The following is a 57,671-nucleotide window of genomic DNA, read 5'->3' as shown; positions in this document are numbered from 1 at the left end:
CGGTAAAGCAACCGTTCCCAAAAGAATAATCAGAAATACGATAGCTAGCTTAGGTGCCTGTTTTGCAATCCCCCCCAATTCAGCAATTTTATAAGTATGCATCCGACTTGCAATAATGTCAAGCACAAAGAATAAACCCACTACGTTTATACCATGACTCAACATCTGGATCATCGCACCTTGCATCCCTTGTACATTGAAAGCGAAGATACCTGCAGAGATTAAACCAACGTGACCAATAGATGAGTAAGCCACCAATCTTTTCGCATCTTTTTGTGTAAATGCAATCAAAGAAGCATAAACCACACCAATTATGGATAAAACGATCGCCACTTGTCCCCATTGCTGAACACCAGCAGGTACGACAGGCAATAACCATCTAATCACACCGTAAATACCCATTTTAAGCATGATACCTGAAAGTAACATGGTTCCCGGAGCCGGAGCTTCAGTATAGGTATCTGGCTGCCAGGTATGGAAAGGAAATATTGGCATCTTAATCGCAAAAGCAATAAAGAAAGCCCAGAATATCCATCCCTGCTGAGTTGAATCTAAACTAAGACTATAAAAAGCCTGTATATCGAAATTATTGGAAGGGTTTTGTAAATAAAGATAAATGATCCCTACTAACATAAATAGTGAACCAGCAATGGTATAAACAAAAAACTTCATGTTTACTTTGATGCGATTCTTACCACCCCAAATTGCACAGATAAAGTAAATCGGGATTAAGGCTGCTTCCCATCCGATATAGAATAAGAAAGCATCCATCGCAGTAAATACCACCAATAAACCACTTTGCATAAACAGGATCAAAGCGAAGAAAGCATTCGCATTTTTATACTCATGCTTATAGGCAGAAAGAATGATCAACGGAGTCAGTACATTCGTCAATAAAATCGTGATCATGCTGATCCCATCAACACCTGCGTGGAAACTAATTCCAAGTTCTTTTATCCATGGGCAGTTTACAACAAACTGTGCAGTTGCATTTGGTATAAAATTACATACCATAACCAAGGCCAGGGCTAAAGAAACAATCGCCGATCCCAATGCAACATGTTTTGCTGCATTTCCGGTAAATGCGGTAACCAAGGCGCCAACCAATGGTAAAAATATAAGAAGTAGTAAAAGTTGTTCCATTATCTTTTCTTGAACGATCTTTTATAGAGATAAATAAGTATACAATAACAATGAGATGATTCCTATCACCATCATAAAAATATAAAAGCCAACATTTCCCGTTTGCAATAAGCGTAAACCTTTACTCGCTTCAGAAGCAGTCCAGCCAAAGCCATTTACAATACCATCTACAATTTTATTGTCAACGATTTTATAAAAGAAGCCCGAAATTGCATCCAAAGGTTTCGTGAATAGCACATCATATATTTCATCAAAATAAAACTTGTTGTACGACAGGTTAGTCAATCCTACACGTTTACCCTCATCAGGTATAGGAATATGGTTCTGTTTAACATATTTCCCATAAGCAACAGCAATTGAGATTAAAACACCAACCACAGAAATACCCATCAGTGCATACTCTGTAGCGTGATCCGGAGATTCGCCTACATGTTTAATTACCGGAGACAACCAGTGTGATAACCAATGACTTCCTCCCAATGCTTCCGGAATACCAATCACACCACCTACGGCAGATAAAATAGCCAGAACAATTAAAGGCACAGTCATAGATTTTGGCGACTCATGAATTTTCTCTTCAGCATGATGCGTACCACGGTATTTTCCGTAGAAAGTAAGGAACAACATTCTGAACATGTAAAATGCGGTTAAGAAAGCTGTAAACACTGCAATTCCCCACATTACTTTATCATGTAAATAAACATGTGCTAATATCTCATCTTTAGAGAAGAACCCTGAAAATGGAGGTAAACCTGCGATAGCGATAGTACCAATTAACATCGTGATAAATGTAACTGGCAATTTCTTACGTAAACCACCCATATGACGCATATCCTGCTCATGGTGTAAAGCATGAATTACAGATCCTGCACATAAGAACAATAATGCTTTAAAGAAAGCATGAGTAATGACATGGAAGAAAGCGCCATCATAAGCACCAACACCTAAGCCAAGGAACATATAGCCCAATTGAGATACCGTCGAATACGCCAGCACCTTTTTAATATCATTTTGTGTTAAAGCAATAATAGCTGCAACAACTGCAGTAGCCAAACCAACAATAGCTATTACATGCTGTATCATTGGCGCCAGGTCAAACAACAGGTTCGATCTTGCAATCATATAAATACCCGCCGTAACCATGGTAGCCGCGTGGATTAAAGCCGAAACCGGGGTTGGGCCAGCCATCGCATCGGGCAACCAGGTAAACAAAGGCAATTGCGCGGATTTACCGCAAGCACCAATAAATAAGAATAGAGCTATTAAAGCAATCGTACCATTACCAGGCAACATGTTTTGCACCTGAGGAAATATCTTACCAAACTCTACACTACCAAAAGTGGTGAAGATTAAGAATACAGCCAATAAGAAACCTAAATCACCGATACGGTTCATCACGAAGGCTTTTTTCGCTGCAGATGCATAACTACTATTCGTATACCAGAAACCGATAAGTAAGTACGAACATAGTCCTACACCTTCCCAACCGATAAACATTACGATATAATTTGATCCCAAAACCAGCAATAGCATAAAGAAGATAAACAGGTTCAGGTAGCTAAAGAACTTACCAAAACCTTCATCGCTGTGCATATAGCCAATAGAATAGATATGGATCAGAAAACCTACCCCAGTAATGATCAGCAGCATTAATGAACTTAGTGGATCAACTAAAAAAGACAATGGAATGTGTAGGCTTCCGGCGCTAATCCAATCAAAAAGAAATATCTCATGAGATTTATTCGCATCAGCACCCAACTCAAAAAATATACCTAAACTGATGGCGAACGAAACAAATATCACACTGCTCCCTATAAAACCAATCAGGTTTTTGGATAATGAATTTCTGCCAAGGCCATTTATTATAAAGCCCAACAGAGGAATCAACGGAACCAGCCAAACTAAATTTATCATCTTATAATTTCTTCTTAATAATTACCACTTAAGGCGATTCAACACATTAATATCTGTAGACTGGGTATTTCTGTAAACCATTACAATAATACTCAACCCTATTGCAACCTCTGCGGCAGCCAGGACCATAATAAAAAATACGAATACCTGACCTGAAGGATCATTGTTATGTACAGAAAAAGCAGTTAATAATAAATTCACGGCATTCAGCATCAGCTCAACAGACATGAAGATCACAATCGCATTTCTGCGCGTTAAAACGCCTATAACACCAATGGTGAAGATGATTGCACTTAGCCAAATGTAATGGTTAAGCGGAACTCCTTGTAATTCCTGAGTAATGTTCCCCATTATACTTTTTCTTTTTTAGTTAATAATATAGCGCCTACCATTGCCGAAAGCAATAAGATAGAACACAGTTCAAATGGCAGCATAAATGGGCCAAACAACTCTTTACCCAGGTTCTTTACCAAGCCCAGATTAGGATTTTTCAATACCACAGGATCAGAAATCGCAGTTGCTTTTAAAGCACCTGCCAAAGTAACCAGCAAACAACATCCCGCAATTACACCAACTACCTTAATCAAGGTAGATTTTAGCGGTTCATTGTCCTTATTCAGGTTCAGCAACATCAACACGAAGAGGAATAAAACCATAATCGCTCCCATGTATACAATAAAATTTACCACGGCCAAAAACTGTGCATTCAGCAAAATGTAGTGAACCGTAAAAGTAAAAAACGTAACAATCAGGTAAAGCACGCTATGCACCGGGTTCTTTGAGAAGATAACCATCAGTGAAAAGATGACGCTTAGAGTGGCAACAAAATAGAATATCGATGAGCTCATTTATTATTTTTTATTTAATGGTTGTTCTACCAACTTGTCTTTACCGTAAATAAAGTCTTTACGCAAATAATCAGAAGGGACAATTGGTCCATCCAAATAAATCGCCTCTTTCGGACAAGCCTCTTCACACAAACCACAAAAAATGCAGCGAAGCATGTTGATCTCATATACTGAAGCATATTTTTCCTCGCGATAAAGATCTTTCTCTTCAGGTTTACGTTCAGCAGCAATCATCGTAATCGCTTCTGCCGGACATGATAAAGCGCATAAGCCACAAGCTGTACAACGCTCCCTACCCTCTTCGTCTCTTTTTAAAGAGTGCATCCCCCTAAAATTGGTAGAGAACTCCCGCTCAACCTCAGGATATCTGATTGTCGCTTCTTTCTTAAAGAAGTGACTGATGGTAATAGCCATACCTTTAGCAATAGCAGGCAAATACATGCGCTCTGCTAGTGTTAAGGGCTTTTGTTCTAATACTTTCTTCTTACTGGTTAATGGTTCCATTAAACCTCCTTATTATTCCACAAATGTGGATGTTAAAATCCTTCAATTAATGCAATCACCACACCGGTAACTACTATGTTCGCTATAGCCAAAGGGATCAATACCTTCCAGCCCAAATTCATCAACTGATCATAGCGGAAACGTGGGATAGTCCAACGTACCCACATAAAGAAAAATATGAATACAAATATTTTTACAAAGAAAACAGCTGTTCCAAACAGCGGAGCCCATGTTGGTCCTAACAACACAGCCATCGAATCCATGCCCGGATAGTTGTAACCACCAAAATATAAAGTAGCCATTACTGCCGCAGAAACAAACATGTTGATGTATTCAGCAAACAAATAGAAACCAAGTTTCATAGACGAATACTCTGTATGGTATCCCCCGATCAACTCCGTTTCGCACTCAGGTAAATCAAAAGGCGCTCTGTTGGTCTCTGCAAAAGCACAAACCATAAAAATAATAAAGCCAACCGGCTGATACAGTATGTTCCAGTGCCAGCCATGCTGTCCCTCTACAATTTCTTTCAAGCTCATAGAACCTGTTACCAGCAATAAGGCAATGATCGATAAGCCCATTGCAATCTCATAACTGATATTCTGAGAAGCAGCCCTGATGGCACTTAACAATGAATATTTATTGTTAGATGCCCAACCACCAATCATCACACCATACACACCTAAAGATACTACACCAAAGATGTATAATATACCAACGTTGATGTCAGTTACCTGTAAAGGAATAGTCCTGTCGCCAATAGTGATTGCACTGCCCCATGGAATAACAGCAGTACCAATACAAGCTGTAAGCATGGCCAAACCAGGCCCCACCATAAACAACCATTTACTGGCATTTGTAGGAACAATCTCTTCCTTCATAAACATTTTTACACCATCAGCCAACGGCTGCAATATGCCAAAAGGGCCTGCTCTATCCGGTCCTAAACGATCCTGTAAAAAAGCAGCCACTTTTCTTTCTGCATAAGTAGAATACATGGCAATCAATAAACTGATGCCAAATATGATAGCTACAAGTACAAATTTTTCTATTACAAAAGCTATATCCATTAGAATTTAGTGGTTTTTTCTAGTTCAACCTTATTCGCCAACCTTAACTTAGGGTTATCCTGAATTACCGGCAATGGTTTTAACGTTTCGTAGTGATTAGAAGAAATCACTGAAGTATCACTGATATGAGTAGGATGTTCAATTACCCAATCCGCAGTTTTTTTCTTGTCAAAACGGCAAGTATTGCAAATAAACTCCTCTACTTCTCCGTAAATATCCTTACGTGCGGTAACCCTGATCACATCCTCACCTTTATACCACAGCGTTACTTTACCGCTACAAGTAGGGCAATCTCTGTGTGCATCGATCGGTTTAGTAAACCAAACTCTGTTTTTAAACCTGAAAGTTTTATCAGTTAAAGCACCAACCGGACAAACGTCAATTACATTTCCTGAGAAATCATTATCAACTGCTGTCTGGATATAGGTAGAAATCTCTGAATGATCACCCCTGTTCAGAATACCATGCACCCTTTTATTCGTAATCTGATCGGCAGTAAACACGCAACGGTAGCATAAAATGCAACGGTTCATATGTAACTGGATCTTATCACCAATATCTATACGCTCAAACGTCCTGCGTTCAAACTCATATCTAGTCTTTTGCAAACCATGCTCGTAACCAAGATTCTGAAGATCACATTCACCAGCCTGATCACAAACCGGACAATCCAGCGGATGGTTGATCAACAACATCTCCACTACACCACTGCGTGCTTCAATCACTTCCGGAGAAGTAATGTTCATCACCTCCATACCATCCATTACAGCAGTACGGCATGATGCTACCAGTTTAGGCATCGGACGCGGGTCTTTTTCAGAACCTTTACTTACCTTAACAATGCAAGTACGGCACTTCCCACCGCTGCCTTCTAATTTAGAATAATAGCACATTGCAGGTGGAACAATATCTCCACCTATCTGCCTTGCAGCATTCAGGATAGAGGTACCGGGTGCCACTTCTACTGTTATTCCGTCTATGGTTACCTTAACTTTATCGCTCATTGTTAAAGATATTCTTTTGTCTGATGTTAATTTTCTGCCGTAACTGCTTTAGCAATTGGCTCAGCATAATTGGCTAAACCATAATTTGTAGATAAGCTTTTTACCGGCTCATTTACATGCCATTCAAATTCGTCCCTGAAATGTCTTATTGCACTTGCTACAGGCCATGCAGCCGCATCACCAAGCGGACAAATCGTGTTACCTTCTATTTTTTTAGATACATCAACCAACAGGTCAATGTCGCTCATTTTGCCATGTCCATATTCCAGTCTATGCAATACCTTTTCCATCCAACCCGTTCCCTCTCTGCAAGGCGAACACTGACCGCAACTTTCATGGTGATAAAAACGAGAAAAATTCCAGGTGTTTCTAACGATGCACTGATCTTCATCAAAAGCGATAAAACCACCCGATCCCATCATTGTACCGGTAGCAAAACCACCTTCAGATAACGACTCATAGCTCATCAATCTCGGATCGCCGTTGGCCAACTTTAAAGTCAGATTCGCAGGCAATACAGGCACCGATGATCCTCCAGCAACAGTAGCTTTCAGGCGTTTGCCATTCGCAATACCACCACACCACTCGTCAGAATAGATGAATTCTTCAACAGGCAGGCCCAATTCAATTTCATAAACTCCCGGTCGCACTAAGTTACCTGAAGCAGAGATCAATTTCGTTCCCGTACTGCGGCCAATACCAATCTTTGCATACTCATCACCCCCATCATTAATAATCGGAACAACAGCAGCAATAGATTCCACATTGTTTACTACAGTCGGACAACCATACAATCCTGCAATCGCAGGGAAAGGAGGTTTAATCCTCGGGTTTCCGCGTTTACCTTCCAATGATTCCAGCAAAGCTGTTTCCTCACCGCAGATATAAGCACCACCACCTGGCTGAACGTATAGCTCAAGGTCATAACCTGAACCTAAAATATTTTTACCTAAAAATCCCGCATTTTTTGCTTCTGCAATTGCTCTTTCCAGGATACGGATCTGCGGCATCATCTCACCACGTACATAGATGTAAGAAGTATTGGCTCCCAATGCGAAACTGGAAACAATCATTCCTTCAATCAATGCATGAGGGATGTAAGTCATCAAGTACCGGTCTTTAAAAGTTCCTGGCTCAGACTCATCCGCATTGCATACCAGATAACGGGCAACACCCTCTGGTTTAGCCAAAAAACTCCATTTCATTCCCGTAGGAAATCCTGCACCACCGCGACCGCGCAATCCGGACTTCTTAACCTCTTCTACTACTTCATCAGGAGTAAGGGTCTTTAAAGCCTTCTCAACGGCACGGTACCCACCTTTTTGGCGATAAACATCAAGTGTGTTGATGCCAGGTACGTTTATATGTTCTAATAATAGTTTACGGGCCATTATTTTTTGCGTAAATCTTCTATCAATTCGTCTACCTTTTGCTCGTTCAGGTTTTCATAAAATGTATATTCAGGACCGATTTGTAAAACCGGACCATAACCGCAAGCAGCTAAACATTCTACACCTCTCCAGCTAAACAAACCATCTGCAGTCACTTCGTTCTCTTTCACACCAAGTTTATCTTCAATATGGCCCATCAGCTTTTCAGCCCCCACCAAACAGCAAGGTCCTGTTCTGCAAACCTCCAGTACATATTTACCTTGTGGCTTTAAAAAATACATGCTGTAAAATGAGGCTACCTCATAAACTTCAATATCCTGAATGTCTAAATAAGCAGCAACTTTATCCATTGCAGCTGCACTTAACCAACCTAGCTCAGCCTGCACTAAGTGCAGAATAGGCAATAAGGCCGACTTTTGTTTGCCTTCCGGATATCTTCTAACGATCTCATCAAACTTTTCTATTAAAGCTGATGAAAACTCTACAGGTTGTTGTTCTTCTACTTTAAGCATCTAATTCTCCTGCAATAATATTCATGCTACTCATGTTAATAATGGCATCTGATAACAGCATACCTTTACTCATGGACGCATACATTTGATAATTTATAAAACTAGGCCTTCTGAAGTGTAAACGGTAAGGTGTTCTTCCTCCATCATTGATCAGGTAAAAACCAAGCTCTCCATTACCACCTTCAACAGCATGGTAAACTTCAGCTTTAGGGGCATCAATCTCTCCCATCACAATTTTAAAATGATAAATCAATGCTTCCATATTGTTGTATACCTCTTCCTTAGCAGGTAAATAGAAGTCAGGAACGTCTGCATGGAATACTCCGGCAGGCTCTTTCTTCAATTTCTCCATAGCCTGCTCAATCAAGCGTACACTTTGCCACATTTCTTCGTTACGAACACGGTAGCGATCATAAATATCACCACTTGTACCTACCGGAACTTCAAAATCAAAATCCTGGTAAGATGAATAAGGTTCACTTACGCGCACGTCATAATCTACACCTGTAGCCCGCAATAACGGTCCGGTCCAGCTATAATCTAAGGCTTGTTCCTGAGTTACACATGCCACACCAGCAGTACGGTCGATAAAGATCCTATTGCGGTCAAGCAAGTTTTCAAACTCTTTTAGGGCAGCCGGGAACTCTTTTAAAAATTTATTGATCTTTGCAAAAGCAATCTCATTAAAATCTCTTTCAAACCCGCCAATACGACCAATATTCGTCGTTAAACGAGCGCCACAGATTTCTTCATAAATTTCATAGATATGTTCTCTAAACTGAAATAAATACAAGAATGTGGTTGTTGCTCCAGTATCCTGACCAATAATTGTATTGCAAATGATGTGATCAGAAATACGTGCCAGCTCCATGATAATTACCCTAAGGTAATCCACACGCTTCGGTGTTTGAACATTCAGCAACTTCTCTACTGTCATATGCCAACCCATATTATTAATGGGCGACGAGCAATAGTTTAATCGATCTGTTAAAGGCGTGATCTGATAAAATGGTCTGTGCTCAGCAATTTTTTCAAATGCACGGTGAATATACCCTATGGTAGAAACACCACTCACAATGCGTTCTCCGTCCATTTGTAACACGTTCTGGAACACACCATGGGTTGCCGGGTGTGTTGGCCCCAGGTTAAGGGTTACCAATTCACTCTGCGGATCATTATCTGTATATACTGGTTGATTGTGATTCATATAAACTTATCTACCAAAGTATTCGTCTTTTTTATCTACTCTATTTGGATCTTCCAAAGGATATTGCTTCAACATCGGGAAAACACCAAGATCATCCATATTTAAGATTCTTCTTAAGTCAGGATGGCCCTCAAATTTCACACCGAAAAAGTCGTATGTTTCCCGCTCCATCCAGTTTGCACCGTTCCAAACCGAAGTTGCAGATGGAATGGTTGGATGTTGCGCATCAATAAACACTTTTACTCTTACCCTAATCCCTTTAACCATGCTATGCAAATGATAAACCACTGCAATACCATGCTTTTTTTCAGGATAGTGAACCGCCGTAATATCTGTAAGAAAATTAAAGTTAGCTACACTGTTTTCTTTCAAAAACTTAAGCACTTCAATAATTACATCTTTAGTCGTTTCAAAAGTAAGTAAGCCATAAGGCTCATTAACATCAATAATTTTATCACCAAACCTTTCGCTTAGTAATGCAATTACATCTTGATTAGTCACCTTTGCCATTATAGTATTCCGTATGAAGCCAACATTTCTTTATACTGATCAGAATCCCTTCTCCTCGAAGACTCATTCCGCACCAGCTCCTGAATTTTACCAAAGCCATCCAAAATCGCTTCCGGTCTTGGCGGGCAGCCCGGAACATATACGTCAACAGGGATAATCTCGTCAATACCCTGCAGAACAGAATAAGTATCGAATATACCCCCACTTGATGCACAAGCACCAACAGCCATCACCCAACGCGGCTCAGCCATTTGCAAATAAACTTGTTTTAAAACCGGGCTCATTTTTTTAGCAATGGTACCCATCACCATTAACAAATCTGCCTGACGTGGAGAAAAGCTTAAGCGTTCTGACCCAAAACGGCCAAAATCGTAATGAGAACCCATGGTTGCCATAAACTCGATACCACAACAAGATGTGGCAAACGGTAGCGGCCATAACGAATGGGAGCGAGCCAAACCAATAACTTTATCTAAAGAGGTGGCAAAAAAACCAGATCCTTCTATGCCTGGCGGCGCGTCTACTATATTGATGTCACTCATGATACAAAACGAAAAAGGTTCATTCCTTTAAAGAATGAACCACAAATTTACAATTTTTTGAAGCAATTGATCTACGCTTACTGCATTTAGAACCAATCTAAATAGATTAATTCCAGTCCAGCGATTTCTTCTTTATCACGTATATAAAACCCAATAAAAGGGTGCCCATAAACACAAACATCTCTATCATGCCGGTCATACCCAAAGCTCTGAAATTAACCGCCCATGGATACATAAAAATCACCTCCACATCAAAAAGAACGAAGAGGATAGCCACCAAAAAATACTTAATAGAGAATGGCTGACGCGCATTACCAATGGTTTGAATACCAGCTTCAAAGGTTTCCAGCTTATCTTTGGTCTTCCTTCTTGGCCCTAAAAAGTGTGTTGCAACTAAAGTAACAACAACAAATCCTAAAGCAACGATTACTTGAAATACAATTGGTAAAAAATCTACAGGTACACTTTGCGTTTCCATTTGAAAATAATTTGAGACAAAAATAAAACAAAAAGGCAGGATAACAACCCTGCCTTTTCATTTATTATTTAATTTATTACTTTTTCTTAACCGGAGCCTTAGCTGCTGGTGCAGTCAATTGCTTTAAGCGATCCTGTGCACCTGCATTTTGAGGATCGATAGCCAAAGCCTTATTCAGGTACTCTTTTGCCTTCTCTTTGTCAGTTAACGAGTAGTAAGAACCTACGTAAACATAAGCCTCAACAAGATCTTTAGCAGTAGCAGGCACCGCTGCAAGCTCAGGCTTAGTTACTGTAACCAACTGAATAAACTGCTCATAATAAGGAACACCTAACCATTTAGGATTAACCTGATCATCAAGATATTTTGCAATACGGGCTCTGAAAGTATACGCTAAAGCAAAATCACTTTTCGCTTTAATGATGTTCTCAAAAGCAGCGTCTGCTTCAGCCATAATCTTATTATCAGGATGTTTGCCGTCTCTATCTTTAAATGCATAATCATAATACCTGGCTAAGCCTAAATAAAGATAATTCGTCAATGAACTTTTCCCATTGGGGTTAACTTTAACAGCTAGGGCATATACATCACCTGCTTTTTCATATTTCTTAGCTTTGTACAGTGATGTAGCTATTTCTTCCAAAGCCTCTGCATTTGTCGAATCTTTCTGCACAGCCTTCAAGATATTCACCAAAGCTAAACTATCATTACCAGTTTGCATTAAATCTTTTCCAAGATATAAATAATCTCCTGCCACAATACGAGAGGTATCTTTCGCTTTTGCGAAGAAATCCTTCATATATTGTAAACTTTGAGAATAGTCCTTATTTTCATATGCTGAATAACCTTGCAATCTCAAAACAACTAAGTTTTTAGAGTCATTAGGATTCATTTTAGCCAATTCTTTAGTTACTTCTGCTAACGTTTTGAAATCTTTCGCATAAAATAAGAACTGAGCATAACGCAACTTAGACTCATAAGACTTATCAGTAAGCTCCAAATATTTTCTGTAGTTAGTCAATGCCTCAGCAGATTTAGCTGCAAATTCATGAGGTAACTGAATTGCCCACTGCATATATAATTCAGCAATTTCACGATAAGCAGGTCCGTAATTAGGATCTTTAGCGATTGCTTCTTTCAAGCGCTCTTCAGATTCTGGAAATGCTCTTGATTCTTTGTACATACGACCAATCTGAACTGTAGCTCTTAAAAGAGACTCATTAATATTCAAAGCTCTCATGTAATTCTGCAAGGCTTCAGAGTTTTTCTTTTGCAGCGCATAATAGTCACCTAATGCTAAGAAAGTCTCTGCATCTTTATCATTTGCATCTAATTCATCAGCTTTTTGAAGATATGGCAATGCCGCCTCAAAATCAGGATGCTCTGTTGAAATATAAGCTTTCCCAATATACAGCTGAGGGATATAATCTTTTTTAGAAGAAATTTCTACTGCTTTAGCAAAGTTTGTTTTTGCCGATACCGGATTATTTGAAGCTAAATCAGCTTCGCCCAGACCAATATAATTTAATGAATTTTTAGGGTCAGCAGCTACACCTTTAGTAAATACTGCACGTGCAGAATCCACATAATCCGTACGTAAATAAACCTCTCCTAAATTATAGTAATTTTCGCCTTTACTAGCTTGATTTGCAACAAGTGTTTTAAGCATTGAAGCTGCTTTCTGATACTGCTCGGCATCTATGGCCTTCTTTGCGTCATTTAAGCTCTGAGCAAAAGAGGCAGAACCCATCACTACTAAACCTAAACTTAAGGTTATTGCTTTCTTTGTCATTTTCATGGTTCAAATTGTTTTTTAGTTTTGAAACTTGCCCACGCAGGCTTCATTTTTCAAATATAAAATTTAGTTTGTATTCTTAAAATTAAAATCGCGTGAAGCCAGTTTATGCGGACCTAATCCGGATTTAAGTACAATCAGTTGTCCCCTCGGACTTACCAACCAATTTGCAAAGCCTGTGCCTAAACCATCTCTACCTTCCGCATTGATAATGTATATATTTCTTAAAAAAGGATAAATACCGTTAATTAAATTAGCCTGAACAGGCTGATAAAATTTATCATCACCTTTTTTACCCTTCAAATTCTTTACCCCCATCATTTTCACTTTGTTCAGGTAACCGGCCATATCCTTTTTGTTATCAATCAGCCAATTCACTCCCAAAACCCCAATAAACCCTTTATTTTCTGCAATATACTTAATCACATCGTTATTGGTCTGCAAAGTATAAATTCCTTTTGGCGGCAGTGAAGTAATCCCTGCCAACGTTTTAAAATAACGCAAAGTACTGGAATAAGGGTTATCGAATACAAGTTGTTTGCCACTTGTCGATGTTCCCTTCAAAATATCTATAACTTCCGCTACTGTAATGTTGCTGTCCAGATTATCCTTATTAGTGATTAAAGTAATTCCATCGATTGCAAATCTTGATGTTTTAGGAACAATACTTCTGTTCCTATAGATTTTATCTTCTTCGGGTGTAAGCATCCTTGATAAAATAATCACCCGCACACTGTCATTTAAAAAAGTAGGTACAATACGTTGCTCATTACCTTCGATTATTGTAAACTTAGTATCCGGATAATCTGTTTTAAATACTTCTATCTGATCCGCAAGGACTTCAGAAAAAGACTCATCCACCAGCATCTTCACGGTACCGGATGTACGTGTTTCTTCTACACCACCTGCAGGCTTTGGTTTCTGTTTACAGGCAACAAAAACCATCAGTAAAAGGATAAAACTAAGATTCTTCATACTAAAATTATTAATCCTCTTCAGGCTTCTGGTTAATTAAACGTATAAATCTGATCACAGCGTATGCAATCAACAAACAACCAAGCATCATTCTGTACATCGGCTGAATCTCATTCAACAGCCTGGTTCCAAAGATCAACATACCTCCAAGCACCATATAAAAGAGGAACATGACCAGGCCCAAAATGAACAGAAATCGCTGTTGAGGCGATTTCTGTTTAAATGTTTCGAAATTAAACATTCTAATTTGATAAGGTAAAACTGATTGGAATGGTGTACTTCACACGAACCGGCTTACCATTTTGAATACCTGGTGTCCAGCGTGGACTTGCTTTTAGTACCCTGATGGCTTCCTCATCGGTACCGCCACCTAGTTTTCTTTCCACTTTAATATCTGTCAATTCTCCGTTTTTCTCAACTACGAAAGATAAGAACACTTTACCTTGAATGTTATTCTCTTGAGCCATTGCAGGATATCTTACCGCTTTATGCAAGTAAGCGTAGAATTTCTCCATACCACCTGGGAATCCTGGCTGAGTTTCGATACTCACAAAGTCATAAACCTTAGTATCTTCCACTACTGCTGCCTGTTTAGGGCCTTCACCAACCGGACCAGCTACAACGATATCAGCTGTTGGGTCACCTTCAATGGTTTTCTGACCTGGGTCAGCTTTTTTCAAATCCTCAATCTGAACAGGTTCTTTATCAACCACCTCATTATCCGGTTTTACAATCGGCGGAGGGAATTTGATCTGATCCTGTTTTGGTGGCGGAGGCTCTACCGGTGGTGGCGGAGGTGTCTCCGGGTTTACCGGTGGAGGTGGCGCAACCACAACCTCAACCTGTTTTTCTACCTGTTCTTCAGGCAGCTTGCCTTTGATCAGGCTAATGATCTTAGGCGACACAAACATCAGTATAAATACCGATGATGCGATGACAAGAGCCTTGGTCGTATTAGAAGCACTTTCTTTACGCAGCTGGTAAGCTCCGTATTTCTTGTTCTTCTGTGCAAATACCACATCAAGCCACTCTGTCTTTAATAAATCTATCTTAGAACCAAACATAGCTTCTTATTTAAATATTGTTAATTATTGTATTATAAAATTCCAGCCTGTTTCATGAAATCCTTTTCAGCATCAGTGATGTTCTCGTCATCAATTGCCGGTGCTGTAGTGATTTTAGCGATCGATAGCTCATCCATAATATCAACAAAGTTCTTATAAGTCGCTCCAGAGGTAGGTTTAATCACCACGATGATCTGTCTTCCTCCGGTAGCATCTGCTACTTTCTTTTTATTATCTAATATTGACTTTCTGATATCACCAAAACCTTCTACTTCAGGTTTTGATTTACCAGCCTCGCCCATATACCAGGCCACTTTATTGTTTTTACCCAATAGGATAGTCATCGTCTCAGAGGCACGCAATTCGTTTCTTTCAACAGAGTTGTCGTCCTTATCAGGCTTTGCAATATCCATTGCAATTGGTTTCGACAGAGAGGTGGTTAGCATAAAGAATGTGATTAACAAGAAGGCCAAATCCACCATCGCAGTTAAATCTACTTTGGTACTTTGTTTCTTACTCCTTACTTTTTTGCCTTTTTTGCCCCCCCCGCCGGAGGTATCTAATTCTGCCATAATATATTATTATTTAGCATCGCCTTCGGCGGATGTAATTAAACTGAATTTGTTAATTTTTTGCTTCTGAAGAATGTCAACGATTTTCTTAACCACAGGATATTCTTCTTCTGCATCTCCTTTTATACTCACACGCATTTGCGTAGAATGTAATTCGGCAACAGACTTACGAGACTCCAAAATCCATTCGGCCAACTGATTGTTAGTTGAATCGGCAGGAATACCACCGGCTGTTTTTTGAAACGCTGTTCTTTTCTCTCCATCCATATCAATGAATTGTTTCAAACTTTGGATTGGAACTCCGAAAGCGCCAATAACACCAAAACGTTCTCTCTCTTGCGGAGTAAACTTAATGTTATATTTCTCGCCCATCTTATCCAGCGTAGACATTTTAATGTCTTTTCCTATGATCTCATAGAACACCTGGCCTTTTCCTATCGATAATATCCCCATATCCAAATCAGGAACCTTAAGTTTATAGGTTGATGAAGGTATAGTAATATCCAAAGGATCAGGTTGACGTGCTGTTGCTGTTAATATAAAGAAAGTAAGCAATAGGAAAGATACATCGCACATGGCGGTCATATCTATCGCAGTACTCTTTCTTTGAACCTTTGCTCTTGGCATAATTTTTAAAAATTACTTATGTTTTAAACTAATGATGTTAATTCTCCCGGTTTTCCATAAAGCCGGTAAAAAAAATTCATTATTTTTTATTTATGCGTACTAGCATAAGTTTGGATGATGCTGAAACCTGCTTCATCAATTGCATAAGTTAGTTTATCAATTTTAGAAGTAAGGATGTTGTACATGATGATTGCAAGTGTAGAAGTACCGATACCTGTAGCTGTGTTAATCAAAGCCTCAGAGATACCAGTTGCCAATGCAGCTTGATCCGGAGCGCCAGAGTTAGCCAAACCACCGAAGGCCTTGATCATACCCGTTACTGTTCCTAATAGACCCATCAAAGTACCTACTGATACCAAAGTCGCGATTACAGTTAAGTTTTGCTCTAACATAGGCATTTCCAAAGTTGTAGCCTCTTCAATGTCTTTCTGGATAGCTAAACATTTCTGGTCAGTGTCCATATTTGCCTCAACTTCCATTTCACGGTATTTTTTCAATCCCGATTTGATAACGTTTGCAACAGAACCTTGTTGTCTGTCACACTCAGCCATAGCTGATTCAATATTGTTTGAATTCAAAAGTGATTGCACTTTTTTAACAAAACTATCTAAGCTGCCTTTACCTGTTGCTTTACCTATAACAATAAAACGCTCGATAGAGAAAACGATTACCATTAAAAACATCCCCATTAAGATTGGTACGATAACACCGCCTTTGTAAGCCATACCTGCGTAGTTTCCAACTTTAGGTAAATTTTCGACATTATCATCAATAAAGTTTTTAGCATCTCCAAGAATGAATTTGTAAATGCAAATCCCGATAATCAGACAAATAGGAATTGTTAATGTAGCGAATAAATTTGAAGCTGATGAGCTCTCTTTTTTTACTGTTGTAGGTTTTGGTGCGTTTGCCATTTTTTTTTAGTTTTTTAGTTTTTTAGTACTTTGTTTTTTAAAATTAGATAAATATTCTGTAATACACACAACGACCATTATAAACAATTGTTGCAACAACAAATTTATAATTTTGATTTTAATTCCAAATTAAATAATCGTTAGCCTTATTCCCCGAGCATTTCCCTTCACGTAGTTAATATAATTAAAAAGATTGTCCCGGTGGAGAGACAATCTTTCGCAATTAAAACTAAAAAAAAATTGAAATGCAAATTTTTCGAGAAAAAAATGCTTTTAATGTGCGTTTTCGACAACTTTTGGGAAGGATGCAAGCATTTCTTCACTCGCATAGGCTTCAAACTGCTTAAAGTTATTTATAAATGCCAATGCCAATTCATTTGCTTTTTTATCATATTCCTTTGGATCTGCCCAGGTATTTCTTGGCTTCAATATTTCTGCCGGAACATTTGGACAGCCTACCGGAACACATAAACCAAACACAGAATCTGCCTCAAAAGCGATGTTTTCAAATTCGCCTTTCAAAGCAGCTGTAATCATAGCCCTTGTATAAGACAGTTTCATTCGTTTTCCGACGCCATAAGCTCCACCACTCCATCCGGTATTGATCAGCCAAACATTCACCTTATGCTTTTGCATCTTCTCACCCAACAAATTTGCATAACGTGTAGGATGCAATGGTAAAAATGCTTTACCAAAACAAGCTGAGAAGGTTAACTGAGGCTCAGTAACCCCAGCCTCTGTTCCGGCAACCTTAGCTGTGTAGCCTGATATAAAGTGAAACATCGCCTGTCCCGGATTTAATTTCGAAATCGGAGGTAAAACACCAAATGCATCCGCCGTCAAAAAGAAGATGTTTTTAGGCATTCCGGCTATTGACGGTATAATTGCATTATCTATGTAATCAATCGGGTAAGCGACTCTGGTATTTTCTGTCTTATCTATATTAGAAAAGTCTACCTTACGTGTTTGCGGAAAATAATTAATATTCTCCAGCAACGACCCGAATTTAATCGCATTATATATCTGAGGTTCCTTTTCAGCAGTCAGGTCCACGCACTTAGCATAACATCCCCCTTCAAAATTGAATACAGAATCCTCACTCCAACCATGCTCATCATCACCAATCAATCCTCTTTCAGGATCAGCTGAAAGTGTGGTTTTTCCAGTACCTGAAAGACCGAAAAAGATCGCTGTATCACCATCCTTGCCCACATTGGCAGAACAATGCATTGATAAAGTATTTCTTTGCTCCGGCAAAATGAAATTGAGCACAGAGAATATTCCCTTTTTGATCTCACCGGTATAACCTGATCCACCTACCAAAATCATCTTTTTAGTAAAGTTAAGGATTGAGAAATTTGGCTGTCTCGTACCATCAACAGCTGGATCAGCAAAAAAAGTAGGTGCTGCAATAATAGTCCACTCCGGCTTTTCAACTACCTCTTCCTCACCGAACCTCAAAAACAGGTTATTGGCGAAAAGGTTCTGATAGGCTGTTTCTGTAACCACCCGAATGGTCGTTTTATACTTTTCATCTGCGCAAGCATAAGCATCGCGTACATAAAAGTCCTTCTGATTAAGATGTGCAGTAATCCTATTAAAAAGGGAATCGAAATGTTGCGGATCAATCTTAATATTGATGTCACCCCACCAAACGGTATCCTGAGTAATTTCATCGCAAACAATAAATCTGTCTTTCGGAGAACGACCGGTAAATTTACCTGTGTCAATTGCCAATGCACCGCTATCGGCAAGCGTACCTTCTCCATTCTTCAAGGCCTCTTCAACCAGTTGTGCTACATTAAGCTGAAATAAAGCATTATCTGAATCCAGGTTCAAATAGTTCAAGTCAGGCTTAAGCATAAACGCTTTGCTCATAAATAAGTAAGTTAGTCCGACAAAGTTATGCAGATAAAAAGGGAATAAGCATAATTTTGCCCGAAAAAATTTACTTATTGTTGCCGATACACCAATATCAAATCGCTGAATATCAACAATTTAAAACGTTTGCAGAAAACGTTTTCATCCCCCTGATTTTTTCACTTTAAAACCTTCCTTTTGAAGTAATAATAAGACTTTATCTCTAAAGTCACCCTGAATTAAAATTTCGCCATCTTTACTAGCTCCGCCTACTCCGCACTTGGTTTTCAGCATTTTACTCAGCTTATCCAGGTCCTCAGCGCTACCAATAAAACCTGTGACTAATGTTACGGCCTTTCCACCACGATTCTTTTTATCCAGCATCACCCTCAAATTCTGCTGATTGTTGGCCAAAACCTCAGCAGGTTCCGCGCTTTCCTCCTCATAAATAAAAGATGGATCTGTTGAATACATAATTCCCCCCAAGTCGCTTAGCGTTTTCTTTTTAGGCTTCATCATCAGGTGTAATAATATTTAAAGACAAAGGGTTAACGGATACGGCGATTTCCTTTCCCATAAAAAAAGGCTCACCATCAATATGTATGGCATCTTCCTGTATCCGGCTGATGTGTATATTTTTTCCTTTAATAATTTCTACGAGATTCGATTTATCTGTTTTTAACCGCAGCATTTCGTAAGCCAATACCGGAAGTTTATACATTGGAAACTCCTTTACAATACAAACATCCAGCAAACCATCCGTAACGGACGCTTTTGGAGAAATATGTGCATTGTTGCCATATTGCGAAGAATTCGCTACGCTAATCACAAATGCCCTCCGAGAATATTCCTGTCCATCAACAATAATACGATACATTTGCGACTTATAGCTCAACACTTCCCGCAAGCCTAATTTCACGTATCCACTAAGTCCCCTACCCTTATTGCCTGCAAATACTGAGCTAATGTGAGCATCAAACCCCATACCTGCCATATTAAAGAAGCTCTTCTCATTAAATGTGGCCGTATCAATCACCGAAACCTTACAATTATTAATCACCTTTATGGCCTTCACAGTGTTCATTGGTATTTTTAAGAACCTTGCTAAACCATTTCCTGATCCAAAAGGCAAAACACCAAGTATTTTATGCTGTTGCATCACTTTGGACGCAATTTCATTGATTGTTCCATCACCACCTACAGCAACAATCACATCAAAGTTCTTGTTTGCAGCTTCTTCCGCAATTTCAGCGGCATGGCCAACATATTTAGTAAATGCAAAGTTAGCATTAAACCTGGATCGATCCAGATGAGCATCTACCAGGGCAGGGATCTTTAACTTATTCTTTCCTCCCGATATCGGATTTATGATAAATAAAATATTTAATTTTGACAAGGTCTTCTCGCTTTATTAGAGTACAAAATAATCGATATTTTTTGACTATTTAAATATATAGTGTAATTTTGCAACATTAAAGTGGACTGATTTGCGATGCTATCTAAAAATAGCGGGATTGCAACCACGTAAAAAAAAGTGCTAACCTGTCATACACTTCATTTTACAGCCTGTTCTTACAGGATCATTTTCCATTTTACATAATTGTTTACTTATTTAAATTAATTATTTAAAATGTCGTATTTATTCACATCAGAGTCTGTTTCTGAAGGCCACCCAGATAAAATAGCAGATCAAATTTCAGATGCGTTAATTGATAACTTCCTGGCTTTTGATGCAGATTCAAAAGTAGCCTGCGAAACCTTGGTGACCACAGGTCAGGTGATATTAGCCGGAGAAGTAAAATCTACCACCTACCTGGATGTACAACAAATTGCCCGCGATGTAATCCGTAAAATCGGTTACACCAAAAGCGAATATATGTTTGAAGCCAACTCTTGCGGTATCCTTTCAGCGATCCATGAGCAGTCGCAAGACATTAACCAAGGCGTTGATAGAAGCAGCAAAGAAGAGCAAGGAGCCGGAGATCAGGGGATGATGTTTGGCTACGCTACCAACGAAACAGCAAACTACATGCCTTTGGCATTAGACCTGTCACATACATTACTACAGGAACTAGCCATCTTAAGACGCGAAAATAAAGAAATCACTTATTTACGTCCAGATGCCAAATCCCAGGTAACACTAGAATATTCAGACGATAACAAACCGGTACGCATTGATGCGATTGTAATTTCAACACAGCACGATGATTTTGATGAAGAAGCTAAAATGCTCGCTAAAATCAAAAAAGACCTGGTTGACATCCTTATTCCAAGAATCATTGCCAAATACCCTCAGTACGCACACCTATTTAACGATAAAATTGAATACCATATCAACCCAACCGGTAAATTTGTAATTGGTGGTCCACATGGTGATACCGGTTTAACAGGCCGTAAAATCATCGTAGATACTTACGGTGGAAAAGGTGCACATGGTGGAGGAGCATTCTCCGGAAAAGATCCAAGTAAAGTAGATAGAAGTGCAGCTTATGCAACCCGTCACATTGCTAAAAACCTTGTTGCAGCAGGTGTTGCCGATGAGATTTTGGTACAGGTAAGTTATGCCATAGGCGTAGCTCAACCAATGGGTATTTATATCAATACCTATGGAACAGGCAAAGTCAACAAAACTGATGGCGAGATTGCTAAAATCGTAGAAGGCTTATTTGATATGCGCCCTTACTTCATCGAGCAACGTTTGAAATTAAGAAATCCTATTTACAGTGAAACCGCAGCTTACGGACACATGGGCCGTACTCCGGAAACTGTAACCAAAACTTTCAGAACACCAAACGGTGAAGAGAAAACGGTTACTGTTGAGCTGTTTACCTGGGAGAAATTGGATTTTGTAGATAAAGTAAAAGCTGCTTTTTCTTTGTAAGCATAATTTTATAGTATATTAAAAGGGGATGTAACAACTGTTACATCCCCTTTTTTATAAATATAGCCCATACTGAAATAGGTTGATTTCGGTTACCGCAAACCATTTTAGGCAAGCATTGTTCTTATAAAAAACATCAAGGTTATGGAGCATCCCATAGAAATGAATACCCTTAGTGAGATTTTAGAGAAATTAAGACTTAAGGGTATTGACCACGAAATAAAAATGACAGAGCACGGCAAAATGCAAAGTGATTTGAACAAGGTTTATAGTCCTGAGGACTTAACCATTATAAAAACATATCGTTTTGAGGGGGATTCTGATCCTGGAGACAACGCTATCCTTTATTTACTAGAGGATAAAGATCACCAAATCGGGTATATTTTAGATGCATATGGCATGTATAGTTCTCACGAAGGTGTAGAGTTTTCAGATTTCCTGAAAAAGATACCTACTGCTGATAGGGATTTGCAAGAGCTGTTTAGTTAAACAACTCCTGCTTTGCATGTTATTATTAATAATCTACATGGTAATCTTTAGCAAAAGCCTCACCTCCCCATGCGCGTTTACTCGTCCAGGCCATCGGTGGCGCAGTCCAGAATTCATGATTAGCCGATAATCCCAATGGTAGAAAAGATAATGTTGCCATATATAAACTCCCCGTAGAGGTATAATAATCTGCAATTTGAGGCTGATGTCCACAGAACCCCAATTGCAACCAACCATTTTTATCAAATGTGCCTGGTGTCTCGTACATGTTCTGTTTCACTTTAGTTAATGCACAGCGCACCTGAGCTGGTTTAATGGATTCCGGTAGTTTGCCCATTAAAGCAACCTGACTAAGCACCTGAAAAGCACCTGTACGGTAGGTGATTGAGCGGCCAATTGGTGGATACGTTCCCTCTGGAGAGATCATCCGCTCCTGTCCTATGGCATAACGTTGCATACGTTTCAAAGCCAGATCGTATACTTTTTGTTCAACAAGCTTTTTATCTGCCATTACTGCCAATACATCCACCATCATGGGATGGATCACAAAAGAATTATAGTAATCAAAAGCCAGATTGGGGCCATCTCCATACCAGCCATCACCTTTATACCACTCATTTATTTTTTTAGGACCTTCATTTAAACGGTCGGCATCATAATCCTCTCCAATGGAAAGCAAGAAAGCTTCTGTAATCGAACCGAATAACAACCAGTTACTTTTAAAAGGCTTCCTGTTTCTTAAAGATTTAAAGGCTGTAATGATCCTTTCTTTGGTGGTCGCTTCTAGCGGCTCCCACAAAGCCTTTGGTGCCCTTAAAAAGGATTGCGCCATATAAGCCGCATCTACTATAGGCTGGTAATCTTTAGAGAAATTCAGGGCATCAGGGCTATTTGGTGTAAAACACTTATTTAAGCCTTCCACAGCAGCTGATCTCAATTTTTTCCTCGCAATTCCCTCTGTGGTCTGGTCATCCGGCAAAGCTAACCATGGTGCAATACCAGCATAAGTACGGCCAACAGCTTCCAAATAGGTTACCTGTGGAGAACGGGAATCAAAGGTTGGAGATTTTTCAACCGGCATATTTTTAACCAATGTGCCGTTTGCCAGGTTAACCACCACAGGGCTGGCAATTTTATTCAACATCTTCCACCAATATTCACGATCATTTCCGGCATATCCTGTTGTTTTTTTTGTTTTGTCAGTAGCAGCTAAAATATTTTTCGGGCTCATGGCTCCAATAATTCCGGCCAAAGACAAAGCACCTATAAATTTTCTTCTTTCCATATCATTGTTTTATAAATACCAGTTTTTGTAGCGCATTAATGCTTCTAAATAATAATAATCAGCATAAGTTAAGGGTACATCAATTTCAGATCTAAGAGGCAGGGCTCCGGTACTGTGCATCAGCAAAAAGCCTCCATTTTGACCGGGCTTGGAACGATAAGCATCAGAAGACAATGATGTGATCATTTTCTCTGCAGCATTCACATAAACCTTAGTTTCTTTCCTGTCGGCATATTGTCCAAGTTCAAGCAATGCAGAAGCTATAAGCGATGCCGCAGAAGCATCTCTATATGTATTTGGGATATTTGCTGCATCAAAATCCCAGTATGGAATCATATCAGCAGGCATATTTGGATGGTTTAATATAAAACCGGCAATATGTTTAGCTTGCTGCAGGTAGCATTTATTCTTTGTAAAACGATACATCATGGTATAGCCATATAATGCCCAGCCTTGCCCCCGGCTCCACGCCGAGGAATCAGAAGCCCCTTGTGAAGTTCCTCGTTTAAGTACTGCACCCGTATTCATGTCATAATCTACCACATGATAAGAGCTGTAATCGGGTCTAAAATGGTTTTTTAGTGAGGTATTGGCATGGTTAATGGCTATCTCTTTATATTTAGCGTCGCCCCCATGATCACTTACCCAGGCCAGCAATTCAAGGTTCATCAGGTTATCAATAATAACAGGCCCTTTCCATTGTTTACTGGAATTCCAGGATTGAATCACTTTTGCCTTGGGCCGGTAACGTGTAATCAATGAAGCCGCAGCCGTGTCAATTGTTGGTTTATATATCGGATTTTTAGTAATCCGGTAGGCATTGCCAAAACTGCAAAACATCATAAAACCAAGGTCATGATTTCCTGTATAATGTTTTTCCTTCTCCAATATAGCGAGGCGATTTTCAGCCTCTTTTAGTATGGCCGTATCTTTGGTATACTCATAAATATATAACAGAGAACCGGGATAAAAGCCGCTACACCACCATTTGGTGTCACTGGTTTCGACTTTATTGGTTTTAGGGTTATACGTTTTGGGCATCACCTTAGCCGGGACATTTTTGGCGAGCTCCTTGTATTGCTGTTCAGCGAATCTAAATTGCTCATCAATTAGCTCTTTCATCTGCACTTTGTTCCCGTTTGCCTGCTGCGCACTGGCTAAACCTGCGGTAGCCAGAAAGCAGACAGTAAACAATAGTTTTCTCATAGTTTCTGTATGTGTGTTGTTGTATTCCTTTGTGTGTATACTGTAATCCTGGCTTATGTTTTTGCTTTATCGTAAACATTTCCGCTATTGCCCGTAGTGTTTGTTGTCTCTAAAACAATAACAAAAGGCTGGTCTAAGGCTTGGTTTTTAAGCTGAATAAAATACTCGTTGGTATGGATTTCCTCTGTTGTTAAACTTTGTGCAGGTTTAGCCAGGGGGTAGGCTTTAGCAATGCCCATTTTTGCAGGTAGCTTTACACGGTAAGCACCCGAAACAGGGATATTGAATACAATCATGTACAATTTATTACTTCCTGTTTTTTGAGTGAAATAACCCCAATCCTGTTTTTCCAATCCAGCATACTGACAATTATAAATGGCTTCGCTATTTGTTTTCATCCAATTGCCGATTTGCATTGCCAATTGCTTTTCTTCTTTTCTGATGGCTCCATCACCCTGCGGACCAAAGTTGAGTACGAAGTTTCCCCCAAGGGAAACAGACTTTGCAGTCATTTCTATCAACTCATTGGCTGTTTTGATGTGTCCCTTCCAGGCCTTATTATATCCCCATTGGTTTTCTGGCACAGTCATTACACAATCCCAATCGTTGCCATGTACATCTTCTATTTTGCTAGGCAATTTACGTTCCCAACCTTGCTCGTAATCACCCATTAACACATTATTAGAATCGAAATGACGTTTACCGTTTTCATCAGCACGGAAGCGACTACCTATAATCAGTCCCGGTCTGAGTTTACGCATTTCTGTTTCCAGTTGATCTGCGAATTCGGCTTGTTTTACCCATGACTTATCCCAGGTTCCATCAAACCATAAACCTTTAGCTGTTGGATACATGGTCAGCAACTCTATCAGTTGGTTGCGGGTAAATTGTTTAAAACCTTCAAAGGCGATGCTGTCTTCCTTCGTTTTGATGTCGTAACGCCATCCCGGATGGTTCCAGTCCATGATAGAGAAATAAAGGATCACATCTATACCTGCTTTATCATAGGCATCTACCAAAGGTTTCATGATGTCTTTTTTCCATGGGGAATTGGCAATAGTGTATGAAGTAGATTTACTTGGCCATAAGCAGAAGCCATCATGGTGTTTGGTAGTTATGGTTACGTATTTAGCCCCCATTTGTTTGGCTGTTGCCGCCCACTCGTTCGCATTGAAATTTACAGGATTGAATCTGTAAATCAGTGAGTCGTAGGTAGATTTTGAGATACCATTCCAGGAGCGTATCCATTCGGCAGCACCATTGTATTGCTTCCCATTCCACTCTCCGCCGGGAATTGCGTACAAGCCCCAGTGGATAAATTGGCCTAAGCCATAGCCACGCCACTTCTGCATCACCTCGTCGGTGCGCTTACCTATCCGATGACTACCGTGTCTTAATTCGATTTTAGTAGCAACAGGTGTAGTTTGTTGCGCTTTTATGGAAGCCGGACTAAACCAGAGCCCTGTGCATATGCATGCAAGTAAGATCCTTTTCATTATTGATTTCCGATTTTATACCATTGATAAGATTCCATTTTTTAAGTTTTAAGCAGGCATGTATGAACATGCCTGCAGTTTGTAATTCAGATCAGTTTTTATGAATTGTATTTTAATTATTTAATATCTGATGATTTCATTGTTCTTACCACATTGTTACCGGTAGAGATGTCGCCATCTGCGATGTAAAATGTTCCGGTATACGGATCATAGGCAACCCCCAAAGCACCACCAAATTTGGCCGAAGCGGCAGGACCATCTACATACCCTTTGGTTATTGTTCCGGAACCAGTTAGAAGGTTAAAAGTTGAGCCATTCCCAGCGTTTTCTGTCACCATTGTAGAGATATAGTAACCACTCATACTTGCAATAATCACCTTGTTACCTGGACTAACATAAATGCCTCTGGGTGTCCCAAATCCTGTTTTCACTAGCGAAAGTACTGTTACATTATTGTCAGATAATCTAATTTTACTTAAACCATTACCCTGTCCACTAGTAACATATAAAGAAGTGCCATCAGCACTTAATTTTATACCCCAAGGGAAATTGAATGTTGCTGAAGCACCTACACCAGCAGCTACGCCAGCGGATCCGCTACCGGCAACTAAGCTTACTGTATTGGTAGTCAAATCAATTTTCCGTACCCGATGACCACTCCATTCAGCCACATATAAACAATTCCGTGCTTCATCATAACAAAGACCAGATGGTCGATTAAAGCTGGCAGCCGTACCGACTCCATCGGTACCACCGGAACTTGCACCACCTGCAACTGTACTTACATTTGCCTTATAGTTTGCGTCGAGAGTAATTTTACGAACACGATGCGAAGTTGCTCCGGAAGCAGTATTGTCTGTAGCATACAAATTACCATCCTTATCTATCACCAGGCTCCATGGACCATTAAATTTAGCTGTTGCACCATCTCCATCCTGAAAACCTGAAACACCAGTACCAGCAAGAACAGTGGTATTTCCAAAGCGATCAACGCGAAGCACTCTATTTCCCGCTCCTTCAGATATGTAACGGTTACCTAATTTATCAATTACGATATCCTGAGGTCCGGTCACACTTAAGGAATTATTCAAAGCCAGAGTACCGACCTGCAGATTGGTTAATATCGGTTCTGGATATTTAGCTGGGCCTACTTCTAGTGCAAAATCTATAGCTTTCAATGTACCACCGACATTGATATAGGTAATAGCTTTATCCGTAAAAATCTGATCTCCAGCTACCACAAATTTAAACTCCTCCCCATATGGAATACTCATTGTCAACTTACCATTAGCGGCTATACTACTGGTTATAAAATCAGTAAATGTAGTTTGTCCCTTTTTCCTATAACTTACTTTTACAGGCACGCCAAAAGCAGCTCTTTTATTATTTATGCCATATACTGCACTGAATACACTCAGCTCTACCGGAACTACAGGATTTTGAAGTTTAGATAGTAAGGTTATTTTCCTGTTTTTCTCATAAGCCAGACGAGTGATATAACTATCTGCCAGGTAATACAAATCATCATTTGTTTTCACCAACACCTCCCCGGAGTATGGAGCATTCAGTGTTACTTTACCTTTAACATCTGTTGTACCAAGCAGTCCAATGTCTTTGAAATCAGCTTCACCAGTCAGCTTTTGCAATACAGCAATCTCTAAATTAGCCAATGGACTCTGATTATCTTTATCCAGCACAGTAACTTCAAGTGGTACAGTTAATGGCTTTAATTCAGTTTTTAAACTCACAGTTTCTCCCCTTACATTTTTAAGGTTGGTTACTACTGTATCTGGAAAATACTTAATGGTATCGGCTACAGCTACCCTAACCTCGTTTGGATAAGGCAGCGAAACCATCAACTTACCCGTAACATCTGCATTTTCGGGGCCGGTAGAAAGCCATTGTGTCTGTTCCGGCGCACGGCTACTAACAGAAAGCGCTAAACCCGGAATCGGAGCCGCAGTTGTGCTATTGGTTACTGCAATGCTTAAAGGCGCCATCCCATATTTTGGCGTGGTGTGCAGCATTACACTACCACCATTTTCAGTTGTAAACTCAAGGGTCTGCTCTCCTTTATGGTAATAAGTCGTATCTACTTCTATTTTTAAAAAGTTCGGATAAGGAAGTATGTAACCATTGATCTGCCCTTTTTGATCGGTACGTACAGTATCAACCCTTATGTAATCATCTTTTGGAGAGGTTTTACGGCTAATGATCACCTTTACACCAACAACAGGGAGTTGGTCATCATCGTTAACCACAGTGATGTTAAGTGGTGCGGTCAAAATCGGATGTTCCTGAAAAGCATCCGTGGTTAACTTTTTACAGGCCATAAATACGACCAGCAAAATGACAACCTGAACAGCATAGTAAAAATATCTTTTCATACTGGTTTGTTTTTTGGTTTATAATGGGTGCAAACACTTTGCATTTGCACCCAATGGTTTATGGTACTATTTTATAAATTCAGATTCGAAGCGTTCCAGGAATACCTTTCCTTCAACACCCCAATTATCCGGGATGTTAACGCCGTACCAGTAATAGATCTGAGGTGCAATATCTATATTCTGTACCACCAAGTTTGTTCGATCTGCTGGAGGAGGTGTACAGCTCCAACGGCTCATGGTACTCCAGGCTGTTGTATTTGTGATCACCATATTTTTCCCTACTGCAAGTGGGCTTTTATTCACGAAAAATGTACCGGTCCCTTCTGAACATGGCCAGTATCCGATTAAATTCGGGTAATATGGATCAGCGTTTGTCAACTCATTTTGGCAAGCAAAATCGGCTATAGCAGCATCAGAAAGTGCTGTGTTGTATATGGCTACATTACTTACAACTTCAGAACATACACCAAGAGAGCTGGCGATGGGACCTGCAACAAGGTCACCAGTGGCATTCCCAAAGGTTCTTCCTGTTATATCTGTTGGAGCCGCAGCCGGAATACCATTAACAAAAAATTGACCGTAACGTTTTCCTTCCTTGGTAAATATTTTAAAGGCTAAAGTATACCACACATTTAATTCCGATGATGAGGGCCCGTAAAAAAAAGTTAGGGTTCCATCTCCTAGTATAAGCCTAAATTTCTGGCTAGATGCGTCAACCATAAATTCCCAGCCATTAGAACTGCTATAAGCGTGACTTATTTTTGATAACAATACAGAATGTGATGTTGTACCAGATTGTTTAGTTTTTAGGAACACTTTAAACTGTACAGTAAAGTCGGCTGTTTTTCCCGGATTATAAATTGAGGCATCTACAGCAGGCAATGTTGCCACTGTTGTTTTATTAGTTAGCGTAATTGCATCAGTAACAGGAAGCGATACGATCTCTTCACCTTTAAAACCTTCACAATAATAAAGTGTAAAAATGTTTCTTTCCCTTTTGTTACCCGAAGTAAATCCTTTATTCAATCCACCATGTGTAGAAGTAACTACCACCAACCACTCTTCACTTTTGTAAGTTTTTCTGGCTTTAATGGTTTCTAAAAGCTCTCCAATGTAGCCATCTGTCGCTAAAACGGCCGCTTTATATTCTGGCACATCAGCAGAGTAACCATAACTGAGTCCCGCTTTGTTCACTTCATTAAAGTTAACGATCACCAGGTCGTCTGTTATAGATTTCAGTTTGACCACGGCCGTATCTTTAGCGGCGAGATCACTGCCAACTTGAATAGGTTCATCACCATAAATAAATAGCTTATTATTTAATGCGGCCCATGAAGTGATCCCCACAGATTTCCTGATCTTTCCTGAAGCCTGAAGCCTTTCAATCAAAGAAGGGTAAGTGGGATTGCCGGCGTCATGTTCATGTCCATCACCAAGGTCAGGCACATCAAATGACTCGTCAATGATTTCGTGTTTACTTGTACCCACACCTGTCATGATATTTTTCCAGTTTCCAGCATCAGTTGGTATAATATCAGAAAGGCCATCCCAACTGTATTTACTATTGGCCAGCATGGCGGTAATTTTTGGGGGTGCTATTCTTTTTACATCAATACCGACAGCTCCATCTATGACAACCAGCAAGACCTTCCTTCTTTTCTTGGCAACATTTTGCGGTTCTTCATTTATATAAGGAGGGTCGTAGTATCTTTTACAACCTTGCAGGCAAATCAAGGTCAGAACGACCACAACAAGCGCCGTAGCGAAAGTTCTATAGCTAAGTGACTTAAATATTCTTCTCATTCCTGTAATGATTATTTGTTATAAAACTTTTATGATCTTATTTACTTGGATCGAACAACCAAACCTGTTCGGTTAACAATGGAAACTGTGCTGCAATCTTATTTTTGGAAACGGAACTAACATACAGCCCCCATTGTTTCATGAAGGGCTCCATGTCTTTTTTAGTCCACTCAGAAAGCCGCTCGTAAAAGAAATCCTTTTTATCCTGATCATTTCCCGCACCAAACCTTGCCATACGTGCTGATGTACACAGGTAAGTCATAAAATCGTATCCATATCTTTCAAAGATCTGGATGAACATCCCCATCCGGGCATCGCCTGAAGCATCAGTAAATTTCTTGGCATTGGTCGGATTAGCTGTAGAAGCAAAAGCTATTGTTGCCGGCATAGCACGAAAAATGTTACTGTGTTTATAACCATGCCTGTTGGTGACCTTTAAAGAGAATAGGTTATTAGACACCTCACCCAGATCAGGCCAACTCCATGTTGAGCCCATTTGCATGTTGTGGCCAAGTTCATGATAGGTACCCCAGTTAGAGCCAACAACAAGGCTTAGGGTAACTGCCTGCTTAAAATAATTGTCATTTGCCATGGCAACCACCGGATATCCGGAATGCTGAGCACCTACACTTGGTTGAATATCGTGTACAATACGCCATGGTAGTGTAGGATTTCTATTCCTCACATCGCTGGTGGTTTCCGACAAACCATACCATTCCCAATAGCTTTTCAAGATCTCATCATCCCAGGCGGTCATTAATGCTGTTGGGCTTTCAATTGGAAATTTAGCCAGTTTATTGGTTGGCAGGGTAAAAATGATCCGCTTACTGCGCAGCTCAAACCATGGCACCGTAGTTTTAGCAATCATGGCCTTCCATTCCGCATCAGTAGTTTCACCAAGTACAAAATCCGGCGATTTAACCGCTCCACTAAATACCAGATCTACCTTGCGACCAAGCGATCTGCTGGGAATAATAAAGATACTTCCTCCATATGGGTTACGAACATAATTTATGCCCGGAAACAACTGTACGCGGGTAAAAATAAGAGGCGCACGCTGTAAGGGAGACTGACCGGTCAGATTATCATCATGTGCACCAATCTGAACAGCTAAGCCATAAGTATCATTAGGAACTTTAATCGTAATCAATTCTCCCGGAGGCGCATAAGTACCCGTGCTAAACCAACCCTGAGGGGCCACACTGATCCTAAGATCACTGGATTTAACCTGAATATAATCCAAATCCATTGTTACCTTATAATCCTTAAGCCTTGGTTCTTCAATACCTACCATCCCCGGAAAAACCCTTGCGGCATTGAACTGAGACTTGTCGACTTTAAACATCGAGGTATCTAATACCAGCTCTACCGTATCTTTCGGGTGATTGTTATCAGTTGTTCCTTCAGGATACTGAATACCATAGTTTTTGGTACAGCTCATCATTGCACCCAAAAGGAGTAACATCCCAATGCTTTTAAAAAGTGTTGTCTGTTTCATCATTTTTCCAGGGTTAAGGTTTAACATCATTATAAATAGGTATCCAGGTTTTGCCATCCAGTCCCATGTTTAGGATTTTAATATTCATCCATCCATAGATTACCCTAGGGATGTCAATCCCATTTGGAATCTGGGTATAAATATCATCAGGTAGGTCCACACATAATTTTGGTGAATAATCACTGAATGCCATCCAGTCATATTTATTTTTTAAAATAAAATCATTTTTAAAAGGGCTTTTATCCTGTAAAGTGCCACTCGATCCATCCGTTGCTGGCCAGTAGCCTATTAAGTTATTATAGTAAGGATGAGTAGGACTGATTGCCCCTTTACAAGCATAAGCAAGAATCACATTGTCCGGTATGGCTACATTAAAGATTTTGATCTCGGTAATAAGTTGTTTTGCCGAGTTCCCATAACCAGATCTATATCCGGCTACCAATTCTTCATTGTTGTTTACATTCCTATTGGTAATGTCTACGGGATTTGCATAAGCTTTTACTCCATCCTGATAAATCATCACCCATCTTTTTCCACTTTCGGTATAAATTTTAAATCCTAAAGTATACCATTCACCAACGTTAAGGGTCGGTTGATTGGCCACCATCACTGATGCAGGTAAACCACCTAACCTCCAGTTCCCGTTAACACCGGAATGAATAACCCACCACCCAGTAGTAGAGTTTGCCGGACTACTTGTTTTAAATAGGATTGGGGCATTACTTGTCCCGGTAGCCAACCTTAGTACTTTAATTTTAAATTCAACTGTAAAGTCACCTGTTGTCCCAAAATTGTATTTAGCAGCTTTATCAGCAGGAATATTTGCGGTAGAATCATTTGCCAATGGCACAGCCTTTCCTTCGTAAGGTAGTTCTGTTGTATTTGGCTTAGCATAATATTGGTATGAAAAACGAGGGTTATACAGGATAACAAAGCTATTTAACAAAGGATTGCTAAATAAAGTCCCATCATTCTGTCCAGGAGGCACGTTTAAGTTACCGCCACGATTTGAAGCCACAATAACCAACCAGTTTTCTTTCTCATAATTCGGACGTTGTCTTAAGGTATTCATCGCCTCACCAATGTAGGAATCAACGGTCAACACCGCAGTGCTGTATTGTGGGATGCTCGCTGCATATCCGTATTGCAACCCGGCACGCTCCACCCCATTAAACTCGGCCAATACTACGCTGGCCTGTTCATTTTTTAATTCGGCAACGAGTGCTGTTTTTACCGCAAAATCATCATTATTGAAGTTTTGGTTTACATCCGCATTGCTAACCAGATTTTGGCTAAATGCAGGTGTAGCAGAAAATGCAGCTGTACGAAGATTTGCATTATTCTGTTTGATCTGTTTAAAGAACATAGGATAATTTACCAGGTTATTCCCTTTAAAATCAGCCTGTGTTACTTTATGTTTAGCTTTGTTTACCCCGGTGAGCATATCGGCCCAGCTTGTTGAAGCGAGCCCATTAGCATCACTTACGCCACTAAAGGTTTGCATCGCATTTTCACTGATCTCGGTTAATGTAGGTGCCTGAATGGTATTAATTGCCGCACCACGTGCACCATCAACAATGATGTACAATACTTTTGGTATCCTGTTACCTTGCTGCTCCTGCCCTTTCTCAGAAAGATCCAGCTTATGATCAAAGTCTTTATTACAGGATACTATGGTAAAGAGAACCAAAGCGATCAGCGACAGGTCCAATCCCCATGAATGTTTTTGATATAGTCGATTTGTTGTCATTTCTTTAAGTGTTAAATGGTTATGGGCGTAAAACGAGCCTTACTATATTGCCTGCTGCTTTATTGTCGAACTTGGAAATGTACCCAACGATCACTACAGCCGGGAAACCCAGTGGTGAAGTGGTTTCATAAATATCGCTTACAACTCCCTGGAACATGCCTGTATTGTTATAACCTTCTGCCAGAGTACCATTGGCATTCAGGATCATGAACCCTTGCCTGATCACGTTGTTATATTTATTGAAAGAGCCACTAACCAGAATCTTTCCGTCCGATAACTGTGCTGCAAAACCAATGCTTCCACCTTCCAGCTTACCCAGACTAAAGGATTCATCAACCGTACCATTACTATTCATCATCACTACCCCATTAGCCGGTTTTCCGTTGAAGGTTTTAAATGAACCGCAAAGCAGGTACTTGCCCGTAGTTGCATTGTAACGAATGGAGCTAATTAAGCCATCTGCACCAGCCCCAACCTGAAAGCCAGGATCGATTATACCGTTATTATCCACCCTTGCAATATAATTTGCAGCCTTTCCCTGAAATTTTGTAAAACTCCCCACAACAATAACTTTACCATCACTCTGCATAATAGCATCATAGAAAAAACCATTTGGTCGCTCATAACTGGATTTGGTTGCTTTATTATAATTATAGGTTGAATCCAGCCCCCCACTTGCCTCCATACGCAATAAGCTTTCCATTCGTATAAATCCTAACACTTTGGTATCGCGGGTTGAACGCTCATAAAAATGCTCGTAATAACTATTGAAACCGCCTACCACAATCACCTTATTATTATAGCTAAATACCTTACTCACCTGCCCCATTAAGGCTCCATTAAATGCCGCAACAGTATCAAAGCTATTTTTAGGCTGTAATGGAGTTAAGTTAACAACCTCTACAATTGTCGAGTCTAATGAACCATTGGCGTTTAACCGGGTAATGTTTCCAATACTTTTCCGTTTATTGAAAGTACTGAATGCACCACCTACCATATACTGCCCATTGGTTAACTTAACCATAGAGGTTAAACTCCCGCCGGCCCCTGCGCCAAAAGCCGCAGTAGGGATATACTGCCCATCAGGAGAGGTAAGCACAATGCCACTAATAGGGACCTTTTTGGATGTGCTTTTTTCATAATCCGTAAATGAGCCAATCAGCATCATATTGCCATTATTAAGTGGCATAATTTGATTGATAATCCCGTTTGTGCCAATCACAGTTTTGAAAGTAGGATCAATCCCGGCTTTGCCTGTAACAGTAAATTCGGGACCAAAGAAAATCTGCCCGTCAATAACAATGGTAACCCCACCGGAACTAGCCCCCTCAGGAACCTTCAGCTTAATGGTTTTATCCGTAATCTCGGTTACCGTTGCTTCTGTTTCATTCAGGTAGCACTTAATTTTATCTTTATAAGGCAGTAAGCCGGTGATCTGATACACCACATCAGCACCGCTGATACCCGAAGCTGGCTTAGGCAGGGCATTGGAAAAACGAATGCCTAATGGCTCCTTTCCTCCTGCATAAGGATCAACTTTCAGATCGCTGCTTTTCTTGCAGGACGAAAGTCCGGCAAACAGTATAATGCACAAGAAACACCACTTTTTAGTATTCATCATTTGAGTTTTATTATTGATTTTATACCACATATTTTTATCTCCTATACAGTTTAATTTCCGATACCATTTTCAGTCGCTAACGTTATGAATTTGTAGGAACTGAACCCGAAATAATGATTGGTGAATTTGAGCGCATGAACAATTCCATTTGTTGGGTTGATGTCTGAAGAAGACACCAGGGCATTTACCCAAAAACTTTTAGGTTTCGAAAGATCGGGGATATAGGAAATCATGAGCTGACGGTAGCCAGCATACTTGATGGTAACCTGGTTTTCTTTGGGGCCATTTACCGCATCGTGATACAGTACACCAATGTTCATCGGCTTATTGTTATAGGCAAGATAACCCTGACCCGAATAGGTATCCAGTGCTGCAGTATCCACTTGTCTGAAATCCTTTAAGCGACTGGTTCCTTTAAAGACATACATGGATAATAGCTCTTTCCATACCTTCGGTTTAATGTCAGAAAGTGTTTTTACCGTATCCTTACCTGTATAATAAAGATAGAAGTTAAGCTGCTTAATGCTAGCGCCAATCGTAGGGTCAGGAGGTGCAAAAAAAGTAATATTTTCGTTTTTAAACACATCTTCCATTCCAGCTAGTTTAATCACCTGAGCAAGCGTATCAAAGTGCAATGGCTTTGATTCTAAATACTGCATCATATTGCCATCAAACTTTGCATTGGTTATTCCGGTGTCTAAATAATGTGCATCCTTTTTACAACCAATTGCAAAGCATAGTACGGCTACTATTAGTACTATCAGTCCGGTAATGCGATTTATATTTTTATACATATCTGTTTATTTAATGATTAAACCTATTGCCAGTAGTTGTTAAGTACCATATACGGATTGTTGATTAGCGCCTTACTGGCTATTGGCCAAGTCCAGGCACCTGCAATAAATGCAGAGTAAGACATTGGACGGTAGGAGAATTTTGGATCCATTATTTTCTTAGTACGCACGAGATCATAATAATAATGTCCTTCACCCATGAGTTCCTTACAGCGTTCCCAATAGATGGCATCCTTAAGTTTACCTTCGCCCGGGTTTGCAGGGAATGGATCGGCACCAGCCCTTCTACGGATGATATTTAACAAATCCTGTGCGCGTCCATCTTCTCCTCCCAGCTCTGCCAATGCTTCTGCATGGAGCAGGATTACATCAGCCAAACGGAAGATAATTGGATTATCATCATCCCCTTGTGTAGGTGCTGCACGGTTGAAAAACTTATAGATAATGGCCTTTCCGCTTTCGTCGTAAATGTCAGCCAGATCAAACCAAATGTCTTTACGCCTATCAGTTCCTCCTTCCGGGTATATCATTTTCATATAGCTGCTGCGATATGCCAGCTCACTAAGCGATCTATCTGTAGAAGTTAAGAAAGGTAAATGTGCTACACTATTGGAAAACTTATGTCTACGATCTACACTTACTTCACCATAGTTACTGCTCAGTTGAATTTCGAATAAGCCCTCCTGGGAACGTCCGAACATCACCAGATAAGTTTGTTCGATAGGCAATAATGCATAAGCCCCTTGCTCGGCCATGCCTATGTTTTCAATATCAAGACCCAGTGCATCTACAGCTTTATAATAGGACATTGCATTGTTTGGATCAAAGCCGGCACACCACATGTTCATGTGCATCATCAAAGCATCAGCACTACCACGCATTGCTCTTACGGCACGGTTTGCTGGATCTTTATAGGTCCACGGCAGATCCTCTCTTACCTTTTTTAAATCTTCTATACAGTTTTTAAATACCGTAACCAGAGGTGTACGCCCCAAAGGAACCTGGTTATAGGCATTGGTGTAATAAGGCACATCACCATATAACCGAACCAAAAAGAAATAAGCCATGCAACGCATAAATACAGCTTCGGCGCGGTACTGCTTTTTCATCTTATCACTAAAAGAAGGGTCGTCAATGCGGTCCAACTCCTTGTAAAGAATATTGGCAGATTGCACCACTTTATAAAATGGGGTCCAATCTGGAATCATATCGTAACGTGCACGTTGCTGATACCATTCCAATTCGGCATTATAACCGGGTCTGGTACGTGAGGCATCTGCAGCCAGCGTTTTCTTGATATCATTAATTGCCATATAATCGAAGTCATACCGTTTAGGGAAGGTTCCACCGGCCTTAGTCGGACCATTGCGAAAATCGCCTGTAGCCAGCAGGATGTTAGACATCGTTGCTGCACGGAACAACCTGTACACATCTTTGGTAAAATCTTCGGCATCTTTTGCCGTTTTCCAGTAATTGTTACCTGAAAGACTGGTTACCGGTTCGACATTTAAAAACTTTTTACAGCCTGGGTTTGCAATCAGCAGCACCAGTAAGGGAATAATATATAAGATCCTTTTCATCATCAATTTCATTTTAGAACTGTACATTTAAACCAAGTGAGTAGCTGCGTCTGCTTGGATAACCTTTGGAGTTATCGCGCCCCAGATCAGTCACGTTTTCAGGATCAGGCCCCGAGTAATTTGTGAAAGTATACAGGTTGTTCCCTGTACAATAGATCCTCATAGAGGTAATACCTAAGCGCTCTGAGAATTTCCTGTCAAAAGTATAGGCTAGTGTCAGCGTATTGATCTTCAGATAAGACCCATCTTCCTGAAACAAAGTCTGGTCGAAACGAAATGGTTTATAGATGTCATAGCGGGTATAATCATAAGGATTTGGATACATGGCGTTGCTTCCTGTAGTCCTCCAATAATCATATTTATCTAAAGGAACCAGGTTGTTTTGCTTAACCGGGTCAGCAAAATTCTGGAATCGTTCCGCTAAGGCGTTGTTTAAGATGTCTCTTTTAAAAGTATAAGACATATTTAGGTTCATAGAATAGTTCTTATAGGAGAAGAATGAGCTGATCCCTCCGGTAACTTGTGGAAAAGAATTACCTGCAATAACCAGGTCTCGTTCGTCAAGAATATAATCTCCATTAATATCCGCCCAGTGGGGATCTCCTCCCTGGAAAAAAGTAGTATTCTTTCCGTCGGTAGTGCGGTAGCGCATCCCGGTAACCGGATCGACAGCTACATCATCTGTGGTCGCATACACGCCTTTAGTATTATAAAGTACGTTCGACAAGCTGTTTCTACCCAAACGATAAAGAATATTTTGCTTGGTGTTGTCATCCGTAATCATAATAGAGCGCACGCCATCAGGTAGCCTGGTTAATACATCCTTGTTGATCGCTCCATTGAATGAAACCGTCCAGTTCACCTTACTTTCCTTAGCCAGGGGGCGAATGGTTAATGACAACTCATAACCATAATTAACCAAACTAACTTCATTGGTCTTAATGCTCTCAAAAGCATTGTGATCTGCCAATGCTTTAGTTCTTAGCTGGTTATCAACCATTTTATAATAGGTGTCAAAAGTCAGTTGGTACTTTCCATCCAACAAGCCCAATTCTACCCCTGTATTAAACTGAGTGGTAACTGTTGGGGTTAACAACGTATTCGGCAATTGTTTAAAACCGAGGCCAATAGCTTGAGATCCATTATAAGATCCGCTATAATTATAGGCACCAAAAGCATCAAATACGGTACCCGCCGGGACAATATTTTTACCCCAGCTGGTACGTATTGCACCATAATCAACCCATTTTATTTTCTCAAACCATTTTTCCTTGTTGAAGTTCCACTTTACAGCTACAGACGGGTTTTTAGACCACGGTACATCAGGGCCACTGCTCGATAAACCATCCAGACGATAAGAAAGATCTATTACATATTTTTTATCAAAATTGTAAGAGAATGAAGCTGCTATTGCTGCTGATCTTGAATCTGCATAACTGTTTAAAATACCACCCTTAGAATCCGAAGCGTTGAAACCTCCTGGCCCCTGATACTGATCATTTGGTGTACGCATTTGATTAATCACCTGCGCCTGATAACTTCGGATATACATCTCGTTGAAAACAAAGAAGTTTACGTTATGGAAATTATTAAATGTTTCCGTGTAGTTGATCATGTTCCTATTGTACAGCGTACTTCTGCGATCGTTATAAGTATAAAGGCTCGATTTGTTATTATTTAAAATCGCCGGTTTAAAAGTGTCTTCCGTACCTGTGTTGTAATCATAATTTACCGTACTGGTCAACGCCAAAGACTTAATAAACTGATACCTGGCCTCAAGATTGGTTTTTATGTTCCCGGACTTGTTGTTGTTGTCTACAATCATTACTCCGGTTGCATCTCCCGCCCCACTAAATAAGGAAGGTGGTGGTAAGAGTGATGATGCCGAACTTCCACTGGCCACACCACTTTGCTGCACACCATTACCACTCCCCTTTTTACTGATACCCAATGCTGTGGATACGTTCGTAAATAAGCGAAACTTCTCGTTTGGCTGATACAATACGTTCATCCCCAATGAGTATCTGGTTAAGCCTGTATTTTCGACAATACCATTTTCATTGTAATAACCCACATTCACTTTATAGTTGAATTTCTGATCACCTCCTGATGCATTGATATTGTGCGTCTGGTTAAAGGTAGTTCTGTAGAAAATGCTTTGCCAGTCGGTTGAGTTGTTGTAGAACGCATTTAAGCTATCCGCTAAAAAGGGCGTGTTATCGATCAGTTGTCTGCCATCATATAACCCCTTTCCATAATTGTAGATCTGCCACAAACGCATATCACGTTCCGTTTTTCCCCCAATTACCTCTTTCAGTTTTGGTGGAGTATTGACAAAGAAATTGGTGGTATACTGGATGATCGGGGTTTTAGACTTCCCTCTTTTGGTCGTAATTAAAATTACTCCATAAGCGCCCTGAGATCCATATAAGGAAGTTGCCTGTGCATCTTTTAACACCGAAACTTCTTCAATGTCCTCTGGTGGAATCAATGAAAGAGGGCTGATCCCGGGACCACCTTGTGAAAAACCATATTCGTAATTGGAGTTGGCATCTAAAGGCACCCCATCAATTACAAACAAGGGAGAAGTTGGTGTTAAGAAGGCATCACTACCAGACCCTTGTATATCTATACTGGATAAACCACGTACAAAGATCGATCCGCGGGCACCAGGGCTACCGGTATTGTTCTGGATATTTAAACCGGCTACTTTACCTTGCAACAATTCCACCACGTTGGCTACAGGAACATCCTGAAGTGCCTTGCCACTAATGGTAGTGATTGCTCCGGTAGAGACCTCTTTGGTTTTTGCAGAATATCCTACAATTACAACTTTATCTTCGAGGGTGTTGGTTGACTCCTGAAGCACGATACGCATGGTTTGTTTATCGTTTGCTTTTAGTTTTTGTACCTTAAATCCGATATAGCTAAAGGTAAGCTCTGTGTTTTCGGGTACAGTAACCAAAAACGATCCGTTACCAGCGGTAGAGCCTACCGATTTAAGGGGCGTACCCATAGCGATATTTACTCCTGGTAATCCCAGATTAGTTGATTTCTCAAATACAATACCTTTTACGGTTACCATCTTTTGTGCATACACCCTGGTTCCGGAAGTAACCACCAGCGTAAGGAGCAGTAAAAATTTAGAAAGGTACTTCATAGTCCTGTTTTGTTTTAGCGTGTTCAGCTTAAATCTATTTTGATCTGTGTACATCATTCATTTTCGAATCTTGGGTTGTCCCGGTTAAACCAAAAAATGATTTCCCAATCGCCCTGTTGGTAGATGTTGAAGTTGAAAGTAAATCCCCCGATTTCCTTAATACCCCCAAAGCCAAGGCGTTCATAAGCAAAGCCAACACTCGCCTGCCTGCCATCAAGAGAAGTATATTGTGTAGGAATGGATACCAATGGAATTGGATAGGCTACCTTATACCTTACATAGGTATTTGTTTTCTCCATATCGAACCCATGTACCAGTGTATTCCATTTGGTTAGGTTAAACTTATTTGGATTAATTGCGTTGAATACTGAGTCCTGAAAGCGAAAGGTCAGGGAGTTTCCTTCACCGACTTTTCGCATATAAACATTCATATCACCCGGGGATAAGAGGATATTTGTGCGCTCTCCAACCATATTGACCACTGAAGTGGGTGTGATCTGCCTGTTTAAATCAACTCCTGTTATGGGATCTTTAGAGTTTGGTTCAAACGCCCTTTCTTTATAGGGCTGCAGCTTCATATTGTTAAAATACCTGCGACCGCCATTGTTGGTTACCTCCACATCAAAAGTATAACCTGAATCGGGAAGGGATTTTAAAATGCGGTCATTTGCCGCTGCCCACATAATGAATTCCCCCGAATGTTCCCTGATCTCGAACAGTGGATGCTTTTCAATCGTTCTTTTCGCTTCAATCTCTGCCAAAGTTTTCTCTGTCCCTGTATAAGCCTTTTTCCAAACCAATACATCGAAAGGCTTGATCAGCTCGGCCGCAATTAATCCATCGTTATTTCTTGGATTAACAATTCTGAAGGTTAGCGGTAAGGTAGAGCTTTGTGCATCAAAATTATTGGACATTAAGGTTGTGCGTCCCAATACCGGCGTGTATACCGTTTGGGTGAACCGTGCCTCCACGTTAAAGGTATCCCGGTCCGTAGGCAAGAATTTTTTACAGCCCCCCAGTAATCCGATCAGGAAAATTATAGGGATTATGGCCAGTGTATATTTTTTATTTATCATGATCTTGGTAACTGAATTCATAATTGTTATTTATTGAGCCTAAGGGTAAATTCACTAAAACCAAACTCATGTGATGGCGTAAGTACATGAACCACAGCATTGCGGGTAAAGATGTTTACCGCCTGAGTGGTTGTTCTTTGCCACTCTACGATATACTGAGAGCCTTTAACGTCGCTGTATTTGATGGTTTTAGGACCGCCATGTACAAAACCATAAGCATTTGAATTCACCTCCATGGCATGCATCTCGTAATGGTATTTAATGGTATTCATGGATGCACCATCTGTAAGCAATAAGCTGTCTGTAGTGAACTTTCCGCTGATGAAGTACCTGTTCAATAGGATATCCAGCTGAGCCAGATTAGCATTACTTAAGTTTATCAGCGGCTTTTTCTGTGAAACCCGGATGTTATTGAGATTTAACAATGCCAAAGAAAAGCTTCGGTTGGTTGGTGCAAAAACCGTAAAGTTAGACGGCGAACTTAAAGTATCTTTTAGCCAGGTAATGCGATCCACTACTTTTAACAGTGAATCGTATACCCCCGGCTGCGCCTTCAGATACTCGTAAACATTTCCATCAAATTCGTTAACCTGGTTATCGAAATCATAAGCTCCCTTATCCTTTTTGCAGGCGACAACAAATAGCACTGCAGTAAACAGGATTAGCAAACCTTTTATTAACTGTATATTCCTTTTCATATGATTACCTCCAATATTCGTTTTGAACCAATAATGAATTGTTGCGAAGTACATCCTGACCGATTGGCCAGAAAATGCCGTTGGTACTGATTAATTTATTGAACTGCGCATCGTTCTTTTTAATCCGATTATAGCGGACCTGGTCGTACCACCTCCAGCCTTCACCCATGAGTTCTCTTCTACGTTCTTTAAAAATTGCATCAATTACACCTGAAACCGGACCAGTATACCGAGGTAATCCCCTTGAAAGACGTACATCATCTAATGCATCTACTGCTACCCCCATATTGTCCAAAACAGCCATTGATTCGGCATATAACAAGGTAATCTCTTCCAAACGGGTAAAAATGATGGCAGAGCTGAATAGTCCCAGCGAGCCATCTGTTGAAGCGTTGCGAATACACTTAATTTTACTGAAAATGGTATTTGAACTTCCAAATCCGGTAAAATAATCAGTTACTGCCCTACCATTGGCCGGGTTTATAGAGAAACGCTCGTCTTTATCTTCATCAAAAATGGACAGGATGGTCTGGTCAGTCATGTATATTTGAGGAACAGGTCGTACCACAAGCGGTGCCGCCAACGTAAGATCTTCTATGTGTCCGTCGAGACTAGCCTCCCTATCGCTCCAGGCAAAAGGCAATCCAAAGATCTGATTGGTATTTTTATCGTAAAAAAAGCCATCAACCCTGGTCAAAAATGCCGTGTTCATATAACTTGAACCAGCCTTCCCCGCGTTGTCAAGCACAAAACGTGCATAACCCGACGCATCTATATAGCGCTCGTTCCAGGCAGCAATGTGTGCTAAAATAGCATAGGCCGAAACTTTGGTCAACAGTACGCCATTCCAGCCTGCAATTCCCTGTCCGTAATACAAGCCCGGAAAAACCGGATCATATATATCCCCATATTTGTAAGGCAAATCTTTTACTGCTTTTAACAGTTCACTTTCTGCATAAGCCAGTACTTCTTCTTTTGGTGTGCGCTTAGCTCGCTCGAAAGAGCCATCGTTAACAGATTTAATCAATGGCACATCACCCCAAATGCGGGTCATATAGAAATAGGCAAAAGCGCGTAATGCATGCATTTGGGCAATATCGACCTGATAATTTTTTTCAGTATACTGCTTATCCAAAGCCATCACTTCATGTGCACGATCGATAAAAATGCTGGCACTATTGATCACAGCGTAAAACCTGCGCCAGCTGCTTAATGACTGTACGACCGGATATGGCGCATTTAGATTACTGCCTATAATTGCTTTTAAATCCAATCTCGATGTGGCCTGAAAATCACCATTCCGCAATTCACCATAAAGCCAGTGTGCATTGTTATCAGCCATGGCTGCTCTTAGCAAACCATAGGTTCCAAGCAATGCAGAGCGAGTATCAGTAATTGATTTCCAGTTGTTTTTTTCGTTTACCAGGTGTGTTGAATCTATATCCAACTTTTTATTACATCCAGACATCAGCACCGCCAGGATTAATGTTCCTGAAAAAATGCGGAAGAAACTTATTGTTGTATTGAACCTCATATTTTTCATATCTATAAATCAACCTTAATACCTAATATGTATGTCTTTGGCATGGATAATCCGTGACCGGTATCGATGCCGGTATAGCCCACAACTTCCGGATCGCCTCCTGTATATGGGGTAATGGTGAATAAGTTGGTAGCAGTCATGTAAACCAAAAATTTGTTTTGTGCTCTTTTTCTTGGATTTAAGAAACTAAGTCTGGCTAAATCATAGCTCAAGGATACAGAACGAAGCTTTAGATATGAACCGTTTTCAATGAATATATCCTGATCAGGACGGTAGGACTGCACAGCACTCCACGGATTGTATACCGGATATTTTGAGGCATCGAAATCGGTTTGCCAAAAAGTAATCTCATCTACAGCTGCAATGTCGTTCTTCCCTTTTCTGTTGATGAAGTCGAAGCGGTTGGCAACAGCCTGATTTAGGATATTGCGTCCAAGGGCAAAGTAAAGATTGAAGTTCAATCCAAAACTGCCATAATTAAACTGGTTGGAGAAGTTCCCCGTAAACTTTGGAATGTAATTGCCTAACGGTACTTTATCCGCTTCATTAATGGTATAATCACCATTCAAGTCTTTCCATCTTGGGTCTCCACCATGGAATGGCAATCCTTTGTAGTTAAAAATCTGAAAGGTTTTAGGATCTACAGGTACTTCTATATCCGAATTAAATACACCATCGGTTTGCAGTACCCAGAATTTATCTATGGCCTGCCCTACTACCAGCTTTTGTGTTCCGATAAGGATCTCTGAGATTCCTCCTGGCAGGGCTTTCAATTTGTTTTTATTATAAGCAGCATTGAAACTACTCGTCCAGCTCAATTGACCTTTTCTTCCTTTCAATACTTCGGCTTGCAAAATTAGTTCGGCGCCACTGTTGTTGACATCCATTCCACTTTGGTAAGCCGCTGCATAACCCGACTCGGCATTTACCGGCATAGGCAACAACATACGGTTGTTATTTTTAGAATAGAGCTCGAACCGCGTTTGTAAACGGTCGTTAAAGAAGCCTGCATCTATACCCACATTTGTTTCCTGCACATAAGACCATGGGATATCATAGCCAATCCATCCTGTGGTATATGGTCTGGATAAAGTCCCGAACCCTCCATAAGAATAGAATGCAGGATTTCCAGACCAGCCCAGATCTACATTGTACTGTGGCCCTGCGGCAAAATGATCATTTGAAATCAGATTCCCTATACGACTCCAGGACGCAGAAAGCAATAATTTAGAAAAAGTAGAATTGTCTTTTAACAAGGCATTTTTCAGGTTATAATCTGCGCTGATGGCTGGCGAAAAGAACCAGCGCGCACTCGGCTGCATATTAGAAGAACCATCAGTACGAGCTACGACCGTAAAGCTTAAATCATCCTTAAAATTGTATGTGGCTCTCGCATACAATGAGCTCAGGTTAGATTTCTGACGATCGGTAAATCTCGACACAATAAAATCCTTAGGAAGTAGGTACTGATCGCTTTTAGGATCTCCATTTACCACGTTAATCTTGATGTAATCACTTGATCCTTTATAGCCAAATGCATAATTGTATTTGTTCACATCAGCCTGGAAGGAATGCCCTGCTTCTAAGTTTAAACTGTGTTGCTCGTTAAAGTGATATTTGTACCTCAATACATTATCAATCACCACACGTTGGTTGTAGCCAAAATAATTAGACACAAAATTGTTCCCATCAAACATGGTTGAAGGATAAAACACATCGCGCAATCCTTCATTGTAATCGAACCCAATACGGGAAATAAAATCAATATCTTTTATTTTGGCATTTAGAGAAAAGTAGCCCTGAACTGAGTTGATTTTGTTCTTATCTATCGCCCTGTTTTTATACTCGTCCAGCAAACTGCCGTAAATAAGTTTATTCGGTGAGATTGGACTAGATAAGTCAGGAACATATTGCATTTCAGCAAAACGATCTCTGAATGACTTATTCCTGTTGCGATCAAGTCTTGTGGCATTGATCATACTGGAAACTGTAAGCCACTTTAATGGCAGCATATTGATAAAGAAGGAGGCTACATATTTATCGAGCTTCGTATCATCCGCATTCCCTGCACTTTGCGTATTTCCTGCGAAAAAGCGGAAATTAGAGCGGTTTGTTCCTCCTGTGATACTTCCGTTGATGTTATGTACAGGGCTATTTTTGTAATAAAGATCTGTCCAGTTTGAAGGGCCGTAATAGTTTTCGTTGGTGGCATCTCTCAGATACGCCGGATAATTATCCATATCCGTTGGACTGGCGAACTTCCTATAAAACGGCATCCTAAAATCATTTTCGTTTTTAGCATTGGCAGGTATAACCTGATCTTTCTGTACCATTCCATAATAGCTGTTGAAGCTGATTTGATTTAATCCTTCCTGTGCATTTTTGGTGGTGATAAAGATCGCCCCATTGGCTGCCCTTGGCCCATAAACGGCTGCGGCTGCCCCACCCTTAATGACATTGATGGATTCTACATTATCCAGATCAATCGTGGAAAGCAGGTCAGTTGCGGGACCAATAGGTAGGTAATCAAACCGCTGTACATCAAACATCAGTGGATTGTCCTGAATCAGCGGAATGCCATTCAGATATACGGTAGGCTGAACCTGATAGATGTCTTTTCTTGATAAGAGCGGCATTGGCAAACCCCTGATCATCATACTTTGTTCTGAGGTACCAGGTTCGCCACTGGTTTCCTGTACGTATACGCCAGCGACATTACCTTTAAGCATCTGCTGAAGGGAGCTAAAGGGAAACAGGCCAAGTTGTTTTAATGGCAATGAATCAACGTTCTTTACTGATACAAAGCGCCTTAATTTTACGCTTCCGGAATCCGCTGCCACCGTATCCTTATCGGAACGGCTTGTAGTATCCTGAAAAAATACAAAGCTACTTCGGTTTAAGGTATTAAAGCCGAAGCTACTTAGCGGAAACCCAAGACCAACAAGAAAAAAAGACACAAGGATACATTGACAAGGGATTAGTCGATGTTTATTCATACATGTTTGGTTTAGGTATTAATTTAGTTTTGTTTGTCACAACAGTTATATACTTATTAAAGCTGGTTAATGCTTTCCAGTCTGTTTTGCACTAAATATGATTTAGTATACAGCCTTTAGAATATTACATTGTTGAGACACTCAAAACTGTAATTATATTTGTTCAAAAAAGATGAATATTCTAAAAAAAAGGGTAGAAAAATCATTAAGAAACCGAGATATTTCTATCTTTAGCGCTGATAAATAGACAATAACAAGAAATTCCTATGAAAATTATTAAATGGAGATTGATTAATTTATGCATTTCCATTCTTGTACTTTTTCATTCCACTCAAGCACAAAATCCCGTTACTTTTAGCAACTATACCATTGAAAATGGGCTATCCCAAAATTCAGTGATATCAATTACCCAGGATAAATCTGACTTTATGTGGTTCGGCACCCGACAGGGATTAAACCGATATGATGGCTATCAGTTTAAAAGCTATATAAATCATCCGGCAGACAGGAATAGTCTTTCTAATAATGAAGTCCAGGCTATGCTTACGGATTCGGAAGGCACCTTATGGGTAGGAACGGCGAACGGACTGAATAGATATGATTCCAAGACAGATACCTTTATACAAATCCATACCCGTTCCAAAAAAGGCGTAAACAGTGGAGGGATTGAGTGCCTTTATGAAGACCCTGACAAAAATTTATGGGTAGGGACTTTACGTGGACTCAATTTATTAACAGACAAAAGCAAAAACACTTTTAAAGCTTTCCAGTTTAAGGGAATAAAAGATGATGGCATCTACACTGTATACGCCATTTTTAAAGATTCCCGTGGCAATTTATGGATTGGAACCGACAGCGGATTATTATGCATGTCCCTAAAAAATGGCCGCTATCAATATGAACGTTTTAAATATGGTGCTGAAAATAAATCGGGGATCAGTTCAAATTACATCACCTGCATCAATGCTGATGCTCAGCAAAATTTATGGATAGGGACGAGTAATGGCGTATGCTTGTTTAATTATGCTACCAAATCTTTTACCGTCTATGGACATGACAATAAAAACCCCAACTCTATTGTTCACAATGACATTAGGACAATCACCCGAGATCAACAGGGTATGCTCTGGATTGGCACTCAGGAAGGTTTAAGTATTTTAGATCCGGTAAGTAAAAAGTTTACCAATTACCAACATGATCCTGAGTTGAAAAATAGCATCAGCCACAATTCTGTCCATAGTATTTATCAGGACGTTAATAAAACCATGTGGGTGGGCACTTACTTTGGGGGCGTTAATTATAGCCACCTGATTTCTACAAGGTTTAAAACTTATCAGAATAGCAAGTTAAAGTCCAGCATCAGTAGCAACATCGTCAGCTCTATTGTAGAGGATGAGCACAACAACTTGTGGATTGGGACTGAAGGTGGTGGCTTAGATTATCTGGATAGCAAGACAAATAATTATACGATCTACAAAACAAATCCTAAGGATCCAACAAGCATCACTTCTAACCTTGTAAAAATCATGTGCAAGGAGAATTCTGGCAAGGGTGAGCTTATTATTGGTACACATTATGGTGGGTTAAATATTTTTAATCCCAAAACAGGGCAGTTTAAGCATATTCTTAATGTAAAAGATGCCAAAAACACGATTGGTACTGCCGAAATTCTGGCTTTGAGACAGGATAGTTATGGGACAATATGGATTGGGTCAAGAAATGGATTAACCATTTTAAGAAGGCAGAATGGAACCTTTCCTGATCACACCACAAAAAGTGTTTTAGACAAATATTTCAAAAGTAAAAAAGGTGTACAGGTTCTTTTTGAAGACGGCAACAAAAAACTTTGGCTGGGAACATCTGCGGGTTTATACCGATATAATTTTAGCTCCCGAATTTTAACACCGTTTACCAAAAAGGAGAATGACAGTACCAGATTGCAATCTGATTATATCAACTGTGTGGTTCAAACAACTAAAGGTTTAATCTGTGTAGGTACTTATTTTGGCGGTATCAGTGTTTATAATGAGCAGACAAACCATTTTAAAACCTATATGGAAGTAGATGGTCTGGCCAATAACAATGTGCTTGGAATTGTTGAGGATGGCTCAGGCAATTTATGGATCAGTACGGCTAATGGCTTATCAGAATTAAATTTAAACACCGGGAAGTTTAGAAATTATACCAGGAGTGATGGCCTGGCAGGAAATGAGTTTAATGCCCGTTCTTACTTTAAAGACAGTAAAGGGGAGATCTTTTTAGGGGGATTAAATGGTTTAACCTCTTTTCATCCCAAAGAAATTGAAACGAACAAATATAAAGCACCGGTTGTTTTTACGGGTTTAAAATTATTTAATCAGCCGATAGAGGTTGGCGGGCCTGATCAGCTTTTAAAGCAGCAAATTCTGAGCACTAAAGAAATTACCTTTAAACATGATCAAAACCATTTTACATTAGGCTTCGCCTTATTAAATTATATCAAACCCGACAAAAATAAATATGCTTACAAATTAGAGGGCTATGATGAACAATGGAACTATACAAATAATCCCAGTGCTATCTATACCAATTTACCTTCGGGCAGCTACCATTTTATAGTTAAGGGGCTCAATAATGATGGAATACCGGGGAGCAATCAGGCCGGCATCAATATAAAAATCCTCCCCCCTATATGGGCCAGCTGGTGGGCTTATGTATTTTATGCGCTGCTGTTTTCTGTGATTTTGTTCCTTACAGTAAGGTATCTTTTTATCCGGGCATTGTTAAAAAGGTCGGAGGATGTACAAAAGATGAAATTGAACTTCTTCACTTACATATCACATGAAATACGTACTCCTCTAACCTTAATTCTTGGTCCGCTTGAGCATCTGTTAAAAACTACGAAGGATAATCCTGAAATTAACAAGCAGGTACTTCCTATTAAAAACAACGCAGACCGACTAATGAGGCTCATCACAGAGCTAATGGACTTTAGGAAGGTAGAGACCGGCAACTTAAAATTACATGTGAGCAGCGGCAATATTATTGAGTTTACACAGGAAATTTTCCATGCTTTCCAGCATCTGGCTGATACCCGGGCTATTCATTATATATTTGACCATAAACAGGAATATATAGAACTGCATTTTGATAAGGTTCAACTTGAAAAAGTACTATTTAACCTGCTTTCCAATGCTTTTAAATTTACAGGTGGCCATGGTAGCATCCAGGTTTCTATAGAAGAAACGGTTCAGGAAGTGGTCCTAAAAGTTAGAGATAATGGAAAAGGTATCCCTCTGGAGAGTCAGCAAAAGCTATTTAGCGACTTCTTTCAGGTTGATGAGCGGGGATCAGGACACATCGGTTCCGGTATAGGTCTGGCGCTATCTAAAAGTATTGTAGAATCTCATCACGGAAGTATAGGGATTGAGAGTAATCCGGCAACAGCCACTCAGCCTGGTGATACCTGCTTTACCTTAACGCTTAAAAAGGGAAAAAGCCACTTTAAAAACAATGAGTTTACAGATGATCAATATCACCATTCGGGAAATACAATATATACTGTACCTGTAGCGATCTCTAATCTTGAAGCGGAAACGAAAATTACCCATGGAGAAACGATTTTAATTGTTGAAGACAATCCCGAGATCAGACAAATGCTAATGGGTTTGTTAGGGACCGACTATCGGCTTAATGAAACTGCAGATGGATTGGATGGTTGGGAAACGGCTGTTGAGTTGCTCCCGGATTTGATTATTTGTGATGTGATGATGCCAGTAATGGATGGGCTGGAACTGTGTAAAAAACTAAAAACTGATGAACGGACCAGCCATATTCCTGTCATTCTGCTCACTGCAAAATCCTCTCAGATTCATCAGGTAGATGGATTGGAGACTGGGGCCGATTGCTATATCACCAAACCCTTCAACATTGACTTGCTGAAACTGAACATCAGAAATCTCTTACAATCGAGAGCAACGATGCGACAGAAATTTAGTAAAGAGGTAAACCTCCAACCTCAAAACATTACGGTTAGCACTGTAGAACATGCTTTTATGATTAAAATAGTGCAATATATAGAGGATCACATGTCTGAACAAGATTTTAATGTTCCGGAGTTGGCCGCGAATATCGGCATGAGCCAACCTGTATTGTATAAAAAAATCAGGGCGATTACGGATCTCTCTGTAAATGATTTTATAAAAACGATCCGATTAAAAAAGGCTGCCCAACTGTTTGCTCAAAAAACATACAATGTATCAGAAGTTTCGTACCTGGTTGGTTTTAACGACCCTAAATACTTTAGCCGGGAATTTAAAAAACAGTTTGGACATACACCAAAAGCTTATGTAAATTCTTTAACAGAACAGGAATCATAACAAGCTCTAATAAAATCCGATATATCCAGTAAGAATAGATATCATGCGCAGCTAAGGTTAACAAAGAGTTACCGGGTCCCATCATAAAGGATATGCAGTCAAATTTGGTATATAAAGCTGTGCAGCCAGAAACCAGCAGACAAAGCGATAATTGAAAGCACACACAATAGATGGCTTTAGAAGCCCTTTAAATTAATTTTGGGGAGATATAGCAAAAACAGGAACTTAATTGATTTAAAGACCGGAAAAGCCTTCTGGCCTAACATTCTCAAACTAATACCTGAATCATATACCTGGGGTTATGTTAAAGCCATAAACTCTTTATGTCTTAAAAAAAGTTTATGAAAATGTTATAAAACAAGAAAAGCCTTTCAGTTTCCTGAAAGGCTTTCTTTTAAGATTTGGCACCGACCTACTCTCCCACGTGTTACCGCAGTACCATCGGCTCTGGTGGGCTTAACTTCTCTGTTCGGAATGGGAAGAGGTGGACACCACCGATATAGGCACCTAAATATTTTTAAATATCTAGTTATATATCTTTCGATTAATTAAACTAAACAAATGACATATTATTGAAAGAAGTTAAGTTTTGAAGAACAAACAACAGTGTTCTGCTCTTGAAAGCTTCGGATGATTAGTATTACTCGACTTTGATCTCACAACCTTTACATCTGTAACCTATCAACGTAGTAGTCTGCTACGGTCCTATATGGAATTCTCATCTCGTGGCTAGTTTCGCACTTAGATGCTTTCAGCGCTTATCTATTCCCAGCGTAGCTACTCTGCAATGCCCCTGGCGGAACAACAGATTCACTAGAGGCTAGTCCAACCCGGTCCTCTCGTACTAAGGTCAGCCCCACTCAAAATTCCTACGCCCACAACAGATAGGGACCGAACTGTCTCGCGACGTTCTGAACCCAGCTCGCGTGCCACTTTAATCGGCGAACAGCCGAACCCTTGGGACCTTCTCCAGCCCCAGGATGTGACGAGCCGACATCGAGGTGCCAAACCTCCCCGTCGATATGAGCTCTTGGGGGAGATCAGCCTGTTATCCCCAGCGTACCTTTTATCCTTTGAGCGATGGCCCTTCCATGCAGAACCACCGGATCACTATATCCGTCTTTCGACCCTGCTCGGCTTGTTTGCCTCACAGTCAAGCAAGCTTATGCTATTGCACTCCTCATACGGTTACCAAGCGTATTGAGCTTACCTTTGAAAGCCTCCGTTACCTTTTTGGAGGCGACCACCCCAGTCAAACTACCCATCAAACAATGTCCTTAGCTGTGCCAAGTTAGACACCGAATACAGAAAGGGTGGTATTTCAACGTTGACTCCACAACACCTGGCGATGCCGCTTCATAGTCTCCCACCTATCCTACACATCCTGTATCCAATGTCAATGTTAAATTGTAGTGAAGGTGCATGGGGTCTTTCCGTCCCGTTGCGGGTACCCGGCGTCTTCACCGGGACCACAATTTCACCGAGCTCATGGCTGAGACAGCGCCCAGATCGTTACACCATTCGTGCAGGTCGGAACTTACCCGACAAGGAATTTCGCTACCTTAGGACCGTTATAGTTACGGCCGCCGTTTACTGGGGCTTCGATTCAATGCTTCTCATTGCTGATGACATCCCCTCTTAACCTTCCAGCACCGGGCAGGTGTCAGGCCTTATACTTCATCTTTCGATTTTGCAAAGCCATGTGTTTTTGTTAAACAGTCGCCTGGGCCTTTTCACTGCGGCTGATATTGCTACCAGCGCCCCTTCTCCCGAAGTTACAGGGCCATTTTGCCGAGTTCCTTAGCCATGATTCACTCGAGCGCCTTAGAATTCTCTTCCCGGATACCTGTGTCGGTTTGCGGTACGGGTTTTTATAACCTGAAGCTTAGCGGTTTTTCTTGGAAGTCTGATTACCTGCACTATCCACGCCCCCGAAGGTTTGCGGTACTATCAGCGTTCAGCTAGACCGGCGGATTTGCCTACCAGTCCATTACCTACAGCCTTCAACGATCTATTCCGTCAGATCGCGGCAGTGTCACTACTCCGTCCCCACATCGCAGTTATAAAAAGTACGGAAATATTAATCCGTTGTCCATCGAATATCCCCTTCGGGTTCTCCTTAGGCCCCGACTAACCCTGATCCGATTAGCGTTGATCAGGAAACCTTATCCTTTCGGCGGGCAGGTTTCTCGCCTGCCTTATCGTTACTTATGCCTACATTTGCTTTTCCAGAAGCTCCAGCACAACTTACGTCATACCTTCGCTGCCGCTGGAATGCTCCCCTACCGTAATATTAATATTACCCATAGCTTCGGTGTACAATTTTATGCCCGTTTATTATCCATGCCCGATCGCTCGACTAGTGAGCTGTTACGCACTCTTTAAATGAATGGCTGCTTCCAAGCCAACATCCTAGCTGTCTATGCAATCGGACCTCGTTAGTTCAACTTAACTGTAACTTGGGGACCTTAGCTGATGGTCTGGGTTCTTTCCCTCTCGGCGCGTGACCTTAGCACCCCGCGCCTCACTGCCGTGTATATTAAATAGCATTCGGAGTTTGTCTGGATTTGGTAGGATTTGACTCCCCCGCACCCAATCAGTAGCTCTACCTCTATTTAACTTCACCACGACGCTGTTCCTAAAAACATTTCGGGGAGTACGAGCTATTTCCCAGTTTGATTAGCCTTTCACCCCTACCCACAGATCATCCGGAAACTTTTCAACGTTTATCGGTTCGGTCCTCCAGTACGTGTTACCGCACCTTCAACCTGTCCATGGGTAGATCACAAGGTTTCGCGTCTACCTCCCCTGACTATACGCCCTATTCAGACTCGCTTTCGCTTCGGATCCGTGTCTGAAACACTTAACCTTGCCAGAGAAGAGTAACTCGTAGGCTCATTATGCAAAAGGCACGCCGTCACGCCACCTGGACGCTCCGACCGCTTGTAAGCACACAGTTTCAGGTTCTATTTCACTCCCCTGTTCGGGGTTCTTTTCACCTTTCCCTCACGGTACTGGTTCACTATCGGTCTCTCAGGAGTATTTAGCCTTACCGGATGGTGCCGGCTGATTCCCACAAGGCGTCTCCGACCTCGCGGTACTCAGGATGCTACTAGACTAATGGTACTTACGTGTACGAGGCTATCACTCTATATTGCCAGGCTTCCCATCCTGTTCCACTTCATTGCATTATAATCATATCGTAGTCCTACAACCCCAGTCATGCCGTAACATTACTGGTTTGGGCTCTTTCCCTTTCGCTCGCCACTACTCAGGAAATCATTATTATTTTCTCTTCCTCTGCTTACTTAGATGTTTCAGTTCGGCAGGTTTGCGTACATTGTACAACTAGTCTTCAACTAGCTAGGTTTCCCCATTCAGAAATCTCCGGATCAATTCATATTTGCTAATCCCCGAAGCTTATCGCAGCTTATCACGTCTTTCATCGCCTCTGAGAGCCAAGGCATCCCCTGTGTGCTCTTAATTACTTTCTTCTCTCCATACCCTTTTGCGCATATGGAAATGCTTTTTTGATTGTTGTTAAACCTTCAGTTTACTGAATGCAATTGCTTGCGCTCAGTATTCTTCCAATCAAACAACGTCTCTATTGTTGTTTGCTCTTCTTTTTTAACTTCTTCCAATATGTCAAAGAACTTTTCTATCCCGGGTCACTTTCCTTTTGGGTTGGTTTCCTATTTATGTGCCTTTTGTATTAGGCACCGGTGATGGTGGAGAATAACGGAGTCGAACCGTTGACCTCCTGCGTGCAAGGCAGGCGCTCTAGCCAGCTGAGCTAATCCCCCTTAAGATTAATCTTAATGTAGTCCCGAGCAGATTTGAACTGCTGACCCCTACATTATCAGTGTAGTGCTCTAACCAAACTGAGCTACGGGACTAGATATTCGTAAGTAAGGTTTATGAGTACTGATTTCTCATTTCACAAATCTTCTTGCCTACTCATGTCCCCTTTCTTCAGTATGGAGCACTAAACGATGCTTCATCCTATGGGTTTTTCTTTTTTGAGATCTTATCGTCATTTATATCATTTAGCATAGCGAGTAGTCAAAACTACTCCAGAAAGGAGGTATTCCAGCCGCACCTTCCGGTACGGCTACCTTGTTACGACTTAGCCCCAGTTATCGGTTTTACCCTAGGACGCTCCTTGCGGTTACATACTTTAGGTACCCCCAACTTCCATGGCTTGACGGGCGGTGTGTACAAGGCCCGGGAACGTATTCACCGCGTCATTGCTGATACGCGATTACTAGCGAATCCAACTTCAAGAGGTCGAGTTGCAGACCTCTATCCGAACTGTGAATGGCTTTTTGAGATTCGCTTGCTGTTGCCAGCTTGCTGCCCTCTGTACCATCCATTGTAGCACGTGTGTAGCCCCGGACGTAAGGGCCATGATGACTTGACGTCGTCCCCTCCTTCCTCTCTGTTTGCACAGGCAGTCTGTTTAGAGTCCCCACCTTAACGTGCTGGCAACTAAACATAGGGGTTGCGCTCGTTGCGGGACTTAACCCAACACCTCACGGCACGAGCTGACGACAGCCATGCAGCACCTAGTTTCGTGTGATTGCTCACTCATCTATCTCTAAATGATTCACTAACTTTCAAGCCCGGGTAAGGTTCCTCGCGTATCATCGAATTAAACCACATGCTCCTCCGCTTGTGCGGGCCCCCGTCAATTCCTTTGAGTTTCACCCTTGCGGGCGTACTCCCCAGGTGGAATACTTAACGCTTTCGCTTAGCCGCTAACTGTATATCGCTAACAGCGAGTATTCATCGTTTAGGGCGTGGACTACCAGGGTATCTAATCCTGTTTGATCCCCACGCTTTCGTGCCTCAGCGTCAATCACACCATAGTAAGCTGCCTTCGCAATCGGTGTTCTGTGACATATCTATGCATTTCACCGCTACTTGTCACATTCCGCCTACCTCTAGTGTATTCAAGCTCATCAGTATCAAGGGCACTGCGATGGTTGAGCCACCGTCTTTCACCCCTGACTTAATAAGCCGCCTACGCACCCTTTAAACCCAATAAATCCGGATAACGCTTGGATCCTCCGTATTACCGCGGCTGCTGGCACGGAGTTAGCCGATCCTTATTCCTTCGGTACATTCAGCTTATTACACGTAATAAGGTTTATTCCCGAATAAAAGCAGTTTACGACCCAGAGGGCTGTCTTCCTGCACGCGGCATGGCTGGTTCAGAGTTCCCTCCATTGACCAATATTCCTTACTGCTGCCTCCCGTAGGAGTCTGGTCCGTGTCTCAGTACCAGTGTGGGGGGCCATCCTCTCAGATCCCCTAGTCATCGTCGCCTTGGTGGGCCGTTACCCCGCCAACTAGCTAATGACACGCATGCCCATCTTAATCCTATAAATATTTGATCATTACACAATGCTGTGCTGTGATTTTATGCGGTGTTAATCCGAATTTCTTCGGGCTATCCCCCTGATTAAGGTAGGTTGCATACGCGTTACGCACCCGTGCGCCACTTTCATAAGGAGCAAGCTCCTTAATCTCGTTCGACTTGCATGTATTAGGCCTGCCGCTAGCGTTCATCCTGAGCCAGGATCAAACTCTCCATTGTAAAATGTTTTGTTTGAACGCTGACCATTCTTAACTTGTATTAATAATAGTCTTATTCTAATTATATATTGTCTAGTTAGATTCTGACTTGAAAAAATAGCTTCGGTCTCATGTACTTTGAAATCGTACTATCTTACCTCGCTACGCTTTATAAATGACATCTCTTTAATGAACTTCTCGAATCGCCTCGCGGGTCATCTCTATATTTCTTCGTTTCCTATTCTCTGTTTCGTCCTGGTCTTAATGTTCCTGGTTTCAGTTTCGAATCTTCAACGTTTCAATCTTTTTTATTTCGTTAGCAAACTCCGTTTGGTAACTCCCGTTCTGTTTGGGATTGCAAAGGTAGAAATCTTTTTAGCATTGTCAAACTTTTTGTTAAAGTTTTTTCTTTTATTTTCCGAGCTCTTTAAACACTCTAAAAGAAATACCAATCTCTACTTTCAGCTCCTCAAATCAACCTTCTTCCTTATCCTTCTCACTGTTTCCCTTCCTCCGAAGCGGGTTGCAAAAGTAGGAAAATTA

The 57,671-nt window shown here is 40.7% G+C and carries 41 protein-coding genes, 2 tRNA genes and 3 rRNA genes (1 of these 46 running past the window's edge); 3 read left to right on the top strand and 43 right to left on the bottom strand.

The features are described from left to right. The 23 genes from P0Y49_00230 to P0Y49_00120 form a co-directional block, all read right to left on the bottom strand. Nucleotides 1-1,143, bottom strand: partial view of an NADH-quinone oxidoreductase subunit M gene (locus P0Y49_00230; GenBank protein WEK19580.1) — the 5' portion only. It extends 324 nt beyond the left edge of the window; the window shows 1,143 of its 1,467 coding nt (coding positions 1-1,143); the start codon lies at nt 1,141-1,143; the stop codon falls past the left edge of the window. A gap of 21 nt (nt 1,144-1,164) precedes the next feature. Next, entirely contained in the window at nt 1,165-3,057 is a 1,893-nt protein-coding gene (gene nuoL, locus P0Y49_00225) for an NADH-quinone oxidoreductase subunit L (protein ID WEK19579.1), read from the bottom strand. 21 nt (nt 3,058-3,078) lie between these two features. Continuing rightward, a complete protein-coding gene (nuoK, locus tag P0Y49_00220) occupies nt 3,079-3,408 on the bottom strand; it encodes an NADH-quinone oxidoreductase subunit NuoK (GenBank protein ID WEK19578.1) in 330 nt (109 codons plus the stop codon). Next, nucleotides 3,408-3,905 (bottom strand): NADH-quinone oxidoreductase subunit J, encoded by a 498-nt coding sequence (locus P0Y49_00215; protein WEK19577.1) that lies wholly within the window; start codon nt 3,903-3,905, stop codon nt 3,408-3,410. Before P0Y49_00215 ends, nuoK begins: the two co-directional genes overlap by 1 nt. Before the next feature lie 3 nt (nt 3,906-3,908). Beyond that, nucleotides 3,909-4,409 (bottom strand): NADH-quinone oxidoreductase subunit I, encoded by a 501-nt coding sequence (locus P0Y49_00210; protein WEK19576.1) that lies wholly within the window; start codon nt 4,407-4,409, stop codon nt 3,909-3,911. A gap of 32 nt (nt 4,410-4,441) precedes the next feature. After that, nucleotides 4,442-5,479, bottom strand: coding sequence for an NADH-quinone oxidoreductase subunit NuoH (gene nuoH / locus P0Y49_00205; GenBank protein WEK19575.1), 1,038 nt, complete (start codon nt 5,477-5,479; stop codon nt 4,442-4,444). Beyond that, the gene (locus P0Y49_00200; GenBank protein WEK19574.1) at nt 5,479-6,483 is read right to left on the bottom strand and encodes a 2Fe-2S iron-sulfur cluster-binding protein; all 1,005 of its coding nucleotides are present in this window, start codon (nt 6,481-6,483) and stop codon (nt 5,479-5,481) included. Before P0Y49_00200 ends, nuoH begins: the two co-directional genes overlap by 1 nt. A 26-nt stretch (nt 6,484-6,509) precedes the next feature. Then, on the bottom strand, nt 6,510-7,874 hold the full coding sequence (gene nuoF, locus P0Y49_00195; protein ID WEK19573.1) for an NADH-quinone oxidoreductase subunit NuoF: 1,365 nt from the start codon (nt 7,872-7,874) through the stop codon (nt 6,510-6,512). Then, nucleotides 7,874-8,386, bottom strand: coding sequence for an NAD(P)H-dependent oxidoreductase subunit E (locus P0Y49_00190; protein WEK19572.1), 513 nt, complete (start codon nt 8,384-8,386; stop codon nt 7,874-7,876). The genes nuoF and P0Y49_00190 overlap by 1 nt, the downstream gene beginning before the upstream one ends. Beyond that, a complete protein-coding gene (locus P0Y49_00185) occupies nt 8,379-9,593 on the bottom strand; it encodes an NADH-quinone oxidoreductase subunit D (GenBank protein ID WEK19571.1) in 1,215 nt (404 codons plus the stop codon). The genes P0Y49_00190 and P0Y49_00185 overlap by 8 nt, the downstream gene beginning before the upstream one ends. 6 nt (nt 9,594-9,599) lie before the next feature. Next, complete coding sequence (locus P0Y49_00180; GenBank protein WEK19570.1) at nt 9,600-10,103, bottom strand: NADH-quinone oxidoreductase subunit C; 504 nt, start codon at nt 10,101-10,103, stop codon at nt 9,600-9,602. Beyond that, nucleotides 10,103-10,645, bottom strand: coding sequence for an NADH-quinone oxidoreductase subunit B (locus tag P0Y49_00175; protein ID WEK19569.1), 543 nt, complete (start codon nt 10,643-10,645; stop codon nt 10,103-10,105). Before P0Y49_00175 ends, P0Y49_00180 begins: the two co-directional genes overlap by 1 nt. Nucleotides 10,646-10,751: 106 nt before the next feature. Next, nucleotides 10,752-11,123, bottom strand: a complete 372-nt coding sequence (locus P0Y49_00170; protein WEK19568.1) for an NADH-quinone oxidoreductase subunit A — start codon at nt 11,121-11,123, stop codon at nt 10,752-10,754. Between the two features lie 76 nt (nt 11,124-11,199). Then, nucleotides 11,200-12,921 carry a hypothetical protein gene (locus tag P0Y49_00165; protein WEK19567.1) on the bottom strand — a complete coding sequence of 574 codons (1,722 nt, stop codon included), beginning with the start codon at nt 12,919-12,921 and terminating at the stop codon, nt 11,200-11,202. A gap of 63 nt (nt 12,922-12,984) precedes the next feature. Next, on the bottom strand, nt 12,985-13,893 hold the full coding sequence (locus P0Y49_00160) for a substrate-binding domain-containing protein (GenBank protein ID WEK19566.1): 909 nt from the start codon (nt 13,891-13,893) through the stop codon (nt 12,985-12,987). Nucleotides 13,894-13,903: 10 nt separating this feature from the next. Further along, on the bottom strand, nt 13,904-14,134 hold the full coding sequence (locus P0Y49_00155; GenBank protein ID WEK19565.1) for a hypothetical protein: 231 nt from the start codon (nt 14,132-14,134) through the stop codon (nt 13,904-13,906). 1 nt (nt 14,135) lies between these two features. Then, nucleotides 14,136-14,957 (bottom strand): TonB family protein, encoded by an 822-nt coding sequence (locus P0Y49_00150; protein WEK19564.1) that lies wholly within the window; start codon nt 14,955-14,957, stop codon nt 14,136-14,138. A 32-nt stretch (nt 14,958-14,989) separates the two neighbouring features. Next, nucleotides 14,990-15,529, bottom strand: coding sequence for a biopolymer transporter ExbD (locus P0Y49_00145; protein ID WEK19563.1), 540 nt, complete (start codon nt 15,527-15,529; stop codon nt 14,990-14,992). Nucleotides 15,530-15,538: 9 nt separating this feature from the next. After that, the gene (locus P0Y49_00140; protein ID WEK19562.1) at nt 15,539-16,156 is read right to left on the bottom strand and encodes a biopolymer transporter ExbD; all 618 of its coding nucleotides are present in this window, start codon (nt 16,154-16,156) and stop codon (nt 15,539-15,541) included. Nucleotides 16,157-16,242: 86 nt separating this feature from the next. Further along, entirely contained in the window at nt 16,243-17,070 is an 828-nt protein-coding gene (locus P0Y49_00135) for a MotA/TolQ/ExbB proton channel family protein (GenBank protein WEK19561.1), read from the bottom strand. Between the two features lie 273 nt (nt 17,071-17,343). Beyond that, nucleotides 17,344-18,948, bottom strand: coding sequence for a phosphoenolpyruvate carboxykinase (ATP) (pckA, locus tag P0Y49_00130; protein ID WEK19560.1), 1,605 nt, complete (start codon nt 18,946-18,948; stop codon nt 17,344-17,346). A 144-nt stretch (nt 18,949-19,092) separates the two neighbouring features. Then, the gene (locus P0Y49_00125) at nt 19,093-19,446 is read right to left on the bottom strand and encodes a translation initiation factor (protein ID WEK21760.1); all 354 of its coding nucleotides are present in this window, start codon (nt 19,444-19,446) and stop codon (nt 19,093-19,095) included. After that, entirely contained in the window at nt 19,436-20,326 is an 891-nt protein-coding gene (locus P0Y49_00120; GenBank protein WEK19559.1) for a YegS/Rv2252/BmrU family lipid kinase, read from the bottom strand. The genes P0Y49_00125 and P0Y49_00120 overlap by 11 nt, the downstream gene beginning before the upstream one ends. Before the next feature lie 234 nt (nt 20,327-20,560). On the opposite strand from P0Y49_00120, the gene metK reads away from it, so the two are divergent. Then, a complete protein-coding gene (gene metK / locus P0Y49_00115) occupies nt 20,561-21,811 on the top strand; it encodes a methionine adenosyltransferase (protein ID WEK19558.1) in 1,251 nt (416 codons plus the stop codon). A gap of 144 nt (nt 21,812-21,955) precedes the next feature. Beyond that, the gene (locus tag P0Y49_00110; GenBank protein WEK19557.1) at nt 21,956-22,300 is read left to right on the top strand and encodes a hypothetical protein; all 345 of its coding nucleotides are present in this window, start codon (nt 21,956-21,958) and stop codon (nt 22,298-22,300) included. Between the two features lie 25 nt (nt 22,301-22,325). Here the strand turns inward: P0Y49_00110 and P0Y49_00105 are convergent, their stop codons facing one another. From P0Y49_00105 to P0Y49_00035, 15 genes are all read right to left on the bottom strand, one after another. Further along, nucleotides 22,326-23,585 carry a DUF2264 domain-containing protein gene (locus P0Y49_00105; protein WEK19556.1) on the bottom strand — a complete coding sequence of 420 codons (1,260 nt, stop codon included), beginning with the start codon at nt 23,583-23,585 and terminating at the stop codon, nt 22,326-22,328. A 9-nt stretch (nt 23,586-23,594) separates the two neighbouring features. Continuing rightward, nucleotides 23,595-24,791: a glycoside hydrolase family 88 protein gene (locus P0Y49_00100; protein ID WEK19555.1), complete on the bottom strand. Its 1,197-nt coding sequence runs from the start codon at nt 24,789-24,791 to the stop codon at nt 23,595-23,597. Nucleotides 24,792-24,844: 53 nt separating this feature from the next. After that, nucleotides 24,845-26,287, bottom strand: coding sequence for an alpha-L-fucosidase (locus tag P0Y49_00095; protein WEK19554.1), 1,443 nt, complete (start codon nt 26,285-26,287; stop codon nt 24,845-24,847). Nucleotides 26,288-26,403: 116 nt separating this feature from the next. Continuing rightward, nucleotides 26,404-28,674, bottom strand: a complete 2,271-nt coding sequence (locus P0Y49_00090) for a hypothetical protein (protein WEK19553.1) — start codon at nt 28,672-28,674, stop codon at nt 26,404-26,406. Between the two features lie 66 nt (nt 28,675-28,740). Next, nucleotides 28,741-30,477, bottom strand: a complete 1,737-nt coding sequence (locus P0Y49_00085) for a DUF4983 domain-containing protein (GenBank protein ID WEK19552.1) — start codon at nt 30,475-30,477, stop codon at nt 28,741-28,743. A gap of 37 nt (nt 30,478-30,514) precedes the next feature. After that, a complete protein-coding gene (locus P0Y49_00080; GenBank protein ID WEK19551.1) occupies nt 30,515-31,978 on the bottom strand; it encodes a M60 family metallopeptidase in 1,464 nt (487 codons plus the stop codon). 10 nt (nt 31,979-31,988) lie between these two features. Beyond that, nucleotides 31,989-33,725, bottom strand: coding sequence for a DUF4983 domain-containing protein (locus P0Y49_00075; protein WEK19550.1), 1,737 nt, complete (start codon nt 33,723-33,725; stop codon nt 31,989-31,991). Nucleotides 33,726-33,744: 19 nt separating this feature from the next. Continuing rightward, nucleotides 33,745-35,346 (bottom strand): DUF5008 domain-containing protein, encoded by a 1,602-nt coding sequence (locus P0Y49_00070; GenBank protein WEK19549.1) that lies wholly within the window; start codon nt 35,344-35,346, stop codon nt 33,745-33,747. Nucleotides 35,347-35,396: 50 nt separating this feature from the next. Further along, nucleotides 35,397-36,140 carry a fasciclin domain-containing protein gene (locus tag P0Y49_00065; protein WEK19548.1) on the bottom strand — a complete coding sequence of 248 codons (744 nt, stop codon included), beginning with the start codon at nt 36,138-36,140 and terminating at the stop codon, nt 35,397-35,399. 23 nt (nt 36,141-36,163) lie between these two features. Beyond that, nucleotides 36,164-37,723, bottom strand: a complete 1,560-nt coding sequence (locus P0Y49_00060; protein WEK19547.1) for a RagB/SusD family nutrient uptake outer membrane protein — start codon at nt 37,721-37,723, stop codon at nt 36,164-36,166. 10 nt (nt 37,724-37,733) lie between these two features. Next, complete coding sequence (locus P0Y49_00055; GenBank protein WEK19546.1) at nt 37,734-40,880, bottom strand: SusC/RagA family TonB-linked outer membrane protein; 3,147 nt, start codon at nt 40,878-40,880, stop codon at nt 37,734-37,736. A 53-nt stretch (nt 40,881-40,933) separates the two neighbouring features. Next, nucleotides 40,934-41,977: a DUF5007 domain-containing protein gene (locus P0Y49_00050; protein ID WEK19545.1), complete on the bottom strand. Its 1,044-nt coding sequence runs from the start codon at nt 41,975-41,977 to the stop codon at nt 40,934-40,936. A 5-nt stretch (nt 41,978-41,982) separates the two neighbouring features. Then, nucleotides 41,983-42,654, bottom strand: a complete 672-nt coding sequence (locus tag P0Y49_00045) for a fasciclin domain-containing protein (GenBank protein ID WEK19544.1) — start codon at nt 42,652-42,654, stop codon at nt 41,983-41,985. 4 nt (nt 42,655-42,658) lie between these two features. Beyond that, on the bottom strand, nt 42,659-44,188 hold the full coding sequence (locus tag P0Y49_00040) for a RagB/SusD family nutrient uptake outer membrane protein (protein ID WEK19543.1): 1,530 nt from the start codon (nt 44,186-44,188) through the stop codon (nt 42,659-42,661). A gap of 11 nt (nt 44,189-44,199) precedes the next feature. Further along, a complete protein-coding gene (locus tag P0Y49_00035) occupies nt 44,200-47,193 on the bottom strand; it encodes a SusC/RagA family TonB-linked outer membrane protein (protein WEK19542.1) in 2,994 nt (997 codons plus the stop codon). Nucleotides 47,194-47,459: 266 nt separating this feature from the next. On the opposite strand from P0Y49_00035, the gene P0Y49_00030 reads away from it, so the two are divergent. Further along, complete coding sequence (locus P0Y49_00030) at nt 47,460-51,551, top strand: two-component regulator propeller domain-containing protein (protein WEK19541.1); 4,092 nt, start codon at nt 47,460-47,462, stop codon at nt 51,549-51,551. Between the two features lie 399 nt (nt 51,552-51,950). Here P0Y49_00030 and rrf read toward each other — a convergent pair. The 5 genes from rrf to P0Y49_00005 form a co-directional block, all read right to left on the bottom strand. Then, nucleotides 51,951-52,062, bottom strand: a 5S ribosomal RNA gene (rrf, locus tag P0Y49_00025). Nucleotides 52,063-52,166: 104 nt separating this feature from the next. Beyond that, a 23S ribosomal RNA gene (locus tag P0Y49_00020) occupies nt 52,167-55,045 on the bottom strand. 232 nt (nt 55,046-55,277) lie between these two features. Continuing rightward, nucleotides 55,278-55,354: transfer RNA gene (locus P0Y49_00015), tRNA-Ala, on the bottom strand. Nucleotides 55,355-55,372: 18 nt separating this feature from the next. Then, a tRNA-Ile gene (locus P0Y49_00010) sits at nt 55,373-55,447 on the bottom strand. Nucleotides 55,448-55,628: 181 nt separating this feature from the next. After that, nucleotides 55,629-57,150: ribosomal RNA gene (locus tag P0Y49_00005) — 16S ribosomal RNA — on the bottom strand. The 16S, 23S and 5S rRNA genes sit together here with 2 tRNA genes alongside, the layout of an rRNA operon. Nucleotides 57,151-57,671: the final 521 nt, after the last annotated feature.

Source organism: Candidatus Pedobacter colombiensis (genome assembly GCA_029202485.1).
GTDB classification, from domain to species: Bacteria; Bacteroidota; Bacteroidia; order Sphingobacteriales; family Sphingobacteriaceae; genus Pedobacter; species Pedobacter colombiensis.
The sequence above is the reverse complement of the archived record's forward strand: the minus strand, read 5'-3'. Positions and strand labels throughout refer to the sequence as shown.

Excerpts from the sequence above, each read along its gene's own strand:
- nuoL (WEK19579.1), bottom strand. The coding sequence starts at position 3,057 with ATGATAAATTTAGTTTGGCTGGTTCCGTTGATTCCTCTGTTGGGCTTT.
- nuoK (WEK19578.1), bottom strand. The coding sequence starts at position 3,408 with ATGGGGAACATTACTCAGGAATTACAAGGAGTTCCGCTTAACCATTAC.
- P0Y49_00215 (WEK19577.1), bottom strand. The coding sequence starts at position 3,905 with ATGAGCTCATCGATATTCTATTTTGTTGCCACTCTAAGCGTCATCTTT.
- P0Y49_00210 (WEK19576.1), bottom strand. The coding sequence starts at position 4,409 with ATGGAACCATTAACCAGTAAGAAGAAAGTATTAGAACAAAAGCCCTTA.
- nuoH (WEK19575.1), bottom strand. The coding sequence starts at position 5,479 with ATGGATATAGCTTTTGTAATAGAAAAATTTGTACTTGTAGCTATCATA.
- P0Y49_00200 (WEK19574.1), bottom strand. The coding sequence starts at position 6,483 with ATGAGCGATAAAGTTAAGGTAACCATAGACGGAATAACAGTAGAAGTG.
- nuoF (WEK19573.1), bottom strand. The coding sequence starts at position 7,874 with ATGGCCCGTAAACTATTATTAGAACATATAAACGTACCTGGCATCAAC.
- P0Y49_00190 (WEK19572.1), bottom strand. The coding sequence starts at position 8,386 with ATGCTTAAAGTAGAAGAACAACAACCTGTAGAGTTTTCATCAGCTTTA.
- P0Y49_00185 (WEK19571.1), bottom strand. The coding sequence starts at position 9,593 with ATGAATCACAATCAACCAGTATATACAGATAATGATCCGCAGAGTGAA.
- P0Y49_00180 (WEK19570.1), bottom strand. The coding sequence starts at position 10,103 with ATGGCAAAGGTGACTAATCAAGATGTAATTGCATTACTAAGCGAAAGG.
- P0Y49_00175 (WEK19569.1), bottom strand. The coding sequence starts at position 10,645 with ATGAGTGACATCAATATAGTAGACGCGCCGCCAGGCATAGAAGGATCT.
- P0Y49_00170 (WEK19568.1), bottom strand. The coding sequence starts at position 11,123 with ATGGAAACGCAAAGTGTACCTGTAGATTTTTTACCAATTGTATTTCAA.
- P0Y49_00165 (WEK19567.1), bottom strand. The coding sequence starts at position 12,921 with ATGAAAATGACAAAGAAAGCAATAACCTTAAGTTTAGGTTTAGTAGTG.
- P0Y49_00160 (WEK19566.1), bottom strand. The coding sequence starts at position 13,893 with ATGAAGAATCTTAGTTTTATCCTTTTACTGATGGTTTTTGTTGCCTGT.
- P0Y49_00155 (WEK19565.1), bottom strand. The coding sequence starts at position 14,134 with ATGTTTAATTTCGAAACATTTAAACAGAAATCGCCTCAACAGCGATTT.
- P0Y49_00150 (WEK19564.1), bottom strand. The coding sequence starts at position 14,957 with ATGTTTGGTTCTAAGATAGATTTATTAAAGACAGAGTGGCTTGATGTG.
- P0Y49_00145 (WEK19563.1), bottom strand. The coding sequence starts at position 15,529 with ATGGCAGAATTAGATACCTCCGGCGGGGGGGGCAAAAAAGGCAAAAAA.
- P0Y49_00140 (WEK19562.1), bottom strand. The coding sequence starts at position 16,156 with ATGCCAAGAGCAAAGGTTCAAAGAAAGAGTACTGCGATAGATATGACC.
- P0Y49_00135 (WEK19561.1), bottom strand. The coding sequence starts at position 17,070 with ATGGCAAACGCACCAAAACCTACAACAGTAAAAAAAGAGAGCTCATCA.
- pckA (WEK19560.1), bottom strand. The coding sequence starts at position 18,948 with ATGAGCAAAGCGTTTATGCTTAAGCCTGACTTGAACTATTTGAACCTG.
- P0Y49_00125 (WEK21760.1), bottom strand. The coding sequence starts at position 19,446 with ATGAAGCCTAAAAAGAAAACGCTAAGCGACTTGGGGGGAATTATGTAT.
- metK (WEK19558.1), top strand. The coding sequence starts at position 20,561 with ATGTCGTATTTATTCACATCAGAGTCTGTTTCTGAAGGCCACCCAGAT.
- P0Y49_00110 (WEK19557.1), top strand. The coding sequence starts at position 21,956 with ATGGAGCATCCCATAGAAATGAATACCCTTAGTGAGATTTTAGAGAAA.
- P0Y49_00105 (WEK19556.1), bottom strand. The coding sequence starts at position 23,585 with ATGGAAAGAAGAAAATTTATAGGTGCTTTGTCTTTGGCCGGAATTATT.
- P0Y49_00100 (WEK19555.1), bottom strand. The coding sequence starts at position 24,791 with ATGAGAAAACTATTGTTTACTGTCTGCTTTCTGGCTACCGCAGGTTTA.
- P0Y49_00095 (WEK19554.1), bottom strand. The coding sequence starts at position 26,287 with ATGAAAAGGATCTTACTTGCATGCATATGCACAGGGCTCTGGTTTAGT.
- P0Y49_00090 (WEK19553.1), bottom strand. The coding sequence starts at position 28,674 with ATGAAAAGATATTTTTACTATGCTGTTCAGGTTGTCATTTTGCTGGTC.
- P0Y49_00085 (WEK19552.1), bottom strand. The coding sequence starts at position 30,477 with ATGAGAAGAATATTTAAGTCACTTAGCTATAGAACTTTCGCTACGGCG.
- P0Y49_00080 (WEK19551.1), bottom strand. The coding sequence starts at position 31,978 with ATGATGAAACAGACAACACTTTTTAAAAGCATTGGGATGTTACTCCTT.
- P0Y49_00075 (WEK19550.1), bottom strand. The coding sequence starts at position 33,725 with ATGACAACAAATCGACTATATCAAAAACATTCATGGGGATTGGACCTG.
- P0Y49_00070 (WEK19549.1), bottom strand. The coding sequence starts at position 35,346 with ATGATGAATACTAAAAAGTGGTGTTTCTTGTGCATTATACTGTTTGCC.
- P0Y49_00065 (WEK19548.1), bottom strand. The coding sequence starts at position 36,140 with ATGTATAAAAATATAAATCGCATTACCGGACTGATAGTACTAATAGTA.
- P0Y49_00060 (WEK19547.1), bottom strand. The coding sequence starts at position 37,723 with ATGATGAAAAGGATCTTATATATTATTCCCTTACTGGTGCTGCTGATT.
- P0Y49_00055 (WEK19546.1), bottom strand. The coding sequence starts at position 40,880 with ATGAAGTACCTTTCTAAATTTTTACTGCTCCTTACGCTGGTGGTTACT.
- P0Y49_00050 (WEK19545.1), bottom strand. The coding sequence starts at position 41,977 with ATGAATTCAGTTACCAAGATCATGATAAATAAAAAATATACACTGGCC.
- P0Y49_00045 (WEK19544.1), bottom strand. The coding sequence starts at position 42,654 with ATGAAAAGGAATATACAGTTAATAAAAGGTTTGCTAATCCTGTTTACT.
- P0Y49_00040 (WEK19543.1), bottom strand. The coding sequence starts at position 44,188 with ATGAGGTTCAATACAACAATAAGTTTCTTCCGCATTTTTTCAGGAACA.
- P0Y49_00035 (WEK19542.1), bottom strand. The coding sequence starts at position 47,193 with ATGAATAAACATCGACTAATCCCTTGTCAATGTATCCTTGTGTCTTTT.
- P0Y49_00030 (WEK19541.1), top strand. The coding sequence starts at position 47,460 with ATGAAAATTATTAAATGGAGATTGATTAATTTATGCATTTCCATTCTT.